At 46.4% G+C, this 55,315-nt stretch carries 72 protein-coding genes and 1 other annotated feature (1 of these 73 cut by a window edge); of the genes, 69 read left to right on the top strand and 3 right to left on the bottom strand.

Features of this window, described 5'->3' with window-relative positions; all coding sequences use genetic code 11:
• From radA to pssA, 3 genes are all read left to right on the top strand, one after another.
• Positions 1-870, top strand: partial view of a DNA repair protein RadA gene (gene radA / locus AC3WQ3_RS26800; protein ID WP_336784378.1) — the 3' portion only. Its footprint begins 498 nt before the window's first position; only the last 870 of its 1,368 coding nucleotides appear in the window; the start codon falls outside the window, past its left edge; the stop codon is at positions 868-870.
• Between the two features lie 13 nt (positions 871-883).
• Positions 884-1,960, top strand: coding sequence for a DNA integrity scanning diadenylate cyclase DisA (gene disA, locus AC3WQ3_RS26795; protein WP_127540919.1), 1,077 nt, complete (start codon positions 884-886; stop codon positions 1,958-1,960).
• 66 nt (positions 1,961-2,026) lie between these two features.
• Positions 2,027-2,758 (top strand): CDP-diacylglycerol--serine O-phosphatidyltransferase, encoded by a 732-nt coding sequence (gene pssA, locus AC3WQ3_RS26790; protein WP_095293436.1) that lies wholly within the window; start codon positions 2,027-2,029, stop codon positions 2,756-2,758.
• A 134-nt stretch (positions 2,759-2,892) separates the two neighbouring features.
• On the opposite strand, the gene AC3WQ3_RS26785 is transcribed toward pssA, so the two are convergent.
• Positions 2,893-3,288 (bottom strand): nucleoside triphosphate pyrophosphohydrolase family protein, encoded by a 396-nt coding sequence (locus AC3WQ3_RS26785; protein WP_336784377.1) that lies wholly within the window; start codon positions 3,286-3,288, stop codon positions 2,893-2,895.
• Positions 3,289-3,462: 174 nt separating this feature from the next.
• On the opposite strand from AC3WQ3_RS26785, the gene AC3WQ3_RS26780 reads away from it, so the two are divergent.
• From AC3WQ3_RS26780 to AC3WQ3_RS26470, 63 genes are all read left to right on the top strand, one after another.
• On the top strand, positions 3,463-4,548 hold the full coding sequence (locus AC3WQ3_RS26780; RefSeq protein ID WP_336784376.1) for a PIN/TRAM domain-containing protein: 1,086 nt from the start codon (positions 3,463-3,465) through the stop codon (positions 4,546-4,548).
• Between the two features lie 101 nt (positions 4,549-4,649).
• Positions 4,650-5,342 (top strand): 2-C-methyl-D-erythritol 4-phosphate cytidylyltransferase, encoded by a 693-nt coding sequence (gene ispD, locus AC3WQ3_RS26775; RefSeq protein ID WP_336784375.1) that lies wholly within the window; start codon positions 4,650-4,652, stop codon positions 5,340-5,342.
• Entirely contained in the window at positions 5,339-5,815 is a 477-nt protein-coding gene (gene ispF, locus AC3WQ3_RS26770) for a 2-C-methyl-D-erythritol 2,4-cyclodiphosphate synthase (RefSeq protein WP_336784374.1), read from the top strand. Before ispD ends, ispF begins: the two co-directional genes overlap by 4 nt.
• A gap of 36 nt (positions 5,816-5,851) precedes the next feature.
• A complete protein-coding gene (gene gltX / locus AC3WQ3_RS26765; RefSeq protein WP_336784373.1) occupies positions 5,852-7,315 on the top strand; it encodes a glutamate--tRNA ligase in 1,464 nt (487 codons plus the stop codon).
• Between the two features lie 598 nt (positions 7,316-7,913).
• The gene (cysE, locus tag AC3WQ3_RS26760) at positions 7,914-8,582 is read left to right on the top strand and encodes a serine O-acetyltransferase (protein WP_154896980.1); all 669 of its coding nucleotides are present in this window, start codon (positions 7,914-7,916) and stop codon (positions 8,580-8,582) included.
• A gap of 27 nt (positions 8,583-8,609) precedes the next feature.
• A complete protein-coding gene (gene cysS, locus AC3WQ3_RS26755; RefSeq protein WP_336784372.1) occupies positions 8,610-10,010 on the top strand; it encodes a cysteine--tRNA ligase in 1,401 nt (466 codons plus the stop codon).
• Entirely contained in the window at positions 10,007-10,531 is a 525-nt protein-coding gene (locus AC3WQ3_RS26750) for a Mini-ribonuclease 3 (protein WP_336784371.1), read from the top strand. The genes cysS and AC3WQ3_RS26750 overlap by 4 nt, the downstream gene beginning before the upstream one ends.
• A gap of 79 nt (positions 10,532-10,610) precedes the next feature.
• Positions 10,611-11,357 carry a 23S rRNA (guanosine(2251)-2'-O)-methyltransferase RlmB gene (gene rlmB / locus AC3WQ3_RS26745; RefSeq protein ID WP_336784370.1) on the top strand — a complete coding sequence of 249 codons (747 nt, stop codon included), beginning with the start codon at positions 10,611-10,613 and terminating at the stop codon, positions 11,355-11,357.
• Positions 11,358-11,362: 5 nt separating this feature from the next.
• A complete protein-coding gene (locus AC3WQ3_RS26740; RefSeq protein ID WP_492474169.1) occupies positions 11,363-11,884 on the top strand; it encodes an NYN domain-containing protein in 522 nt (173 codons plus the stop codon).
• A gap of 171 nt (positions 11,885-12,055) precedes the next feature.
• Positions 12,056-12,700, top strand: coding sequence for an RNA polymerase sporulation sigma factor SigH (sigH, locus tag AC3WQ3_RS26735; RefSeq protein WP_024633601.1), 645 nt, complete (start codon positions 12,056-12,058; stop codon positions 12,698-12,700).
• Positions 12,701-13,004: 304 nt separating this feature from the next.
• Positions 13,005-13,154, top strand: coding sequence for a 50S ribosomal protein L33 (gene rpmG / locus AC3WQ3_RS26730; protein WP_072735843.1), 150 nt, complete (start codon positions 13,005-13,007; stop codon positions 13,152-13,154).
• Positions 13,155-13,175: 21 nt separating this feature from the next.
• Positions 13,176-13,367: a preprotein translocase subunit SecE gene (gene secE / locus AC3WQ3_RS26725; protein ID WP_024633600.1), complete on the top strand. Its 192-nt coding sequence runs from the start codon at positions 13,176-13,178 to the stop codon at positions 13,365-13,367.
• A 22-nt stretch (positions 13,368-13,389) separates the two neighbouring features.
• Complete coding sequence (nusG, locus tag AC3WQ3_RS26720; protein ID WP_056697652.1) at positions 13,390-13,923, top strand: transcription termination/antitermination protein NusG; 534 nt, start codon at positions 13,390-13,392, stop codon at positions 13,921-13,923.
• 68 nt (positions 13,924-13,991) lie between these two features.
• On the top strand, positions 13,992-14,417 hold the full coding sequence (gene rplK / locus AC3WQ3_RS26715; protein ID WP_053779217.1) for a 50S ribosomal protein L11: 426 nt from the start codon (positions 13,992-13,994) through the stop codon (positions 14,415-14,417).
• A gap of 95 nt (positions 14,418-14,512) precedes the next feature.
• Positions 14,513-15,205, top strand: coding sequence for a 50S ribosomal protein L1 (gene rplA / locus AC3WQ3_RS26710; RefSeq protein WP_095293428.1), 693 nt, complete (start codon positions 14,513-14,515; stop codon positions 15,203-15,205).
• A gap of 67 nt (positions 15,206-15,272) precedes the next feature.
• Positions 15,273-15,419, top strand: a sequence feature (ribosomal protein L10 leader region).
• A 24-nt stretch (positions 15,420-15,443) separates the two neighbouring features.
• Positions 15,444-15,947, top strand: a complete 504-nt coding sequence (rplJ, locus tag AC3WQ3_RS26705) for a 50S ribosomal protein L10 (protein ID WP_095293427.1) — start codon at positions 15,444-15,446, stop codon at positions 15,945-15,947.
• Positions 15,948-16,019: 72 nt separating this feature from the next.
• The gene (gene rplL / locus AC3WQ3_RS26700; protein ID WP_095293426.1) at positions 16,020-16,382 is read left to right on the top strand and encodes a 50S ribosomal protein L7/L12; all 363 of its coding nucleotides are present in this window, start codon (positions 16,020-16,022) and stop codon (positions 16,380-16,382) included.
• Between the two features lie 96 nt (positions 16,383-16,478).
• Positions 16,479-17,096, top strand: coding sequence for a class I SAM-dependent methyltransferase (locus AC3WQ3_RS26695; RefSeq protein WP_336784369.1), 618 nt, complete (start codon positions 16,479-16,481; stop codon positions 17,094-17,096).
• Between the two features lie 393 nt (positions 17,097-17,489).
• Positions 17,490-21,035, top strand: a complete 3,546-nt coding sequence (gene rpoB / locus AC3WQ3_RS26690) for a DNA-directed RNA polymerase subunit beta (RefSeq protein WP_095293424.1) — start codon at positions 17,490-17,492, stop codon at positions 21,033-21,035.
• 112 nt (positions 21,036-21,147) lie between these two features.
• Positions 21,148-24,762 carry a DNA-directed RNA polymerase subunit beta' gene (rpoC, locus tag AC3WQ3_RS26685; protein WP_095293423.1) on the top strand — a complete coding sequence of 1,205 codons (3,615 nt, stop codon included), beginning with the start codon at positions 21,148-21,150 and terminating at the stop codon, positions 24,760-24,762.
• 203 nt (positions 24,763-24,965) lie between these two features.
• On the top strand, positions 24,966-25,214 hold the full coding sequence (locus AC3WQ3_RS26680) for a ribosomal L7Ae/L30e/S12e/Gadd45 family protein (RefSeq protein ID WP_076292165.1): 249 nt from the start codon (positions 24,966-24,968) through the stop codon (positions 25,212-25,214).
• 154 nt (positions 25,215-25,368) lie between these two features.
• Complete coding sequence (gene rpsL / locus AC3WQ3_RS26675; protein ID WP_017692070.1) at positions 25,369-25,791, top strand: 30S ribosomal protein S12; 423 nt, start codon at positions 25,369-25,371, stop codon at positions 25,789-25,791.
• A gap of 86 nt (positions 25,792-25,877) precedes the next feature.
• Complete coding sequence (gene rpsG, locus AC3WQ3_RS26670) at positions 25,878-26,348, top strand: 30S ribosomal protein S7 (protein ID WP_056697679.1); 471 nt, start codon at positions 25,878-25,880, stop codon at positions 26,346-26,348.
• Between the two features lie 47 nt (positions 26,349-26,395).
• A complete protein-coding gene (gene fusA / locus AC3WQ3_RS26665) occupies positions 26,396-28,474 on the top strand; it encodes an elongation factor G (protein WP_153980060.1) in 2,079 nt (692 codons plus the stop codon).
• A gap of 99 nt (positions 28,475-28,573) precedes the next feature.
• On the top strand, positions 28,574-29,764 hold the full coding sequence (gene tuf / locus AC3WQ3_RS26660; protein WP_095362281.1) for an elongation factor Tu: 1,191 nt from the start codon (positions 28,574-28,576) through the stop codon (positions 29,762-29,764).
• A gap of 436 nt (positions 29,765-30,200) precedes the next feature.
• The gene (gene rpsJ / locus AC3WQ3_RS26655; protein ID WP_017692074.1) at positions 30,201-30,509 is read left to right on the top strand and encodes a 30S ribosomal protein S10; all 309 of its coding nucleotides are present in this window, start codon (positions 30,201-30,203) and stop codon (positions 30,507-30,509) included.
• A 43-nt stretch (positions 30,510-30,552) separates the two neighbouring features.
• Complete coding sequence (gene rplC, locus AC3WQ3_RS26650; RefSeq protein ID WP_095362280.1) at positions 30,553-31,176, top strand: 50S ribosomal protein L3; 624 nt, start codon at positions 30,553-30,555, stop codon at positions 31,174-31,176.
• A gap of 25 nt (positions 31,177-31,201) precedes the next feature.
• The gene (gene rplD / locus AC3WQ3_RS26645; protein WP_095293419.1) at positions 31,202-31,825 is read left to right on the top strand and encodes a 50S ribosomal protein L4; all 624 of its coding nucleotides are present in this window, start codon (positions 31,202-31,204) and stop codon (positions 31,823-31,825) included.
• Entirely contained in the window at positions 31,825-32,115 is a 291-nt protein-coding gene (gene rplW, locus AC3WQ3_RS26640) for a 50S ribosomal protein L23 (protein ID WP_024633586.1), read from the top strand. The genes rplD and rplW overlap by 1 nt, the downstream gene beginning before the upstream one ends.
• Before the next feature lie 31 nt (positions 32,116-32,146).
• Positions 32,147-32,977 carry a 50S ribosomal protein L2 gene (gene rplB / locus AC3WQ3_RS26635; protein ID WP_095293418.1) on the top strand — a complete coding sequence of 277 codons (831 nt, stop codon included), beginning with the start codon at positions 32,147-32,149 and terminating at the stop codon, positions 32,975-32,977.
• 71 nt (positions 32,978-33,048) lie between these two features.
• Positions 33,049-33,327 carry a 30S ribosomal protein S19 gene (rpsS, locus tag AC3WQ3_RS26630; protein ID WP_095293417.1) on the top strand — a complete coding sequence of 93 codons (279 nt, stop codon included), beginning with the start codon at positions 33,049-33,051 and terminating at the stop codon, positions 33,325-33,327.
• 35 nt (positions 33,328-33,362) lie between these two features.
• On the top strand, positions 33,363-33,695 hold the full coding sequence (gene rplV, locus AC3WQ3_RS26625; protein ID WP_095293416.1) for a 50S ribosomal protein L22: 333 nt from the start codon (positions 33,363-33,365) through the stop codon (positions 33,693-33,695).
• 15 nt (positions 33,696-33,710) lie between these two features.
• Positions 33,711-34,376, top strand: a complete 666-nt coding sequence (rpsC, locus tag AC3WQ3_RS26620; RefSeq protein WP_090924673.1) for a 30S ribosomal protein S3 — start codon at positions 33,711-33,713, stop codon at positions 34,374-34,376.
• A 2-nt stretch (positions 34,377-34,378) separates the two neighbouring features.
• Entirely contained in the window at positions 34,379-34,813 is a 435-nt protein-coding gene (rplP, locus tag AC3WQ3_RS26615; protein WP_017692082.1) for a 50S ribosomal protein L16, read from the top strand.
• Entirely contained in the window at positions 34,803-35,000 is a 198-nt protein-coding gene (gene rpmC, locus AC3WQ3_RS26610; RefSeq protein WP_017692083.1) for a 50S ribosomal protein L29, read from the top strand. The genes rplP and rpmC overlap by 11 nt, the downstream gene beginning before the upstream one ends.
• Before the next feature lie 48 nt (positions 35,001-35,048).
• A complete protein-coding gene (gene rpsQ, locus AC3WQ3_RS26605; RefSeq protein WP_095293415.1) occupies positions 35,049-35,315 on the top strand; it encodes a 30S ribosomal protein S17 in 267 nt (88 codons plus the stop codon).
• A gap of 35 nt (positions 35,316-35,350) precedes the next feature.
• Entirely contained in the window at positions 35,351-35,719 is a 369-nt protein-coding gene (rplN, locus tag AC3WQ3_RS26600) for a 50S ribosomal protein L14 (RefSeq protein WP_090905289.1), read from the top strand.
• A gap of 41 nt (positions 35,720-35,760) precedes the next feature.
• Entirely contained in the window at positions 35,761-36,114 is a 354-nt protein-coding gene (gene rplX, locus AC3WQ3_RS26595) for a 50S ribosomal protein L24 (protein ID WP_024633578.1), read from the top strand.
• A gap of 32 nt (positions 36,115-36,146) precedes the next feature.
• A complete protein-coding gene (gene rplE / locus AC3WQ3_RS26590; RefSeq protein WP_095293414.1) occupies positions 36,147-36,689 on the top strand; it encodes a 50S ribosomal protein L5 in 543 nt (180 codons plus the stop codon).
• A gap of 74 nt (positions 36,690-36,763) precedes the next feature.
• The gene (locus AC3WQ3_RS26585; protein ID WP_095362279.1) at positions 36,764-36,949 is read left to right on the top strand and encodes a type Z 30S ribosomal protein S14; all 186 of its coding nucleotides are present in this window, start codon (positions 36,764-36,766) and stop codon (positions 36,947-36,949) included.
• 32 nt (positions 36,950-36,981) lie between these two features.
• Positions 36,982-37,380 carry a 30S ribosomal protein S8 gene (gene rpsH / locus AC3WQ3_RS26580; RefSeq protein ID WP_095293413.1) on the top strand — a complete coding sequence of 133 codons (399 nt, stop codon included), beginning with the start codon at positions 36,982-36,984 and terminating at the stop codon, positions 37,378-37,380.
• 30 nt (positions 37,381-37,410) lie between these two features.
• Positions 37,411-37,953: a 50S ribosomal protein L6 gene (rplF, locus tag AC3WQ3_RS26575; protein ID WP_090924669.1), complete on the top strand. Its 543-nt coding sequence runs from the start codon at positions 37,411-37,413 to the stop codon at positions 37,951-37,953.
• A gap of 117 nt (positions 37,954-38,070) precedes the next feature.
• A complete protein-coding gene (rplR, locus tag AC3WQ3_RS26570; protein WP_095293412.1) occupies positions 38,071-38,439 on the top strand; it encodes a 50S ribosomal protein L18 in 369 nt (122 codons plus the stop codon).
• 27 nt (positions 38,440-38,466) lie between these two features.
• Positions 38,467-38,964: a 30S ribosomal protein S5 gene (gene rpsE / locus AC3WQ3_RS26565; RefSeq protein WP_017692091.1), complete on the top strand. Its 498-nt coding sequence runs from the start codon at positions 38,467-38,469 to the stop codon at positions 38,962-38,964.
• 12 nt (positions 38,965-38,976) lie between these two features.
• Positions 38,977-39,162 carry a 50S ribosomal protein L30 gene (gene rpmD / locus AC3WQ3_RS26560; protein WP_017692092.1) on the top strand — a complete coding sequence of 62 codons (186 nt, stop codon included), beginning with the start codon at positions 38,977-38,979 and terminating at the stop codon, positions 39,160-39,162.
• A 42-nt stretch (positions 39,163-39,204) separates the two neighbouring features.
• Entirely contained in the window at positions 39,205-39,645 is a 441-nt protein-coding gene (gene rplO / locus AC3WQ3_RS26555) for a 50S ribosomal protein L15 (protein ID WP_095293411.1), read from the top strand.
• On the top strand, positions 39,645-40,943 hold the full coding sequence (gene secY / locus AC3WQ3_RS26550) for a preprotein translocase subunit SecY (RefSeq protein WP_095293410.1): 1,299 nt from the start codon (positions 39,645-39,647) through the stop codon (positions 40,941-40,943). Before rplO ends, secY begins: the two co-directional genes overlap by 1 nt.
• A gap of 90 nt (positions 40,944-41,033) precedes the next feature.
• Entirely contained in the window at positions 41,034-41,678 is a 645-nt protein-coding gene (locus AC3WQ3_RS26545; protein ID WP_095293409.1) for an adenylate kinase, read from the top strand.
• Between the two features lie 4 nt (positions 41,679-41,682).
• A complete protein-coding gene (map, locus tag AC3WQ3_RS26540; protein WP_127540943.1) occupies positions 41,683-42,435 on the top strand; it encodes a type I methionyl aminopeptidase in 753 nt (250 codons plus the stop codon).
• Positions 42,436-42,445: 10 nt separating this feature from the next.
• Positions 42,446-42,754, top strand: a complete 309-nt coding sequence (locus tag AC3WQ3_RS26535) for a KOW domain-containing RNA-binding protein (RefSeq protein ID WP_095293407.1) — start codon at positions 42,446-42,448, stop codon at positions 42,752-42,754.
• 3 nt (positions 42,755-42,757) lie between these two features.
• A complete protein-coding gene (gene infA / locus AC3WQ3_RS26530; RefSeq protein ID WP_017692098.1) occupies positions 42,758-42,973 on the top strand; it encodes a translation initiation factor IF-1 in 216 nt (71 codons plus the stop codon).
• A gap of 150 nt (positions 42,974-43,123) precedes the next feature.
• Positions 43,124-43,237, top strand: coding sequence for a 50S ribosomal protein L36 (gene rpmJ, locus AC3WQ3_RS26525; RefSeq protein ID WP_003333770.1), 114 nt, complete (start codon positions 43,124-43,126; stop codon positions 43,235-43,237).
• Positions 43,238-43,257: 20 nt separating this feature from the next.
• Complete coding sequence (gene rpsM, locus AC3WQ3_RS26520; RefSeq protein WP_095293406.1) at positions 43,258-43,626, top strand: 30S ribosomal protein S13; 369 nt, start codon at positions 43,258-43,260, stop codon at positions 43,624-43,626.
• Between the two features lie 19 nt (positions 43,627-43,645).
• Complete coding sequence (rpsK, locus tag AC3WQ3_RS26515; protein WP_017692100.1) at positions 43,646-44,041, top strand: 30S ribosomal protein S11; 396 nt, start codon at positions 43,646-43,648, stop codon at positions 44,039-44,041.
• 136 nt (positions 44,042-44,177) lie between these two features.
• Positions 44,178-45,122: a DNA-directed RNA polymerase subunit alpha gene (locus tag AC3WQ3_RS26510; RefSeq protein ID WP_024633566.1), complete on the top strand. Its 945-nt coding sequence runs from the start codon at positions 44,178-44,180 to the stop codon at positions 45,120-45,122.
• 34 nt (positions 45,123-45,156) lie between these two features.
• Entirely contained in the window at positions 45,157-45,522 is a 366-nt protein-coding gene (gene rplQ / locus AC3WQ3_RS26505; RefSeq protein ID WP_017692102.1) for a 50S ribosomal protein L17, read from the top strand.
• Positions 45,523-45,680: 158 nt separating this feature from the next.
• Positions 45,681-46,454: a tRNA pseudouridine(38-40) synthase TruA gene (truA, locus tag AC3WQ3_RS26500; RefSeq protein WP_127540945.1), complete on the top strand. Its 774-nt coding sequence runs from the start codon at positions 45,681-45,683 to the stop codon at positions 46,452-46,454.
• Positions 46,455-46,658: 204 nt separating this feature from the next.
• Complete coding sequence (rplM, locus tag AC3WQ3_RS26495) at positions 46,659-47,096, top strand: 50S ribosomal protein L13 (RefSeq protein ID WP_127540947.1); 438 nt, start codon at positions 46,659-46,661, stop codon at positions 47,094-47,096.
• Between the two features lie 19 nt (positions 47,097-47,115).
• Complete coding sequence (rpsI, locus tag AC3WQ3_RS26490) at positions 47,116-47,508, top strand: 30S ribosomal protein S9 (protein ID WP_056697740.1); 393 nt, start codon at positions 47,116-47,118, stop codon at positions 47,506-47,508.
• A 617-nt stretch (positions 47,509-48,125) separates the two neighbouring features.
• A complete protein-coding gene (locus AC3WQ3_RS26485) occupies positions 48,126-48,818 on the top strand; it encodes a phosphoadenylyl-sulfate reductase (protein ID WP_492474168.1) in 693 nt (230 codons plus the stop codon).
• A 120-nt stretch (positions 48,819-48,938) separates the two neighbouring features.
• Positions 48,939-49,064, top strand: coding sequence for a hypothetical protein (locus AC3WQ3_RS26480; RefSeq protein WP_492474167.1), 126 nt, complete (start codon positions 48,939-48,941; stop codon positions 49,062-49,064).
• A gap of 68 nt (positions 49,065-49,132) precedes the next feature.
• Positions 49,133-49,888, top strand: a complete 756-nt coding sequence (gene cwlD, locus AC3WQ3_RS26475; protein WP_095293402.1) for an N-acetylmuramoyl-L-alanine amidase CwlD — start codon at positions 49,133-49,135, stop codon at positions 49,886-49,888.
• Between the two features lie 79 nt (positions 49,889-49,967).
• On the top strand, positions 49,968-51,068 hold the full coding sequence (locus AC3WQ3_RS26470) for an Mrp/NBP35 family ATP-binding protein (protein ID WP_336784367.1): 1,101 nt from the start codon (positions 49,968-49,970) through the stop codon (positions 51,066-51,068).
• A 113-nt stretch (positions 51,069-51,181) separates the two neighbouring features.
• Here the strand turns inward: AC3WQ3_RS26470 and gerD are convergent, their stop codons facing one another.
• Entirely contained in the window at positions 51,182-51,958 is a 777-nt protein-coding gene (gene gerD, locus AC3WQ3_RS26465; protein ID WP_154896974.1) for a spore germination lipoprotein GerD, read from the bottom strand.
• Positions 51,959-52,083: 125 nt separating this feature from the next.
• Between gerD and AC3WQ3_RS26460 the strand changes: the two genes are divergently transcribed.
• On the top strand, positions 52,084-52,701 hold the full coding sequence (locus AC3WQ3_RS26460) for a KinB-signaling pathway activation protein (RefSeq protein ID WP_492474166.1): 618 nt from the start codon (positions 52,084-52,086) through the stop codon (positions 52,699-52,701).
• A gap of 148 nt (positions 52,702-52,849) precedes the next feature.
• Here the strand turns inward: AC3WQ3_RS26460 and pdaB are convergent, their stop codons facing one another.
• Positions 52,850-53,626 (bottom strand): polysaccharide deacetylase family sporulation protein PdaB, encoded by a 777-nt coding sequence (gene pdaB, locus AC3WQ3_RS26455; protein ID WP_492474165.1) that lies wholly within the window; start codon positions 53,624-53,626, stop codon positions 52,850-52,852.
• Positions 53,627-53,747: 121 nt separating this feature from the next.
• On the opposite strand from pdaB, the gene AC3WQ3_RS26450 reads away from it, so the two are divergent.
• Both AC3WQ3_RS26450 and AC3WQ3_RS26445 read left to right on the top strand, forming a co-directional pair.
• The gene (locus AC3WQ3_RS26450; RefSeq protein WP_492474164.1) at positions 53,748-54,365 is read left to right on the top strand and encodes a stage II sporulation protein M; all 618 of its coding nucleotides are present in this window, start codon (positions 53,748-53,750) and stop codon (positions 54,363-54,365) included.
• A 207-nt stretch (positions 54,366-54,572) separates the two neighbouring features.
• Complete coding sequence (locus tag AC3WQ3_RS26445; RefSeq protein WP_095293396.1) at positions 54,573-54,803, top strand: hypothetical protein; 231 nt, start codon at positions 54,573-54,575, stop codon at positions 54,801-54,803.
• Positions 54,804-55,315 lie beyond the last annotated feature (512 nt).

Genomic DNA, 55,315 nt, shown 5'->3' with positions numbered 1-55,315 from the left:
CATTTTCTTGTCATCGACTCTATTCAGACGGTTTATCTTCCAGAAGTCACCAGTGCACCCGGTAGCGTAGCACAGGTAAGGGAATGTACTTCCCGGTTTATGCGGATCGCCAAAGGCCGAGGCATTGCAACCGTGCTTGTGGGGCATGTTACGAAAGAAGGGGCTATTGCTGGTCCCCGTATGCTGGAACATATGGTGGACTGTGTTCTTTACTTTGAAGGGGAACGTCATCATACGTATAGACTGTTACGTGCGGTTAAAAACCGTTTCGGTTCAACCAATGAAATTGGTATTTTCGAAATGGGCGAAGATGGCTTGCGTGAAGTGGGCAATCCTTCCGAACTCTTTTTGTCGGAACGACCGCTCGGTGTAGCGGGTTCTACAGTAGTTGCAAGTATGGAAGGCACTAGACCGATGCTGGTTGAGCTGCAGGCACTCATCTCTGCAACACATTTCCCGTCTCCCCGCCGTATGGCAACAGGGATAGATCATCACAGGCTGAACCTGATTATTGCCGTGCTTGAGAAGCGGATGGGCATGTTTTTGCAAACGCAGGATGCGTACCTGAATGTGGCCGGGGGAGTTCGGCTCGATGAACCGGCGGTGGATTTGGCGGTTGCCGTCAGCATTGCATCCAGTCTGAGGGATGTGCCGACCAAGCCAGATGACGTAATATTTGGCGAAATTGGTTTGACAGGTGAGGTTCGGGCCGTATCACGGGCTGAACAACGTGTGAAGGAAGCCGAGAAACTGGGCTTCAAACGAGTCATTTTACCGGAGAAAAGCTTAAAGGGCTGGAAACATCCTCGCGGGATACAACTGATCGGTGTGAATACCGTGGCAGATGCACTAGCGGTTGCTTTAGATTAGGGGGCATAACAAGATGAAAGATTCGAGCCAACTGGATAATATGAATGAATTGTTGAGGCTGATTGCACCAGGTACACCTTTCCGCGAAGGTCTGGAGAACGTGCTGCGCGCCAAGACGGGGGCACTGCTTGTTGTAGGATACAGCCCTGAAGTAATGGAAGTGGTCGACGGGGGGTTCTCGATCAATTGCGATTTCTCCCCCAACTATCTATATGAACTTGCCAAGATGGATGGTGCCATCATTCTTAGCGAGGATTTAAAGCGTATTCTGTATGCCAACACCCAGCTTATTCCGGATTCCTCCATCTCTTCCTCTGAGACAGGGATTCGTCACCGGACAGCAGAACGTGTAGCCAAGCAAACAGGCAAATTGGTCGTATCCATCTCGCAGCGCCGGAATATTATTACCTTATATCAGGGAACGCTTAGATATTCGCTCAAGGAAATTGGAGTTATTCTGACGAAGGCTAACCAGGCGATTCAAACGCTGGAGAAGTACAAAGCTGTACTTACCCAATCCCTTACGAATCTAAGTGCCTCGGAGTTCGAAGAACTTGTCACGATCCCTGAAGTGGTAAATGTCATTCAGCGTACGGAAATGGTGATGCGCATCAAAACGGAAATCAAGCGCTACATCCATGAACTTGGGAATGAAGGACGACTGATCTCCATGCAAATGGAGGAACTGGTTGGAACAACGGAAGAAGAAGCGTGGTTGCTGTACAAGGACTATGCACGAGACGATAGTGACGAGAAGATTCGCGAAATTATCGTGGGCCTCAAGCGACTGTCGGATGATGAATTGCTGGATGCACATCACATCGTCCGTCTGCTCGGCTATCCTTCATCGGCTGCTACATCGGAAGATTCGGTTGCACCGCGCGGATATCGGGTATTGAATAAGATACCACGCCTTCCGAATGTCATTATTCATAACCTTGTGGACCAATTTGAACAATTGCCGCATGTGATCATGGCAACGATTGAAGAGCTGGATGAAGTCGACGGTATTGGTGAGGTACGCGCCCGGACCATTAAAGAAGGGCTGAAGCGTCTGCAGGAGCAAATGTTTATCGACAGACAAATGTAATCCAGAGCTATCAGTATAGGTTTGCCTAGCCTATAACGGCCCTGAAGATGATGAGGTGAAACAACCATGTTAACCAGATTCATTCCGAACCTCTTTACCTTGGGTAATCTGTTTCTTGGAATGATGGCGATACTGCTTGCAATTGATGGGAATTATAGCCTGGCTGCGATTATGGTGATTGTGGCGATGCTGCTGGATGGGTTGGATGGCCGGGTAGCGCGTGCACTCAATGCCCAAAGTGAATTTGGCAAGGAGCTTGACTCTTTGTCTGACATGGTTTCGTTTGGTGCAGCCCCGGCACTCATTATGTTTATGGTTTCCTTCCAGGATGCATCACCGGTTCTCGCCTGGATCGCTACGGCAAGCTTCCCCATTTGCGGAGCCATTCGGCTGGCACGCTTTAATGTAAGACCCGGAATTCCCGGATACTTTACAGGCCTGCCCATTCCGGCAGCTGGAGGTGTGCTTGCAACGCTGACGTTGTTTAACAAGGATATTGGTCCCGTGAGCATGATGATAGCTACATTGTTATTATCCTATCTGATGGTCAGCTCGCTTAAATATCCGAATTTCAAAAAGGTCGGTTTGCCGCGAAAAGCGATCTGGATCGCCCCTTGGGTTGTTGTATTCGCTGTAGCGGTTGCTGTCATTTTTCCGGAACAGCTGTCGAAGCTAATCTTTATTCCACTGGTACTGTACGCTCTATATGGAATGAAGCATAATATGCGAACGGCAGCCTCCCGCAATCGGGCGAAGAAGCGCAAGGAAGAGAAGTCTTCTCGTCCTTCCGATCGGTAATGGTTTATTGATTGGCATACTTGCCTTGGATGAATAAGAAAAAGCACGCATTCTCCTTTTAGGAGCGTACGTGCTTTTTTTGTTGATTCGAATCTATACGGTACCTGCTCTTGTACGGCAACTTCGCCAATCATTTACGACAAATTGAACATCCCTAACGTCGAACATTTCTGTGACTCGTGATTCACGACTTCTTCCATGTTGATATCCAGCAGATTGCAGAGAGCTGACATATAAAACAGGTTCCGCCCCAATTCGGAGCTGATGACCTCTTTGCAATTCTCGCACAATTCACCTTCCACATGCGTTTCCAGCAGGCCCTTGGTTTGAGCCATACCGCTCTCGGGGGCATATTTCTGCTTGGTGGCGTGCAGCTCAATGCAGCCGCATTCGGTAATGGCCTTGGACACGGCACGATTGACAGAAGCTCCGGCTTGTCCTGTTTTGGACAGTACGTCAATCAGACTTCGATGACGCAGCAACAGCTCGGAAACCTGATCCTGAAAAGCCTGTAAACTTAGCGTACTCATTTTGCTACTCACCTCGGGATATGAATTGAATTCATTATATGCCAATAATTTACCTTCTTTCAACTGACGATTGCAAACATTTCCAAAAAGTTCTTGCAACCGGGATTAGCAATCCAACAATTGGATCATACTGGATATGAAGATGAAGGACAATTAAAGGAGGTGCAGGGACATATGTGGAAAAAAGGCATTTTAACTTTTACAGGATTGTGCGGTGCATGGTTTGGCTACACGGCATATCATCTGGCAGGAAAATCCGTCCCGTGGATGGCTGAATGGATTCAGTCAGCAGGGCTGCTGGGGGCAGGAGTAGCAACGGCACTGGGCGCTGTATTGTTTATGGCTGTATGTAATATTGGTGGAACCTTGCTGGCAAGCAGACTGCAAAATGGGATTGATGCTTTGGCTAAAATACCGATGAACGAACTGGCTGCTGGTGCAGCAGGTACCGTTGCAGGGTTACTGGTAGCCTTGCTGCTCTATCCATGTCTGACTTGGCTGGGAGCAGCAGGAGAGGTGCTTCAGGTGGCTCTGACGGCCGTGAGCGGTTATTCAGGGTACATGCTAGCCATGGCGAAGAAAGACGACCTCGCTGCATTCTGGATGTCTGGGCGATGGGGGCACCCCGAGCTGGATGAAGACAGACGGATGGAAGAACACAAGATTTTGGATACCAGTGTCATTATTGATGGCCGTATTGCAGATATATGCAAGACCGGGTTTATCGAAGGTACAATCGTAATTCCGGAATTCGTCCTGGAAGAACTTCAGCATATTGCAGATTCCTCGGATCTGCTGAAGCGGAATAGAGGACGGCGCGGACTCGACATTTTGAATAAAATCCAAAAAGAACTCGACGTGAAGGTACTCATTTACGAAGGGGATTTCGAAGAAATATCGGAAGTGGACAGCAAGCTGGTCAAACTCGCCAAAGTGCTTCAGGGCAAGGTCGTTACCAATGACTTTAACCTGAACAAGGTTTGCGAGCTGCAGGGTGTATCTGTACTGAACATCAACGATCTGGCGAATGCAGTGAAGCCAGTAGTGCTGCCTGGTGAAGAGATTATGGTGCAGATCATCAAGGATGGCAAGGAGCATGGCCAAGGTGTAGCTTATCTGGATGACGGTACGATGATTGTCGTTGAAGGCGGACGCGAGTATATCGGCATGATGATGGAAGTACTGGTGACCAGTGTACTGCAGACTTCCGCGGGAAGAATGATTTTTGCCAAGCCTAAACTGTTGGAAAAAGCCCAATAAAGGGGTATGATGGGTAGTGTATCGTTCACCGATACTTATATCGCTTGAAGATATTCAGTATCGTAGAACGATAAACTGACAGACAAGGCAGGGATTACGGCATGGATAAAGGGTGGGGTGTCGTCATTGTGGCAGCAGGTCGGGGAACCCGAATGGGAACAACCGAGAGCAAGCAGTTTCTGCTGCTGCAGGACAAGCCCGTTTTCATACATACGCTTGAAGTGTTTGCCGCTCTGGACGAGATCAGCGAGATCGTGCTGGTAACCGGAGCCGCAGATGTTGAACGCTGCCTGGATTGGGTAAAAGAATACCGACTGGAGTCGCGTGTCCGTGTCATCCCCGGAGGGAAAGAGAGACAGCATTCTGTGCATGAAGGCCTGAAGGCTTTACAGACGGATTGGGTTCTCGTTCACGACGGGGTACGTCCTTTTGTTGACCGTAAGCAGATTACAGGTTGCATGGAGGCCGCGATGTCGGGGGGAGCCGCTGTACTTGCCGTTCCCGTTAAAGATACGATTAAACAAGTGAATGCGGAAGGAATCGTTACGGCGACGCCTGACCGCAGCAGTCTGTGGAGTATTCAAACCCCGCAGGCTTTTCGTCTTTCTTCACTGCTGCTTGCTTACGAGTCGGCCGCAAGGGACGGATTTCTGGGGACGGATGACGCCATGCTGGCTGAGCGCCAGGGTATGTCCGTCCAGGTTGTGGAAGGAAGTTATACCAACATCAAATTAACGACGCCGGAAGATTTGGAATATGCCGCGTTTTTGCTTGGGGGAGAGAAGAAGCGATGATACGTGTAGGACAGGGATTTGATGTACACCAATTGGTGGAGGGACGTCCGTGCATCATTGGCGGGGTAATGATTCCTTATGAAAAAGGACTGCTTGGTCACTCGGATGCAGATGTGCTGCTGCATGCCATCAGTGATGCCATTCTGGGTGCACTTGCACTTGGGGACATTGGGAAACACTTTCCGGACACCGATCCGGAGTTCAAGGACGCGGATAGCCTCAAACTGCTGGAGCATGTATGGCAGCTCGTGAAAGATCGCGGATATCGTTTGGGCAACATCGATTCCACCATTATTGCGCAGAAACCGAAGATGGCACCTTACATTCCACAGATGGCCGAGGTTATTGCCAAGGCGCTGGAAGCGGATGTTGATCAGGTCAATGTCAAAGCAACGACTACGGAGCAGCTCGGATTCCCTGGACGGGGAGAGGGGATTGCGGCCCAATCGGTTGTTTGCCTTGTTCGTGTGTGATATTATCAACCAACTAGTATACGGAGGGGATCTTTTATGAGCACAGAAGTTCGTGTGCGTTACGCACCGAGTCCAACGGGACACCTGCATATCGGGAATGCCCGTACGGCGCTCTTTAACTACTTGTATGCCAAGCATAATAACGGGAAATTCATCATTCGTATTGAGGATACTGACGTAAAACGGAACATTGCGGGTGGCGAGGAAAGCCAGCTTAAATATTTGAAATGGCTCGGAATCGAGTGGGATGAGAGCATTGATGTAGGCGGGGAATACGGACCTTACCGTCAGACGGAACGTTTGGATATTTACCGCAAATACACCCAGGAGCTGCTGGACAAAGGTCTGGCTTACCGCTGCTTCTGCACGGAAGAAGAGCTGGAGCAAGAGCGCGAGGAGCAAACGGCACGTGGAGAAACGCCGCGTTATTCGGGCAAACACCGTGACCTGACGCCAGAGCAGATCAGTGCTTTTGAAGCGGAAGGCCGCGTTGCGAGCATTCGTTTCCGTGTACCGGAAGAGCGCACATATACGTTCGATGACATGGTTAAAGGCACCATTTCATTTAACAGCAAGGAATCCGGGGACTTCGTCATTGTGAAAAAAGACGGCATTCCCACATACAACTATGCCGTTGCAGTGGATGATCACCTCATGAAAATCTCTCACGTTCTTCGCGGGGAAGATCATATCTCCAACACGCCGCGTCAGCTGATGATCTATGAAGCGCTCGGCTGGGAGCCGCCGCAATTCGGTCATATGACCCTGATTGTGAATGAAAATCACAAGAAGCTGAGTAAACGTGATGAGTCCGTCATTCAGTTTATCGAACAATATGATCAGCTCGGCTACTTGCCAGAGGCGATGTTCAACTTTATTTCCCTGCTTGGCTGGTCACCGGAAGGGGAAGAAGAGATCTTCTCGCAGGAACAGTTGATCTCCATCTTTGATACCAAACGTTTGTCCAAGAGCCCGGCTGTATTTGATACGCATAAGCTGGCGCATTTGAACAATCACTATATTAAACATGCAGACCCGGAACGTATTGCTGAAATGGCGATTCCACATCTGCAAAAGGCAGGACGCATTGCAGCTGAGCTGTCCCCTGAGCAGAAGGAATGGGCGTATACACTCGTTCATCTGTACCAGGAGCAAATGACTGCAGCCTCCGACATTGTGGAACTGTCTGAAGTGTTCTTCCGCTCCCATCTGGAGCTGGATGCAGAAGCGACTGCCGTGCTTGGAGAAGAGCAGGTGCCAACTGTTCTAAAGGCCTTTGCCGACAAAGTGCAGGCGAGTGAAGAGTTTACCCCAAGTAAAATGGCCGCATTGATCAAGGAAGTACAGAAGGAAACCGGATTTAAAGGCAAACAGCTCTTTATGCCTATCCGTGTAGCATTGACTGGACAGACCCATGGACGTGACCTGAATCAAACCATTGTACTGCTCGGCCGGGATACGGTTGTTGAGCGTCTGCATGCACAGGTGAAAGGCGCGTAATCCAGGAACGCTGTACATCCTGGTACTGCCGCCGGTGAGGGTCGTTATCGCCTGGGGATGAAGTTATTGCAAGGTTGTTGTCAGTCCAGTACCTTTTCGCTATAATAGCAACACAAAGGTTAAATGACATGTTTCAGCATTCATCATAGAACAGCAAAGACCGGGAGGAGTAAACCGAATTGGACAGTTCCAGAGAGGATGGTCCCGCAACGAAGAATAAATTTCTTATGCTGCGGTGGCTGTGAGCCATCCACTGTCCGTCGGTCGAAATGCGCCCGTGAGCTGCATAGCCGAATCCGGCCCCGCCTCTTGTACGTGTAGGAGAGGAAAACGTCAGGATAGGTTGTGACGGTTGGTTTCCGTTACCGAACCGCTTGAGGGTTCATTCTTATTTGTCAGAACAGGTGGCAGCCATTCGCTGACTGTCTAATTCTGATACGTAAGGCTGGGCCGAGCAGAGTGGGACCGCGATTAACGCCTCTGCAGCATTATGCTGCAGAGGCGTTTTTTGTTTGGGGCGAGTCAGCAGTACACTACCAAGAGGGCTGCGCCGTCCGGTATGCCGGAGGACGAAGACCTGAACAAGAGGGGAACGAGCATGTTCAAGAAGATCAGATCAGATATCCAGGCGGTGTTTGAAAACGATCCGGCTGCCCGGGGATGGTTCGAGGTTGTATTTACCTATTCGGGGCTGCATGCGATATGGGCTCATCGGATCGCGCACTTTTTCTATAAACGCAAATGGTTCTCGGTTGCCCGGTTCATCTCGCAGATCAGCCGTTTTATGACAGGAATCGAGATTCACCCTGGAGCGACCATAGGGAATCGGCTGTTTATTGACCACGGAATGGGTGTAGTTATTGGTGAAACCTGTGAGATTGGCGATGATGTTGTTATTTACCAGGGGGTTACACTTGGCGGAACAGGGAAAGAAAAAGGAAAGAGGCACCCGACGATTGGCAATAATGTGGTTATCTCATCGGGAGCCAAAGTGCTCGGTTCATTCAGCGTTGGTGATCAAAGTAACATTGGAGCCAACTCGGTCGTATTGAAAGAAGTGCCATCCAACAGTACAGTTGTAGGCATACCGGGAAGAATCGTCAAGCAGGACGGACGCCGGGTGGATCGTCTGAATCAGCAGCTGCCCGATCCGGTCATTGACTCTCTGCGCAGTATGCAGCAAGAGATCGAACGATTGCGTGAAGAAGTGCGTACACTACAGGATAGCCGTAAGAATGAGACTTCGCGTGATACAATAAATAAATAGGGAAGTATGAATGAAAGGAAAGTGACCATGACGCTTCAAATTTACAATACGATGAGTCGTACCAAAGAGAATTTCGTTCCCCAAGAACCGGGGAAGGTAAAAATGTATGTGTGCGGACCGACAGTGTATGATTACATTCATATCGGGAATGCACGTCCGGTTATTTTTTTCGACACCGTTCGCGGCTACTTGGAACAGACAGGACATGAAGTGAACTACGTTGTAAACTTCACGGATGTTGATGATAAATTGATTCGCAAAGCCGAACAGTTGGGTACTGACGTTCCTCATGTTGCCGAGAAGTTTATTGCTGCGTACTACGAGGATCTTGAGGGATTGGGGATTCCCAAAGCCAGCAGCAACCCGAGAGTTACAGAGAATATGCCGCTCATTATCGATTTTATCCGTGAGTTGGTTGAAAAGGGCTTTGCTTATGAAAATGGTGGGGACGTATATTACCGCACAGGCAAATTCGAAGAGTATGGCAAGCTGTCGAAGCAGAATCTGCAGGAATTGCAGTTCGGTATCCGGATTGGTGTAGATGAGCGCAAAGAACATCCCGAAGATTTCGTGCTCTGGAAAGCAGCTAAACCAGGTGAGATCTACTGGTCCAGTCCTTGGGGCAATGGTCGTCCGGGCTGGCATATCGAATGTTCTGCTATGGCTCGTGAATACTTGGGAGATACGCTCGATATCCATGGAGGTGGACAGGATCTGCAGTTCCCTCACCATGAGTGCGAATGCGCACAATCCGAGGTGCTAACGGGCAAACCGCTTGCCAACTACTGGATGCATAACGGATTTATCCGTATCGATAACGAAAAAATGTCGAAATCACTCGGTAACGGAGTGCTTGTAAAAGACCTTCGAACCCAGTACAAACGTGAAGCCATTCGTTATTTCATGCTGTCGACACATTACCGCAATCCGCTTAACTTTACCGAAGATACAATGGAGCAAGCACAAAACAGTGTGGATCGGATCGCGAATGCCGTTGGCAATCTGAAGCATCGTTTGCAGGCAGTAACAGTAGATCAGGATATTACAGCGGAGTTCGCTGCTAAACTGGAGCAGATTCGCCAGCAGTATCACGAGAAAATGCAGGATGATTTCAATACTCCGGATGCCATTACCGCATTGTTCGAATGGGCTGCGGAAGCAAACCAGCTGCTGCAAAAGGAAGTCGTAAACGCTGCGGAAATTCGTGCATTACTTGAGCTGTTTGGTGAGTTGAATGCGGTGCTTCGCATTTATACGGACGCAGAGCCGGAGCTCCTGGATGAAGAGATTGAACGCCTGATTGAAGAGCGTACGGAAGCGCGCAAGTCCAAGAACTGGGCACGGGCTGATGAAATTAGAGACGAATTGTCAGCGCAGGGCATCCTGCTTGAAGATACGGCTCAAGGGATGAGATGGCGGCGCAAATGAACGAGGACCAGTTGAAGAATTTGTCTGATTCTGTCGATCATTCGGAGCAGGGGGAACCGCCTGCTGAAGAACAGACACAGGCTGTGGCACAGGGAGGGTGGTTTCCGTACCCGCCTTCCCGGCCTGCAAGATTGATTCCTCCGATTGCACTTGCCTATATCGGTGATGCAGTGTATGAGGTAGCGGTAAGGCAGTATCTGTTGTCCAAAGCCAATATGCGTCCGAATCACTTGCATCGCAGTGCGACGGGTCTCGTATCAGCCAAGGCACAGAGTCGAATCCTTACAGGGATCGAGGAACAATTGACCGAAGAAGAGCGCGACGTTGTAAGACAGGGGCGGAATGCCAAGTCGGGCAGTATCCCCAAGAATGCTGATGTGCTGGAATACAGACATGCCACTGCTCTAGAGTGCCTTGTCGGTTACCTGTACAGTAGTGGTCGGCATGAGCGCATGATCCAACTGATTACGCAGGGAATTGAGCATGCAGAACAGCAATCACCGCCACCAAGCAAAAAATAAAAATAACAACTTAGTCGTTCCTGTGGTACAAGCCAACTAGGAGGTATATGCAGGACGTAATAGAGAGGACCGAAGCAATATGGAAGAAGAATGGATTGCTGGTAAGCACTCCGTGACGGAGGCGCTGCGTTCAGGCCGGACCATCAACAAAATATGGATCGCTGATACAGCACAGAAACACTTGACCCAACCAATTATCGCGGAAGCCAAAAAACTCGGTATCGTAATTCAGCATGTGGACAAGCGCAAATTGGATCAAACTGTGCCGGGCATTCAGCATCAGGGTGTTGTCGCGCAAGCGGCCCCTTATGCTTATGCTGAGGTAGAGGATATTTTGGGAGCGGCAAAATCGAAGAATGAGCATCCTTTTTTGATTTTACTGGACGAAATTGAAGATCCGCATAACCTGGGTTCCATCCTGCGGACAGCTGACTGCACGGGGGCTCACGGTGTTATTGTCCCTAAGCGGCGTTCAGCATCAGTGACTGCAACGGTGTCAAAAACTTCTGCAGGTGCAGCTGAATATGTACCGGTTGCTAGGGTTAGCAACCTGGCTCAGACGATTGATCGTCTCAAGGAAGAGGGCGTGTGGGTTGTGGGTACGGATGTGACTGCACGTGAGCCGGTATTTGGCAATGGTGTATTCACAGGACCGGTAGCCCTGGTTATCGGGAACGAAAACAAAGGTATGGGCCGACTGATTCGTGAGAAGTGTGATGTACTGGTCAAATTGCCGATGCAGGGACAGATTAACTCCCTGAATGCTTCCGTGGCGGCGGGTGTTGTCATGTACGAAGTGCTTCGTTCGCGCCAAGCACAGGGATAGATGGTATGGCTGATTCCCGGGATATGCTTCTGGTAGACGGGTATAACATGATTGGTGACTGGCCAGAACTGTCCAGACTGGCAGAGAGTGGGCTCGAGGAGGCGCGGAATCATCTTCTCTTCCGTCTTGCCGACTATCAGGCGTTCTCCGGTCGCAAGGTCATCGTTGTTTTTGATGCCTATCTCGTACCCGGACTTGGTAAAACATACACACAGAGCAAGGTACAGATCTATTTTACTAAGGAAAAAGAGACGGCTGACGAATGCATTGAGAGACTCGTACGGGAACTAAGCTCGCGGAGACGCCAAATCTATGTAGCCACAAGCGATATGGTAGAACAGCATGTCATTTTTGGACAGGGAGCATTACGTGTATCTGCCAGGGAACTGCTGATCGAAGTGGAGCAGAATGAGAAAGAATTGCAGAAACGTCTGGAGGAGGATCAGGCCAAGTCCACACGCAATACACTGGGAGCCAAGCTTAGCCCGGATGTGTTGAAGCAATTCGAGCGCTGGCGGCGTGAATAGGGAAACTGTTTTACAAATATTTCAATCTTGAAAGTCTTGACAATTATGTTATTGATGTTCTTTTTTAGGGATAGCGTGGTTGACGGTGTGAGGTGCCATCATATATACTGTTCGTATATTTCATAGAGTAGAGTAACGGTGTACCTTGCGTTGCAGCCGGAGGGATTGTCTGTGAGTGTCGACCTCAAAGATATCATGTTATCAAAGTATGATTACCAAAGTGACGAAGACATTGTCGAAGCGGTCCGTGAAGGTGAGAGCGAAGCGCTGGAGTTTTTGATTAACAAATATCGCAACTTTGTACGCGCCAAGGCAAGATCTTATTTTCTGATTGGGGCAGACCGGGAAGATATCATTCAGGAAGGAATGATTGGTCTCTACAAATCCATTCGGGATTTCAAGGGAGACAAGCTGGCTTCGTTCAAAGCTTTTGCCGAGCTGTGTATCACCAGACAGATTATTACGGCAATCAAGACGGCAACACGTCAGAAACATATTCCGCTTAATTCCTATGTATCGTTGGACAAGCCAATCTATGATGAAGAATCCGATCGTACGTTACTCGATGTGATTTGTGGAACCCAGGTCAGTGATCCGGAAGAGCTTATCATTAACCAGGAAGAGTTTGTGGGTCTGGAAGATAAGATGTCGGAGATTCTAAGTGACTTGGAACGAAAAGTATTGATGTTGTATCTGGACGGGAGATCTTATCAAGAGATTGCAGTGGATTTGGACCGGCATGTGAAGTCCATTGATAATGCACTGCAGCGCGTGAAGCGCAAACTTGAAAAGTACCTGGAAGTTCGAGATAATTGAACAATGTTGCTGTTGACGGAAAAGGCTCGGAGTTTGAGTCTTTTTTTGCTGCTCTAAGTTTATAAGTCAAAAGTTTGATAATACTAGTAATCGCTTGGTCCAAGCAGGAGAAGAGAAAAATCAGAGACGCCTGAACTACACGTTTTTCGAACGGAACTTTTACCAGTGATGAAAGGCTATTCTTTCATTGACATGGTTATACCCTTATGATAAAGTGTTTTAGGTAGGCCTAAATTCGCGGCTTTTTTTTAGGATCAATTTAGAGACTCTGCTTTAAAGTGGAAGTCTTCGGGAGGTGTACATCATGCGGGTAATTATTACTTTGGCTTGTACAAACTGCAAACAAAGAAATTACACTACGACAAAAAACAAGCGTAATCACCCCGACCGCATGGAGATGAAGAAATTTTGCAAGTTTTGTAACGAGCAGACTTCTCATCGCGAAACCAGATAGTTTTTGGGAGGTGTAGTCGGCGTGAAACGTAGTTTCAAATCTCTGATTTCCTTTTTCTCAGAAAGCTGGGCTGAACTTAAAAAAGTTCGCTGGCCTAATCGTAAAGAGCTGACCAACTACACATTGATCGTTCTTGGTACTGTTGTGGTTATGACGCTGTTTTTTTGGGTCGTTGATATCGGCATCTCCGCTGTGATCGAAGCGATTATTTAAGAAGGGTCCCAGGTGGCTTGATATGGAAAAAAGATGGTACGTCGTTCATACCTACTCAGGGTATGAGAATAAGGTCAAAGCCAATTTGGAAAAACGCGTAGAGTCCATGGGCATGGAAGACAAGATATTCCGCGTTCTTGTTCCTATGGAAGAAGAAGTGGTAAACAAGGACGGTAAGAAAAAGACCGTTATGCGTAAAGTTTACCCCGGCTATGTCTTGGTGGAAATGATCCAAACGGATGACTCTTGGTATGTTGTTCGCAATACACCGGGTGTTACGGGATTTGTCGGTTCGACAGGTTCCGGGTCCAAACCAACTGCTCTGTTGCCCGAAGAAGTGGAACAAATTCTGAAGCATATGGGCATGGTTGAGCCGAAGCCGAAAATTGAATTCGACATTAAGGAATCCGTACGAATTAAAGTTGGTCCTTTTGCGAATTTTGTGGGCTCCGTGGAAGAAATTTTGGTAGACAAAAGCAAGTTGAAAGTGCATGTGAACATGTTTGGACGGGAAACGCCGCTTGAGTTGGAATATACACAAGTGGAGAAGATATAGTCTCTTCAAGTTTCTTGTGGGAGGACCGAAAGGTTCGTTAACCACTATTTTGCAAGGAGGTGTCAATCATGGCAAAAAAGGTAATCAAAATGGTAAAACTGCAAATTCCAGCAGGTAAAGCGAATCCAGCGCCTCCGGTAGGTCCAGCTTTGGGTCAAGCAGGTGTCAACATCATGGCATTCTGTAAAGAGTTCAACGCTCGTACAGCCGATCAAGCGGGATTGATTATTCCTGTTGAAATCACAGTATTCGAGGACCGTTCCTTTACTTTCATCACTAAAACTCCACCAGCAGCAGTTCTGTTGAAAGTGGCAGCTAAAGTGGAAAAAGGATCCGGCGAACCGAACAAGAAAAAAGTTGCTACTGTTAAACGTGATGCGGTACGTCAAATCGCAGAACAAAAAATGCCTGACCTGAATGCAGCGAACGTTGAGTCCGCAATGCGTATGGTCGAAGGTACTGCCCGTAGCATGGGTATCACCATCGAAGACTAATTTTTCATCTGAAACATGGCTTCGTAAAGCCGGCCGATTCGCGGCCGGTTGATGTGGGAGGTATATCCGCTAAAACCACAAAGGAGGAATATAACATGGCTAAACACGGTAAAAAATACCTGGAAGCTGCTAAGCTGATTGACAGCGAAGCAACTTACGAGCCTTCAGAAGCTGTAGAGCTTGTGAAAAAGGCAGCCACTGCAAAATTCGATGAAACGATCGAAGCAGCAGTACGCTTGGGCGTTGACCCTCGTAAGCAAGACCAGGCTGTACGTGGTGTAGTTGTCTTGCCACACGGCACAGGTAAAACACAACGCGTATTGGTATTTGCAAAAGGTGACAAAGCGAAAGAAGCGGAAGCGGCTGGCGCGGACTATGTTGGTGATGCAGACATGATCAACAAAATCCAACAAGGCTGGTTCGAATTCGACGTCTGCGTAGCGACACCAGATATGATGAGTGAAGTAGGTAAATTGGGCCGACTGCTCGGCGGTAAAGGTCTGATGCCTAACCCTAAAGCCGGAACGGTAACTTTCGATGTATCCAAGGCTGTTCAAGAAATTAAAGCGGGTAAAATCGAATATCGTCTGGATCGTGCAGGTCAAATTCATGCACCGATCGGTAAAGCATCTTTCTCTGCAGAGCAACTGAACGAGAACTTGAAAGCTCTCATGGACGCTCTGAACCGTGCTAAACCGGCGGCAGCAAAAGGTGTTTATCTGAAGAATGTTTCTCTTTCTTCCACGATGGGCCCTGGCGCACGCGTGAACGCAGCATCTTTTAGATAATATCTGTTGACAGACTTGTTCTGTTTTGGTATGATATAAAAGTTGTGAGTCCGAGTGACTGACCGTTGACATTTGAATATGCTTGCCGTAGACAGTAGGTGCCATCAGGCTTAATTTCCTACCGAGGTATGATTATAGAACTTAGAACGATGTAAATCGATTATGAGTATATATCAAGCCTTCGTGATTCTACGGAGGCTTTTCTTAATGGGATAAATTTGATCAGGAGGTGTACAGTTTGGCAAACGCAAAAGTGATTCAAGCAAAACAAGAGTCCGTTGATGCAGTAACAGCGAAATTGCGCGAGAGCGCTACGACAGTTGTTGTTGACTATCGCGGTCTGAACGTTGCCCAAGTAACTGAGCTGCGTAAGCAGCTTCGTGAAGCCGGAATCGAATTCCAAGTGCTGAAAAACACATTGCTTCGCCGTGCGACTGCTGCAGCAGAACTGACAGAACTCGATAGCGTTCTTACAGGTCCTACTGCAATTGCATTCAGCGCCGAAGATGCTGTGGCTCCAGCCAAAATTCTGAACGACTTCGCTAAAAAGAACGACGCACTGGAATTGAAAGGTGCAGTTGTTGAAGGTCGTGTAATCGGAGTAGAAGAAGTTAAGGCATTGGCAGAACTGCCATCCCGCGAAGGTCTCCTCTCCATGCTCCTCAGCGTGCTTCAAGCGCCAGTGCGCAACTTCGCGCTTGCGGTTAAAGCTGTTGCGGAAAAAGAAGAACAAGGCGCGTAAGCTACTTGATCTGATAGCTGCTTAGGCAGCATTGAATGACAAAAAAATAAAATTATATATGGAGGTTCAATCATGAGTAAAGAGCAAATCTTGGAAGCAATCAAAGGCATGACTGTACTGGAACTGAACGATCTTGTTAAAGCAATCGAAGAAGAATTCGGCGTAACTGCTGCAGCTCCAGTAGCTGTTGCAGGTGGCGGCGCTGCAGCTGCAGAAGCTGAGCAATCCGAGTTCGACGTAATCTTGGCAAGCGCTGGCGCTTCCAAAATCAACGTTATCAAAGCAGTTCGCGAAATCACAGGTCTTGGCCTGAAAGAAGCTAAAGAAGTAGTTGACAATGCTCCAAAAGCATTGAAAGAAAAAGTTAGCAAAGAAGAAGCTGAATCCATCAAAGCTAAATTGGAAGAAGCAGGCGCTACAATCGAAGTTAAATAATTTGGCTTTTACAAGCTGAATGAACAAAACAACAAACCCCTTGACTTATATCAAGGGGTTTGTTGCTGTAATTGTATATGGAAAGTGAGTGAGGACATGTCCAATCATTATTATTCGGACAAACCGCAGGTCGCACATGACAGACGGGCAACGGAAGCGGAGCTTCGTGGATGGAAATTGCGATTCGTTACCGATGCAGGTGTATTTTCCAAGAGCGGAATCGATTACGGCAGCAGAGTACTGATTGATGCAATAGAGTTAACTGCTGGGGCTCATGTTCTGGATGTGGGTTGCGGGTATGGACCAATTGGTCTTACGGCAGCCAAGCTTGTACCCGAGGGACATGTCACCATGATTGATATCAACGAGAGAGCGGTTGAGCTTTCCAGAGAGAATGCAAAAGCAAATGGAATCACGAATGTAACGGTAATGCAAAGTAATCTACTTTCTGAAGTGAACCAGAAGGATTTTGACGCAGTTCTAACCAACCCGCCGATTCGAGCAGGGAAGGAAACCGTTCATACCATTTTTGAGCAGGCGCATCAGCATCTGAAGGTAGGTGGTTCGTTGTGGATTGTCATTCAGAAAAAGCAAGGGGCTCCTTCGGCAAAAGCGAAGCTGGAATCCTTGTTTGGCAGAGTGGAAGAAGTAACGAAAGATAAAGGCTACCGGATTTTCAAAGCGGTGAAAACGGAGGACTCGTCCGAAGGCTAGTTTCCGATTTGTAAAGTAAGCAGGGGAGCATTTTTTTTGCAATAGGACTATTGACTTGAAATTCAGGTCGTGGTATTATTGTAAAATGTCAGTATTAAGATGCCCTACTTGGCTTTAGCTAACTAAAAATGTCAATCTTTTTTTACGCCGAACGGGCTTATTATGCCTACGTTTGGCGTATAATATGTACATTTTGGGCAAACTGGGGATAAGTATGATTTTGGAAGACATCCGCCGATCAAAGTTGCTCTTTTTTCGAACGACATTCGAGTAAGGGCTTTTCTTTATTTGTGGATGCATTGCTTTGCTCTGTATGTGTACCATTATAAGGTTACAAACAGAGGTTCGCAACGAAATTTTTAAAGTGAGTAGACATTGAGGGGTGAGTTTAAGTTGGCAGGACATCTTGTTCAATATGGTCGACGCACTCGGCGCAGTTATGCACGAATTAACGAGATACTCGAAGTTCCGAACCTGATTGAGATCCAACAAAAATCTTACGATTGGTTTTTGGAGGAAGGGTTGCGCGAAATGTTCCAGGATATCTCGCCGATCCAGGATTTTACAGGCAACTTGATTTTGGAATTTATCGATTACAGTCTCGGTGAACCGAAGTATACAGTAGACGACGCGAAAGAGCGTGACGTTACTTATGCAGCACCGCTTCGGGTCAAAGTCCGGCTCATTAATAAGGAAACCGGCGAAGTCAAAGAGCAGGAAGTATTCATGGGAGATTTCCCGCTGATGACCGAAACCGGCACGTTTATTATTAATGGTGCGGAACGGGTTATTGTCAGCCAGTTGGTTCGCTCTCCTAGCGTTTACTTCAGTACCAAAGTAGATAAGAACGCCAAAAAAACGTATACCGCTACAGTTATTCCTAACCGCGGCGCTTGGCTCGAACTGGAGATGGACGCGAAGGATGTTGTATACGTCCGGATCGACCGTACACGTAAAATTCCAGTTACGGTTCTCCTGCGTGCTCTTGGTTTTGGCACAGACGCTGAGATTCTGGATCTGCTCGGTAATGACGAATATATTCGCAACACGCTGGACAAAGACAATACGGATTCCACGGAGAAAGCGCTGATTGAAATTTATGAGCGTCTTCGTCCGGGCGAGCCACCAACGCTGGATAACGCGAAAAGCTTGCTCGTAGCTCGTTTCTTTGATCCAAAACGCTATGACCTGGCTAACGTAGGTCGTTACAAAATCAACAAAAAGCTCCACATCAAAAACCGTTTGTTCAATCAACGTTTGGCTGAGTCTCTCGTTGATACTGAAACTGGCGAAATTATCGCCGAAGCAGGTCAAATGGTTGACCGTCGTTTGCTCGATGAAATCATGCCATATCTGGAGAAGAGTGTCGGCTTCCGTACGTATCACGTAGCTAACGGAGTTCTGGATGCGAATGATATTCCAATGCAAACAATTGATGTGTTCTCGCCGATTGAAGATGGTAAAGTCGTTAAACTGATTGCCAATGCTAACATTGATAAATCAGTGAAGAACGTAACACCGGCAGATATCATTTCTTCAATCAGTTATTTCATTAACCTTTTGCACGGCATCGGAAGCACAGATGATATCGATCACCTGGGTAACCGTCGTCTGCGTTCGGTTGGTGAACTCTTGCAAAACCAGTTCCGTATCGGTTTGTCCCGTATGGAACGTGTTGTTCGTGAGAGAATGTCCATTCAGGATGCTAACGTGATCACGCCACAGGCATTGATTAACATACGTCCTGTAATTGCATCTATTAAAGAGTTCTTCGGTAGCTCCCAATTGTCACAGTTTATGGATCAAACGAACCCTCTGGGTGAGTTGACGCATAAACGTCGTCTGTCCGCACTCGGACCGGGCGGTTTGACACGTGAGCGTGCAGGCATGGAAGTCCGTGACGTCCATCCATCCCACTATGGCCGGATGTGTCCAATCGAGACTCCAGAGGGACCAAACATTGGTTTGATCAACTCCTTGTCTACATTTGCCCGTGTGAACGAATATGGTTTCATCGAAGCTCCATATCGCTGGGTCGATCCGAAGACTGGTGTCGTAACCGAGCAAATCGATTATCTGACAGCAGACGAAGAGGACAACTACGTTGTCGCTCAAGCGAACGCGAAACTGAATGAAGATGGAACATTTGCAGAAGAAGCGATCATTGTACGTTACAACAAACAATCGGATAACATCCTTACGATGCCGAGCGAGCGCGTTGACTACATGGACGTATCTCCTAAACAAGTTGTATCCGTCGCTACGGCGCTCATTCCGTTCCTTGAGAACGATGACTCCAACCGCGCACTGATGGGATCCAACATGCAGCGGCAGGCGGTTCCTCTCTTGATTCCTAAAGCTCCGCTTGTAGGAACAGGTATGGAACACAAAGCTGCAAAAGATTCCGGTGTATGTATTGTCTCCAAATATGACGGGATTATTGAACGTTCTTCTGCGAATGAAATCTGGCTCCGTCGTGTGGAAGAGGTAGATGGCCAAGAAGTTAAAGGCGATATCGTTAAATATAAATTACACAAATTTATGCGTTCGAACCAAGGAACATGCATTAACCAACGTCCGATTGTCAAACGTGGTGCTGTTGTCAAAGCTGGCGACATCCTCGCTGACGGTCCTTCGACGGAAATGGGCGAATTGGCCTTGGGACGCAACGTCGTTGTTGCCTTCATGACTTGGGAAGGTTACAACTACGAGGATGCGATTCTGCTTAGTGAAAAACTCGTGAAGGAAGATGTCTACACGTCCATCCACATCGAGGAGTATGAGTCAGAAGCGCGTGATACCAAGCTCGGACCTGAAGAGATCACACGTGACATCCCTAACGTAGGGGAAGAAGCGCTGCGTAACCTCGATGAGCGTGGTATTATCCGGATTGGTGCCGAAATCGCTGCTGGCGATATCCTGGTTGGTAAAGTAACGCCTAAAGGTGTAACTGAACTGACTGCGGAAGAACGTCTCCTGCATGCAATCTTCGGTGAGAAAGCACGCGAAGTTCGTGATACATCCTTGCGTGTGCCTCACGGTACTGACGGGATCGTCGTAGACGTGAAAGTATTTACCCGTGAAAACGGTGATGAACTGCCTCCAGGTGTTAACCAACTCGTTCGTGTCTATATCGCTCAAAAACGGAAAATCTCCGAGGGTGATAAAATGGCCGGACGTCACGGTAACAAAGGGGTCGTAGCTCGTATCCTGCCGGAAGAAGATATGCCATTCCTGCCGGACGGAACACCGGTTCAAATCGTTCTTAACCCGCTGGGCGTACCTTCCCGGATGAACATCGGTCAAGTGCTCGAAGTTCACTTGGGTATGGCTGCTATGCAGCTCGGTATCCACGTAGCTACTCCTGTATTCGACGGAGCGAAAGAGTATGACGTCTTCGATACGATGGAAGAAGCAGGCATGCAGCGTAATGGTAAAACCGTTCTGTACGATGGACGTACGGGTGAAGAGTTTGAACGTGAAGTAACTGTCGGCGTCATGCACATGATCAAGCTGGCGCACATGGTTGATGATAAAATCCATGCCCGTTCCACAGGTCCTTACTCACTCGTTACGCAACAGCCGCTGGGTGGTAAAGCCCAATTCGGTGGACAGCGTTTCGGGGAGATGGAGGTTTGGGCGCTTGAAGCATACGGCGCTGCCTATACTCTGCAAGAAATCTTGACTGTTAAGTCCGATGATGTTGTTGGTCGGGTGAAAACATATGAGTCCATTGTCAAAGGTGAGAATGTTCCGGAGCCGGGTGTTCCTGAATCGTTCAAAGTATTGATCAAAGAGCTGCAAAGCTTGGGTATGGACGTTAAGATTTTGAGTGAAGATGAACAAGAGATTGAAATGAAAGAAATGGACGATGAAGATGACGCTGCGAGCGATAAGCTCAGCCTCAACCTTGAGGGTTCAGAGGTCGGAGTGGAGTAACCACTTCGGGCGCATGATGACCGGCGTTTTTCATCAGGCTCGCGTCTTGCTCCGGCTTCGGCCGGAGAAGGCGTAACCTAGAATACAGGAATTGGTTAAGGAGGGTTGCTCCTTGTTGGACGTCAACAATTTCGAATACATGAAGATCGGGCTTGCTTCCCCAGAAAAAATTCGTTCTTGGTCCCGCGGAGAAGTGAAAAAACCGGAAACGATCAACTATCGTACGTTGAAACCGGAAAAAGAAGGGCTGTTCTGCGAAAAGATTTTTGGCCCTACGAAAGACTGGGAATGTCACTGTGGTAAATACAAACGCGTTCGTTATAAAGGCGTTGTCTGTGACCGCTGTGGTGTTGAAGTAACACGTGCCAAAGTACGCCGTGAACGGATGGGCCATATTGAGCTCGCTGCTCCGGTATCGCACATCTGGTACTTCAAAGGTATTCCGAGCCGCATGGGTCTCGCTTTGGATATGTCTCCAAGATCACTTGAGGAGATTATCTATTTTGCATCTTATGTAGTAACTGATCCAGGAGAAACTCCACTGGAGAAAAAACAGCTGTTGTCCGAGAAAGAATACCGCAGCTACCGTGAAAAATACGGATATGGTTTCCAAGCTGGCATGGGTGCAGAAGCGGTTAAAAAACTGCTTCAAGACCTTGATGTAGACAAAGAGCTTGAATTCCTGAAGGAAGAGCTCCGCACTGCACAAGGACAACGTCGTAACCGTGCAATCAAACGTTTGGAAGTTATTGAAGCTTTCCGCAACTCAGGTAACAAACCTGAGTGGATGATCATGGATGTACTTCCTGTTATCCCGCCGGAGCTTCGTCCAATGGTACAATTGGATGGTGGACGTTTTGCAACGTCTGACTTGAATGATCTGTACCGCCGTGTAATTAACCGGAACAACCGTCTGAAACGCTTGCTTGATCTGGGCGCACCAGACATCATCGTGCAGAACGAAAAACGGATGCTGCAGGAAGCTGTTGACGCATTGATCGACAACGGCCGTCGCGGACGCCCGGTAACGGGTCCTGGTAACCGTCCATTGAAATCTCTCAGCCACATGCTGAAAGGTAAACAAGGACGTTTCCGTCAAAACTTGCTCGGTAAACGTGTTGACTATTCTGGTCGTTCTGTTATCGTTGTCGGACCTTACCTGAAGATGTATCAGTGTGGTCTGCCAAAAGATATGGCACTTGAACTGTTCAAGCCTTTCGTAATGAAAGAACTTGTGAATAAAGGGCTTGCCCACAATATCAAGAGCGCAAAACGTAAAGTTGAGCGTGTAAGTCCTGAAGTATGGGATGTTCTTGAAGAAGTAATTAAGGAGCATCCGGTTCTACTCAACCGTGCCCCTACGCTTCACCGTCTCGGTATTCAAGCGTTCGAACCAATTCTGGTTGAAGGTAAAGCCATTCGTCTTCACCCACTCGTATGTACGGCATACAATGCCGACTTTGACGGTGACCAAATGGCCGTGCACGTTCCGTTGTCTGCTGAGGCACAAGCGGAAGCACGTATCCTGATGCTTGCATCTGGTAACATTTTGAACCCGAAAGACGGTAAACCAGTTGTTACCCCTTCCCAGGATATGGTCCTAGGTTCATACTACCTGACTATGGACAACAAGGAAGAAAAGGGTACTGGCATGATCCTGCGTACAGTGAACGAGGCTGTATCTGCGTATCAACGTGGTACTGCCGGCTTGCATGCACGCGTAGCGATTCCGGTTAAAGCTCTGGGTAAAACTAGCTTTACTGAAAAACAACAAGATGCAATGTTGCTGACAACTGTCGGTAAAATCATCTTTAATGAAATCTTCCCAGCAAGTTTCCCTTACATTAACGATGCAACTCGTGCAAACCTTTATCAAGGTACTGCAGAGCATTTCTTTGTGTATGAGAAGGGGACTGACCTGAGAGAAGCAATCATGAACGCACCTCAAGCAGGTGGTGTTGGTAAGGAATATCTGGGTACAATCATCGCTCGTTGTTTTGAAATTTACCATACAACGGAAACAGCCGTTATTCTGGATAAAATCAAACAGCTTGGTTTCACGTACTCGACTCGTGCCGGTATTACGGTTGCGGTTTCGGACGTTGTGGTACCAGATGAGAAAACAGAGATCCTCAGACAATCCGAAGAAAAAGCACAAATCGTTACGAACCAGTACCGTCGTGGTCTGATTACGAATGAAGAGCGCTATGACCGCATCATTGATATCTGGTCTAAATCGAAAGATGATATCACCGAGATTCTGATGAAGTCGATGGATCGTTACAACTCCATCATGATGATGGTTGACTCCAAAGCACGGGGTAACAAATCGCAAATCACCCAATTGGGCGGTATGCGTGGTCTGATGGCCAACCCGTCTGGTCGTATCATCGAACTCCCAATCAAATCGAACTTCCGTGAAGGTCTGACGGTACTCGAATACTTCATCTCGACACACGGTGCCCGTAAAGGTTTGGCCGATACGGCCTTGCGTACAGCTGACTCAGGTTACCTGACTCGTCGTCTCGTAGACGTGGCACAAGATGTGATCGTGCGTGAAGATGATTGTGGTACAGATAAAGGATTTACGGTTAGCCGTATCCAGGATGGTAAAGAGGTTATTGAAGATCTCTACGACCGTATCGAAGGAAGATACTGCTTCGAAACAGTTCGTCATCCGGAAACAAAAGAAATTATTGCACATCGCAATGAGCTGATTGACTCCGACAAAGCAGAGGCAATCATCAAAGCAGGTGTAACCAAATTGCAAATCCGCTCCGTACTCAGCTGCCGTGCTCGTCATGGTGTCTGCAAAAAATGTTACGGTCGCAACCTGGCGACTGGTAAACACGTGGAGATCGGTGAAGCAGTTGGTATCATCGCTGCACAATCCATTGGTGAGCCAGGAACACAGCTGACAATGCGTACGTTCCACACCGGTGGTGTAGCCGGAGACGATATCACGCAAGGTTTGCCGCGTATCCAGGAGTTGTTTGAGGCTCGTAATCCTAAGGGTCAAGCAACGATCAGTGAGATTGACGGTATTGTCAAAGAGATTCGCGAAGCAAAAGACCGTCGCGAAATCGAAATTCAAGGTGAAGCGGAATCCAAAGTTTACTCCGTTACCTACGGTTCCCGTGTTCGCGTAAGCGAAGGCATGGAGATCGAAGCAGGCGACGAGCTGACTGATGGTTCCATCGATCCAAAAGAAATGCTGCGCATCAAAGGCGTACGTGGTGTACAGAACTACATTCTGCAGGAAGTACAACGCGTATACCGTAACCAGGGCGTAGAAATTAATGATAAACACGTTGAAGTTATGATCCGTCAAATGCTGCGTAAAATCCGCATCGTTGATGCAGGAGATACAACGCTGCTGCCAGGATCGTTCGTGGATACGCATGAGTACGAAAGAGCTAACAAAACAGCGATTCTTAGTGATAAAGAGCCAGCGGTTGCGAAACCAATCTTGCTCGGTATCACAAAAGCATCTCTCGAAACAGACTCCTTCCTCTCTGCGGCATCGTTCCAAGAGACTACGCGTGTACTGACAGATGCAGCGATCAAAGGTAAAGTCGATCAGTTGCTCGGTCTGAAGGAAAATGTAATCATCGGTAAACTGATCCCTGCAGGTACAGGTATGAACCGTTACCGCAGTATCAAATTTGCTGAGCCGGAAGATGGTCAGTCTTCAGTTGAAGAACTTGAGCCCGTTTCCGTTGATTAAATAGATTCCCCCTGTTTAGGGTGAATATAAAGTTTTGTATGTCAGGGGATGGACGTCTGTTTAATGCAGACGGACATTTCCTGATGTGCGAAAACTTTGAATAAATGTTTTACGATTAGCATTGACATTGCTTGCGCTAGATGCTAATATATCAAAGGTGCGTGAGCAGCTGATTGTATATGTCCTATTCGGAGGAATGAACAATGTCTAATGAAAAAGGCCTGCAAGATGCTCATGTCAAAATAGGTACAAAACAGACCATGCGGATGGTCCAGTCAGGAATGGCTGCTGAGGTCTATGTGGCCGAAGATAGTGATCCGCAGCTCACTTCCAAAATCATTGCCTTGTGTGAACAACACAATGTGAAGTACACGAAAGTGGACACAATGAAAAATCTCGGCAAAGCTTGCGGGATTGGAGTGGGAGCAGCAATGGCTGCTGTCGCAAAATGATAGGGTAAGGAACGTTTTTGTCCGAGAACTTTTTAGGGATTCTCCAAGGCAAAAACTTTTCATTTGTCTTTTTATGAACCGCCTGGGTCTGTGGACTTAGCGATAAGAGGTTTATAAAGAAACATGAACAATTGAGGAAGGGGGTGGCAATCACATGCCAACTATTAACCAACTGGTACGCAAAGGACGTCAAGCTAAAGTTGAAAAGTCCAAATCACCAGCATTGCAAAAAGGGTTCAACGCTTTGAAACGTGAATCTACTAACATCAGTGCCCCACAAAAACGTGGTGTCTGCACTCGTGTAGGTACAATGACTCCACGTAAACCGAACTCTGCACTTCGTAAATATGCCCGTGTTCGTTTGACGAACCGTCTCGAGGTAACTGCTTATATCCCGGGTATCGGACATAACTTGCAAGAGCACAGTGTTGTATTGATTCGCGGAGGTAAAGTTAAGGACCTTGCAGGGGTTCGTTACCACATCGTTCGTGGAGCACTCGATACTGCAGGCGTGAACAACCGTATGCAAGCTCGTTCTAAATACGGTGCTAAACGTCCTAAAGCTAAAAAAGCCTAACACATTATAAGAAGCGATCCTGAATATTCTCTGGCTTAATGTCCAGGGTACAGGATCAGCTTAGCAAGAAAGAAAGGGGGATATCCATGCCACGCAAAGGTCCAGTTACGAAAAGAGACGTGTTGCCAGATCCGGTATACAACTCCAAGTTGGTTACTCGTTTGATCAACCGCATCATGCTCGACGGAAAACGCGGTGTTGCTCAAAGCATTCTGTATAATGCGTTCAAGTTGATCCAAGAACGCACGGGTAATGACCCGATGGAAGTATTTGAGACAGCAATCAAGAATATCATGCCAGTCCTGGAAGTTAAAGCTCGCCGTGTCGGCGGTGCCAACTACCAAGTACCAATCGAGGTAAAACCAGAGAGACGTACTGCTTTGGGTTTACGTTGGCTCGTGAACTACTCCCGCAACCGCGGTGAGAAAACAATGGAAGAGCGTTTGGCGGCTGAGATCATCGACGCTTCCAACAACACAGGCGCTTCCGTTAAGAAACGTGAAGATACGCACAAAATGGCTGAAGCGAACAAAGCGTTTGCTCACTACCGTTGGTAGGATTCAGTTCACAATAAAAACTTCAATTTTGAAGGGAGACCCATTTCATGGCAAGAGAGTTCTCCTTGAAAAATACACGTAATATCGGGATCATGGCTCATATTGATGCGGGTAAAACCACGACAACTGAGCGGATCTTGTTCTACACAGGCCGTACGCACAAAATCGGTGAAGTTCACGAAGGCGCTGCGACAATGGACTGGATGGAACAGGAACAGGAGCGCGGAATTACGATTACTTCCGCTGCGACTACCGCTGCTTGGAAAGGCCACCGCGTTAATATCATTGATACCCCGGGACACGTTGACTTCACTGTTGAAGTTGAACGTTCCCTTCGTGTATTGGACGGAGCAGTTGGTGTATTCAGTGCGAAAGAAGGCGTTGAGCCTCAGTCTGAAACTGTATGGAGACAGGCTGACCGTTACGGCGTACCTCGTATCGCTTACGTAAATAAAATGGATATCATCGGTGCTGACTTTTTGAACGTTGTCGCTGACATGCGTGATCGCCTTCAAGCGAACGCAGTTGCGATTCAACTGCCAATCGGCGCTGAAAATGATTTTGTAGGTATCATCGATATCGTTGAACAAAAGGCTCATATGTACAAAGATGACCTTGGACAAAATATCGAAGAAACCGAAATTCCTGCGGAATTTGCTGATCAAGTTGAAGAACTCCGCAACGAATTGATTGAGCGGGTTGCAGAACTCGACGAAGAATTGACTATGAAATACCTGGAAGGCGAAGAGATCACTGTTGAAGAGATCAAATCCGCTCTCCGTAAAGGTGTAGTAGAAGTTAAGATCTTCCCAGTAATCTGTGGATCCTCTTATCGTAACAAAGGTGTTCAACTGATGTTGGACGCTGTTATCGACTACTTGCCAGCTCCAGTTGACGTTCCAGCAATCAAGGGTCTCCTTGAAGACGGAACAGAAGCAGTTCGCAAGTCTTCCGATGAAGAGCCATTCTCTGCATTGGCCTTCAAAATCATGACTGACCCTTACGTTGGTAAATTGACATTCTTCCGCGTATACTCCGGTATTCTTCAATCCGGTTCTTACGTATTGAATGCCACTAAAAACAAACGTGAGCGTATCGGTCGTATCCTTCAAATGCACGCTAATAGCCGTCAAGAGATCACTGAAGTTTATTCCGGTGACATTGCAGCTGCCGTAGGTTTGAAAGATACAGGTACAGGTGATACACTATGTGATGAGAAAAACCCGGTTATCTTGGAATCGATGAACTTCCCTGATCCGGTTATCGAAATCGCCGTTGAACCTAAAACCAAAGCTGACCAAGATAAAATGGGTGTTGCTCTCGGTAAGTTGACAGAAGAGGATCCAACTCTTCGCGCTCACACTGACGAAGAAACAGGTCAAACAATCTTGGCAGGTATGGGTGAGCTTCACCTTGATATCATCATCGACCGTATGCGTCGTGAGTTCAAGGTTGAAACTACTGTGGGTAAACCACAAGTAGCTTACCGCGAAACATTCCGTGCTCCAGCGCGTGTTGAAGGTAAATTCGTTCGTCAATCCGGTGGTCGTGGTCAATACGGTCACGTATGGGTTGAGTTCGAACCACTCGAGCCAGGTACAGGCAGTCAGTTCGAAAGTAAGATTGTCGGTGGTTCGGTTCCGAGAGAATACATTCAACCAGCACTGTCAGGGATTGAAGAGCAAATGAAAAACGGCGTTATTGCAGGCTTCCCGCTTGTAGACGTTAAGGCTACAATTGTAGACGGATCTTACCATGATGTCGATTCCAACGAGATGGCATTTAAAATTGCCGGATCGATGGCGCTGAAAGCAGCAAAAGACAAATGTAGTCCAGTTCTGCTTGAGCCAATCATGAAAGTAGAAGTAACCGTTCCGGAAGAGTACATGGGTGATGTTATGGGTATGTTGAACTCCCGTCGTGGCCGCATTGAAGGTATGGATTCCCGTAGTGGAGCTCAAATCATTCGTGCTAAAGTACCTTTGTCCGAAATGTTCGGATACTCTACAACTCTTCGTTCCGGTACTCAAGGACGCGGCGTATTCTCCATGGAGCTTTCTCACTATGAAGAAGTTCCTAAGAGCATCGCTGAAGAGATCGTTGCCAAAACAAAAGGCACCGAGTAGTTTTCTCACACTGGACGCTAGTGCATAGGGATATAATCTTCTAGATGCTAACGTCCAGTGAAAACATAAAATTTAACATTTTAAGGAGGCCACGTTCAAATGGCAAAGGCTAAATACGAACGTAATAAACCACACGTTAACATTGGTACTATCGGTCACGTCGACCATGGTAAAACAACTCTGACTGCTGCAATCACTACTGTATTGTCCAAAACTTACGGTGGCGCAGCGATCGCTTTCGATCAAATCGACAAAGCTCCAGAAGAGCGCGAACGCGGTATCACAATCTCCACAGCTCACGTTGAGTACGAAACTGACGCTCGTCACTACGCTCACGTTGACTGCCCAGGTCACGCCGACTATGTTAAAAACATGATCACTGGCGCGGCACAAATGGACGGAGCTATCTTGGTAGTATCCGCAGCTGACGGCCCAATGCCACAAACTCGTGAGCACATCTTGCTCTCCCGTCAAGTAGGCGTACCTTACATCGTTGTATTCTTGAACAAATGCGACATGGTTGAAGACGAAGAGTTGTTGGAACTGGTTGAAATGGAAGTTCGCGACTTGCTCAACGAATATGAGTTCCCAGGTGACGATACTCCAATCACTCGTGGATCTGCTCGTGAAGCTCTGCAAAACCCTGATGGTGAGTGGGCTCAAAAAATCGTTGAGATGTTCAAAGAAATCGATACTTACATCCCAACTCCAGAGCGCGACACTGACAAACCTTTCTTGATGCCAGTTGAGGACGTATTCTCCATCACTGGTCGTGGTACAGTTGCTACAGGTCGTGTAGAGCGTGGTACTGTTAAAGTCGGTGAAGAGATCGAAATCGTGGGTATCCACGAAGAAACTAAAAAATCCGTAGTTACGGGCGTTGAAATGTTCCGTAAATTGCTGGATTCCGCTCAAGCGGGTGACAACATCGGTGCATTGCTGCGTGGTGTTGACCGTGAAAGCATCGAGCGTGGACAAGTACTTGCTAAACCAGGTTCTGTTAAACCACACACAGAATTTACAGCTCAAGTATACGTTCTGACTAAAGAAGAGGGTGGACGTCACAAACCTTTCTTCACAGGATACCGTCCACAATTCTATTTCCGTACAACTGACGTAACAGGTATCATCAACCTGCCAGAAGGTACTGAAATGGTAATGCCAGGCGACAACATCACAGTAACTGTACAACTGATCAATCCAATTGCGATTGAAGAAGGTACACGCTTCGCGATCCGCGAAGGTGGACGTACAGTTGGTGCCGGTGCAGTAGCATCCATCCAAAAATAATTCAGCTTTCTGCTGAGTAAGCATATGCAACAGTGTACTGGAACGAGTAACATTGTACTGTAACGAAGCTTCGGAAGAGTTCTTTATCCGACATCGGATAAAGAACTCTTTTATTATGTGTAAGAGATTCGGAACCTGCGTCATACTGTGAATAGCAATCAGATGTATATAAAAGATCGGTTAAGGCAGCTTGCATAACAAGGGAACAACACATTAAACAACGTCATTTCGATATGAAAAGATTAGTTTAAATGTTTTTCTTAAATATGCTTGCAATACGCCCATTTTTTCTATATAATAATGAATGTTGTTCTGAGACGTTGCGATGATGTGAGAGGTTACTGACACACCCGGCCCCTTTGCCATGGGAGGGATGTCGGAAAATTTTCACGGAGTATGTCCGATAATAAATTGGGCGATAGAAGGAGGGACTAAAATGGCAAAGCAAAAAATTCGTATTCGTTTGAAAGCTTACGACCACAGAATTCTTGATCAATCCGCGGAGAAAATTGTTGAAACAGCAAAACGTTCGGGTGCTGGTGTATCCGGTCCGATTCCGCTTCCAACTGAAAAACAAATCATTACTATTCTTCGTGCGGTACACAAGTACAAGGATTCTCGGGAGCAATTCGAGCAACGCACACATAAGCGTTTGATCGACATCGTTAACCCGACTCCACAAACTGTGGATGCCTTGATGCGCTTGGATCTGCCGTCCGGTGTAGATATCGAAATCAAACTGTAATATAAATCAACAAGACCATGTATAAAGGAAAAGAGGTGTCAACATGAAAGGTATCTTAGGAAAAAAACTTGGAATGACTCAAGTGTTTACCGCTGAAGGTAACGTAGTACCAGTAACAGTTATCGAAGCAGGACCTTGTGTTGTTTTGCAAAAGAAAGATCTTGAGAACGATGGCTACGAAGCAGTTCAAATCGGTTACTCCGATAAGAAAGAGAAAAATGCCAATAAGCCAGAAGCAGGACACGCTAAAAAAGCGAATACTGCCCCTAAGCGCTACGTTCGTGAACTTCGCGGCATCAACATCGCGGAATATGAAGTTGGCCAAGAGTTGAAAGCTGACATTTTCGCAGAAGGCGAATTCGTTGACGTAACGGGTATTTCTAAAGGTAAAGGTTTTGCCGGCGTAATCAAACGTTGGGGACAAAGCACTGGACCTATGTCTCACGGTTCTCGTTATCACCGTGGCCCGGGTTCGATGGGTTCGATCCAAGCTAACCGCGTTCCTAAAGGCAAACACTTGCCAGGACACATGGGTCATGAGACTGTTACAATCCAACGTCTTGAAGTTGTTAAAGTAGACGCTGAGCGTAACGTGTTGCTCGTGAAGGGTTCCATTCCTGGACCGAAAAACAGTCTTGTAAAAGTTAAAGAAACGGTGAAAAAATAACCACTGAAGAAAGGAGGAACACAAAATGCCAAAAGTATCAGTTTACAATGTAGATGGTAGCCAAGTGGGCGAAGTTGAACTGAACGATGCAGTATTCGGAGTAGAGCCGAACACTTCCGTTCTGTACGATGCAGTGCTTATGCAACGCGCTTCCCTTCGTCAAGGTACCCACAAAGTAAAAGGACGTTCTGAAGTACGTGGCGGTGGACGTAAGCCTTGGAAACAAAAAGGTACAGGTCGCGCTCGTCAAGGTTCGATTCGTTCTCCACAATGGAAAGGCGGCGGTATCGTATTTGGTCCGACACCACGGAGCTATGCGTACAAACTGCCTAAGAAAGTTCGCCGTCTGGCGATCAAATCAGCTCTTTCATCCAAAGTGCTCGACAATGACATTATCGTTTTGGACGCTCTTTCGTTGAGCACACCTAAAACAAAAGAATTTGCAGCCATCTTGAACAACTTGAAAGTTGGACGCAAAGCTTTGATCGTAGCTCCTAGCTATGATGATAATGTGGCTCTTTCCGCACGGAATATTCCTGGCGTGAAATTCGTAGCAGCTGACGGCATTAATGTTCTTGACGTGCTTGCGCACGACAAACTGATCATTACGAAAGAAGCAGTTCAGAAGGTAGAGGAGGTGCTCGCGTAATGAAGGATCCTCGTGATATTGTTAAACGTCCGATTATTACGGAACGTACTGCTGACATGATGAATGACTTGAAATATGTATTTGAAGTCGATATCCGTGCAAACAAAACCGAGATCAAAAAAGCCGTGGAAGCTATTTTCAACGTAAAAGTGAAAAACGTGAACACTCTTCGTGTTCCAGCTAAGCCTAAACGGTACGGACGTTATTCCGGATATACTAGCGAATGGAAAAAAGCGTTTGTAACACTGACACAAGACAGCAAAACGCTTGAGTTCTTTGAAACTGTATAATTGAAATTGTTGAAGTAAGGAGGGAAACCCAGTGCCAATCAAAAAGTATAAACCGACATCCCCGGCAAGACGGAACATGTCCGTATCTACATTTGAGGAAATCACCACAGATCAGCCGGAGAAATCGTTGTTGGCCCCACTGAGCAAAAAGGCTGGCCGCAACAACCAAGGTAAAATTACAGTTCGTCACCACGGTGGTGGACATAAACGTAAATACCGTATCATTGACTTCAAACGTACTAAAGATGGAATACCGGGCCGCGTTGCTACGATCGAGTATGACCCGAACCGTACATCGAACATCGCCCTGATCCACTATGCTGATGGTGAGAAACGTTACATCATTGCTCCTAAAGGATTGAAAGTTGGAGATCAAATCTTCTCCGGTCCTGAATCCGACATCAAAATCGGTAACGCACTGCCACTTGAAAACATTCCAGTAGGTACCGTTATCCACAACATCGAGTTGAAACCAGGTAAAGGCGGACAATTGGTTCGTGCTGCTGGTACAGAAGCTCAATTGCTTGGTAAAGAAGAAAAATACGTTTCCGTTCGTCTCTCTTCCGGAGAAGTTCGTCGTATTCTGAAAGTTTGCCGTGCAACAATCGGTTCTGTTGGTAACCAAGACCACGAGCTCATCAAAATCGGTAAAGCCGGTCGTAGCCGTTGGTTGGGACAACGTCCTGAAGTTCGTGGTGTAGTAATGAACCCTAACGATCACCCACACGGTGGTGGTGAAGGTCGTGCTCCAATCGGACGTAAATCGCCAATGTCACCATGGGGTAAACCTACTCTTGGTTACAAAACGCGTAAGAAAAATAAAGCTTCTGATAAATACATCATTCGCCGCCGCACGAAGTAATACACACTGTGCATAACTTCGTGAGGCATCTGCGGATGCATAAACGCTACGTTTGAAGGGAGGATCTCCACATGGGTCGCAGTTTGAAAAAAGGGCCATTCATTGATGGCTACATGCTGAAAAAGGTAGAAGAGATGGACGCTTCCGGTAAAAAGAACGTTATCAAAACCTGGTCCCGTCGCTCTACAATTTTCCCACAATTCATCGGACACACATTCGGCGTATATGACGGACGTAAACACGTGCCAGTATACGTGACTGAGGACATGGTCGGACACAAATTGGGTGAGTTCGCTCCAACCCGTACGTACAAAGGCCATACTGATGATGACAAGAAAACAAGAAGATAAATGAACATCTTTAATGTTTGAGAGGAGGTTACACAATGGAAGCAAAAGCACATGCTAAGTTTATCCGGATTGCTCCTCGTAAAGTTCAACTCGTTGTTGACTTGATTCGCGGCAAGCAAGTTGGTGAGGCGGTTGCCATTCTCCGTCACACTCCGAAATCCGCTTCTCCAATCGTCGAGAAGTTGCTTAACTCCGCTATTGCGAATGCGGAACATAACTATTCTATGGATGTTAATAACTTGGTCATTTCGCAAGCTTACGTGAACCAAGGACCGACAATGAAACGTTTCCGCCCTCGTGCAATGGGACGTGCAAGTCGTATTAACAAACGTACTAGCCACATCACTTTGGTGGTATCTGAAAAGTAGAAGGAGGGAAAACGTGTGGGCCAAAAGGTAAATCCGGTCGGACTCCGTGTCGGAGTTATCCGTGACTGGGAATCTAAATGGTATGCAGGCAAAGACTTCGGTGATCTTTTGATGGAAGACGTGAAAATTCGTGAATTCCTGAAAAATAAATTGAAAGACTCCGCTATGTCTCGTGTTGAAATCGAGAGAGCGGCTAACCGCGTGAACGTAACGATTCACACAGCGAAACCAGGTATGGTAATCGGTAAAGGTGGATCTGAAGTTGAGAATCTTCGTAACCAAATTACGAAAATTGCTGGCGGTAAAAAAGTACACATCAACATCTCTGAAATTAAGAACCAAGACCTGGACGCAATCCTGGTAGCAGAAAGCATTGCACAACAACTGGAACGTCGCGTTTCTTTCCGTCGTGCTCTGAAACAAGCTATTCAAAGAACTATGCGCTCTGGTGCAAAAGGTATTAAAACTCAAGTGGGCGGACGTCTTGGCGGAGCTGAGATCGCACGTTCGGAAGGCTACAGCGAAGGAACTGTTCCACTGCACACGCTTCGTGCCGACATCGACTACGGTACAGCAGAGGCTCATACAACTTACGGCCGTATCGGCGTAAAAGTATGGATCTATCGTGGAGAGGTTCTTCCTACGGCTAAGAAACAAGCTGCTAAGGAAGGAGGCAACTAATCATGTTGGTACCAAAACGTGTAAAACACCGTAAGCAACAACGTGGACATATGAAAGGCCAAGCAAAAGGCGGAACTACGCTGAACTTTGGCGAATACGGTCTGCAAGCTACGGAACCGGCTTGGATTACGAACCGGCAAATCGAAGCGGCTCGTATTGCGATGACTCGTTACATCAAACGTGGTGGTAAAGTCTGGATTAAAATTTTCCCTGACAAACCAATCACTCAAAAGCCTCTCGAGGTTCGGATGGGTAGCGGTAAAGGTAACGTAGAAAAATGGGTTGCAGTTGTGAAACCAGGTAAGATCATGTTTGAACTTGCTGGTGTACCGGAGGAGATCGCACGCGAAGCGATGCGTCTTGCCGCTCACAAACTGCCAATCAAAACGAAGTTTGTGAAACGTGAAGAATTGGGTGGTGAAGCAAATGAAAGCTAGTGAATTTCGCAACCTAACCTCTGCTGAAATCGAGCAAAAGATTGCCGGATTTAAAGAAGAACTCTTTAACCTCCGCTTTCAACTCGCTACCGGTCAGCTGGATAACCCGACTCGAATCCGTGATGTGCGGAAAGAAATAGCTCGTGCTAAAACCATCATCCGTGAAAGAGAACTGGGTATCGGTTAATTAGAGGTCGGATATACATTCCGTCCGTAATCAGGAAGGAGGCCAACAATGAGCGAAGAACGTAACGCACGTAAAGTGCAAACTGGTAAAGTTGTTAGCGATAAAATGGATAAAACGATTGTTGTTGCTGTAGAAACTTACAAAAACCATAAATTGTACCATAAACGCATCAAGGTTACTAAAAAGTTCAAAGCGCATGACGAAGAAAACACTGCGAAAATCGGTGACACGGTGAAAATCATGGAGACTCGTCCGCTTTCGAAAGATAAACGCTGGAGACTTACTGAAATCGTAGAAAAAGCGGTTATCATCTAATGCATTATCAGCATAGCTGGAAGGAGGAATACTAAATGATTCAACCATTTACACGTTTGGCTGTAGCCGACAACTCCGGTGCGAAGGAACTGATGTGTATCCGCGTACTCGGCGGTACGGGACGTCGTACAGCACAAATCGGTGATCTGATCGTTTGTTCTGTAAAACAAGCAACACCAGGCGGCGTTGTCAAAAAAGGTGATGTAGTTAGAGCGGTTGTCGTTCGTACGAAACGTTCTGTACGTCGTAAAGACGGTTCCTACATCGGTTTTGATGAAAATGCAGCTGTTGTTGTAAAAGACGACAGAAGCCCACGTGGAACACGTATTTTCGGACCTGTTGCTCGTGAACTTCGCGAGAAAGACTTCATGAAAATCGTTTCCTTGGCCCCAGAGGTTATCTAATAGATTAAGCTCGTGATGTTTAGAAACAGGAGGTGTACGAAATGCCAAGAGTGAAAAAAGTTCTGGAATCCCATAACAACAAACTTCACGTTAAAAAAGAAGATACGGTTATGGTGATCAGCGGTAAAGACAAAGGTAAAAAAGGCCGTGTCATCGCTGCTTATCCTCGTGAGAACCGCGTCCTTGTGGAAGGTGTTAACATGATTAAAAAACACCAGAAGCCTAACCAGCAAAATCCGCAAGGCGGCATTATCGAGAAGGAAGCTCCGATTCACGTTTCCAACGTGATGCACATCGATCCAAAGAGCGGAAAAGTAACCCGTGTTGGTTACAAAGTGTTGGATAACGGAAAGAAAGTGCGCGTTGCTAAACGTTCCGGAGAAATTATCGACTAATTGAACCGAATGAGAAAGGAGGGCTATGATTCATGGCATCAAGAATGAAAGAACGTTACCTGCAAGAAATCGCTCCTGGTTTGATGCAGAAGTTTAACTATACAACGGTAATGCAAGTGCCTAAAATCGAGAAAATCGTTATCAACATGGGTGTGGGCGACGCTGTCCAAAACTCCAAAGTGTTGGATTCCGCAGTAAACGATTTGCAACTGATCGCAGGTCAAAAACCTGTAATCACTCGTGCTAAAAAATCTATCGCAGGTTTCAAACTGCGTGAGAACATGCCTATCGGTGTGAAAGTTACATTGCGCGGCGAGCGTATGTACTACTTCCTCGATAAATTGTTCAACGTTACATTGCCTCGTGTCCGCGACTTCCGCGGTGTATCGAGCAAAGCGTTCGACGGACGTGGTAACTACACACTGGGTCTGAAAGAACAATTGATCTTCCCAGAGATCGAGTATGATAAAGTAGACAAAGTCCGCGGTATGGACATTGTTATTGTAACAACGGCGAAAACAGACGAAGAGTCCCGTGAGTTGCTCACGCAACTGGGAATGCCTTTCGTAAAATAAAGTTGGCATAACGTTTCCGGGTGTCTGGAAGGACTCCCTTTTCTCCGAAATTATTTAGGAGGTGTCAGGCTAAAGTGGCAAAAACTTCGATGAAAGTTAAACAACAACGTACACCAAAGTTTAAAGTGCGTTCTTATACACGCTGTGAGCGTTGCGGACGTCCACATTCGGTGCTGCAAAAGTTCAAAATTTGCAGAATTTGCTTCCGTGAATTAGCTTATAAAGGCCAGATTCCTGGCGTGAAAAAAGCAAGCTGGTAAAAAGTCCTGAACGGGAAGGAGGTTAACTCACAATGACTATGTCTGATCCAATTGCAGATATGCTTACTCGTATTCGTAACGCGAACACTGTTCGTCACGAAACAGTAGAAATGCCTGCTTCGACAATGAAAAAACAAATCGCCGATATCCTGAAGCGTGAAGGTTTCATCCGTGACGCTGAAGTTATCGATGATAACAAACAAGGGATTATCCGTGTTTTCCTGAAATACGGTCAAAATAACGAGCGCGTTATCACTGGTCTGAAAAGAATCAGTAAACCTGGTCTTCGTGTTTACACGAAAAGCAACGAAGTACCTCGTGTACTTGGTGGCCTGGGTATCGCGATCATCTCGACATCCAAAGGTGTTATGACGGACAAAGAAGCTCGTCAATCGAAATCCGGCGGAGAAGTCGTTTGCTACGTTTGGTAATATAACGTCACAAGATAGGAGGTGCAACATATGTCTCGTATTGGTCGCAAACCAATTACAGTACCAAGTGGTGTGGACATCACACTGGACAACACCGTTATTACGGTAAAAGGACCAAAAGGAACTCTGACTCGTGAACTTCATAAAGACATGAAGGTTACAGTTGAGAACAACGAAATTACAGTTGTGCGTCCTTCCGATAACAAAACTCACCGTTCTTTGCACGGCACAACGCGCAGCGTTGTAAGCAACATGGTGAGCGGCGTTACTGAAGGATTCGCAAAATCTCTGGAGTTGGTTGGGGTCGGATATCGTGCAAGCAAATCCGGAGATAAAATCGTTCTGAACGTTGGATACTCTCACCCGGTTGAAATTACACCGGAAGCGGGAATTGAATTCGAAGTTCCTTCGAATACAAAAATCATCGTTCGCGGGATCGACAAAGAGCGCGTAGGTGCTTACGCTGCTAAAATCCGTTCCGTTCGTGAACCTGAGCCGTACAAAGGTAAAGGTATTAAATATGAAGGCGAGCGTATCATCCGTAAGGAAGGTAAAGCCGGTAAGAAGAAATAAGATTTCTCTTACCGCCTTTGCGCGGCTTTCGGCTTGCTTGCTTCGTGTGTTTCTAATATACCCCGTGGCTTCCGGTTTGAAGCCAGCGAGGTAACCTGAAAGGAGTGAATCCCTGAGATGATTACGAAACAAGATAAAAACAAGGCTCGTCTGAAAAGACACCTGCGTGTTCGTAAGAAAATCCAAGGAACGGCAGCACGTCCTCGTTTGAACGTATTCCGTTCTGGTAAACATATGTACGCTCAAATTATCGATGACGTAGCTGGTGTAACGATCGCTTCCGCGTCTACTGTAGACAAAGAACTGAGCAGCGACATCAAAAACGGCGCTTCTGTTGAGTCAGCTCGTAAAGTTGGCGAACTCGTTGCAAAACGTGCGAAAGACAAAGGCGTTTCTAACATCGTATTTGACCGTAGCGGATATCTGTACCATGGTCGTATCGCAGCATTGGCTGAAGCGGCTCGTGAAGCAGGACTTGAGTTTTAAGATATTTTTCAAAAGGAGGTTAACGACTTGCGTGTAGATCCGAATACTTTGGAACTGACTGAAAGAGTTGTAAATATTAATCGCGTAGCTAAAGTAGTAAAAGGCGGACGCCGTTTCAGCTTTAGCGCACTGGTTGTAGTCGGCGACGGCAACGGCTGGGTTGGAGCTGGTATCGGTAAAGCGGGCGAAGTACCTGATGCAATTCGCAAAGGTATTGAAGACGCTAAGAAAAACCTTGTACACGTTCCACTCGTAGGAACATCGATTCCTCACTTGGTAACAGGTAAGTTCGGCGCAGGACGCGTTCTGTTGAAACCAGCATCTGAAGGTACTGGTGTTATCGCTGGTGGTCCTGTACGTGCGGTTCTCGAACTTGCTGGTGTAGGTGACATTTTGACAAAATCTCTGGGTTCTTCGAATTCCATGAACATGGTCAATGCGACTTTGGAAGGTTTGTCCCGTTTGAAGCGTGCTGAAGACGTGGCTAAACTGCGCGGAAAATCCGTCGAAGAGCTTCTGGGTTAAGGAGGGAATCTCATGGCTAAATTGGAAATTACCCTCGTCCGCAGCTTGATCGGACGTCCGGAGACGCAAAGAACAACTGTGAAAACATTGGGCTTGCGCAAAATCAACAGCAAAGTGGTTCAAAATGATAATCCAGCCATTCGTGGTATGATTAACAAAGTAAGTCACTTGGTAGCTGTTAAAGAAGTAGAAGCTTAATACGGGATATTCCCATAAATCTTTAAGGAGGTGCAACGAACGATGAAGTTACATGAGCTTTCCCCAGCTCCTGGATCCCGCAAAGAGCGTAAACGTCTTGGTCGCGGTCCAAGTAGTGGTACGGGTAAAACATCAGGTCGCGGTCACAAAGGACAAAACGCTCGTTCCGGCGGTGGTGTACGTCCGGGCTTCGAAGGTGGACAAAATCCATTGTATCGTCGCTTGCCAAAACGTGGTTTCGTAAACCCAACTCGCAAGGAATATGCGGTTGTGAATATTGAAGACCTGAACAGTTTTGCTGCGGGTACTGAAGTAACTCCAGAATTCTTGATGACGAACGGCGTAGTTAAAAACGCTAAATCCGGAATCAAGATCCTGGGTAACGGTGAAGTCACTGTGAAGCTGACTGTTAAAGCTAACAAGTTTTCTCAATCTGCGGTGGAGAAAATTGAAGCTGCCGGCGGTACAACCGAGGTGATTTAATGTTCAAGACCCTAAAGAATATCTGGCGGGTTGAAGATCTGCGCAAAAGGGTATTATTTACCCTTTTTGTACTGATCATTTACCGCATCGGATCCTTCGTTCCAGTACCTGGAGTAAACAAAGAGGTTTTCGAAGCGACAAATTCTGCGGGTAAAGAAGTTTTTGGACTTCTCAATACGTTCTCGGGTGGAGCACTGTTCCAGTTCTCGATCTTTGCACTCGGGATCGTACCTTACATCACTGCGTCTATCATAGTACAGTTGCTTTCCATGGACGTTATCCCTAAGTTAGCGGAATGGGCTAAGCAAGGTGAACAAGGTAAGAAAAAATCAGCTCAGCTGACTCGTTATTTAACGATCGGTCTGGCATTGATTCAAGCGTTTGGTACGTCGATCGGATTCAACCGCTTGTACAATACAGAGATGGTGCCTAACGCCACTTTTGCTGATTATATCTTGATCGCGATTGTACTTACGGCCGGTACTTCATTCCTGATGTGGCTTGGTGAGCAGATCACCGAGAAGGGCATAGGAAACGGGATTTCGATTTTGATCTTTGCGGGTATCCTCTCAACGGTGCCTAACATTATCAAACAGACAATCGAGTCCGACTTCATTCAACCTGATCAGTTGTTCATGAACATCCTTAAAGGTGTAATCGTCGCGATTGTTATTGTGTTGATTATCATCGGTGTCATTTACATTCAGCAGGCGATTCGGAAAATTCCTGTGCAGTACGCGAAACGCGTCGTAGGTAACAAAATGTACGGTGGACAGAATACACATATCCCGCTGAAGATTAACGCAGCAGGTGTTATCCCTGTCATCTTTGCTTCATCTCTGTTGATGTTCCCAACGATTATCGCCAACTTCTGGGCTGATCGTTTATGGGCACAGTGGATCGGACAAAATCTGACTACTCACAAACCTCTGGGTATGTTATTGTATGTCGTGATGATCTTCGGTTTCACTTTCTTCTATACTTTTGTACAGATGAATCCACAGCAGATGGCTGATAATATGAAAAAGAACGGCGGTTACATCCCAGGCATTCGCCCGGGTAAAGCAACCGAGAAATATCTGACCCGTGTCATGACTCGTTTGACAATGGCCGGAGCCATCTTCTTGGCAGTCATTTCCGTTCTGCCTGTATTCTTAGGGGCACTTTCTGGTTTGCCTCAATCGGCGCAAATTGGAGGAACGTCTCTCCTGATCGTTATCGGTGTTGCGCTCGATACCATGAAGCAAATCGAAAGCCAATTGATCAAACGCCACTACAAAGGTTTTATCAATAAATAGGCAATAGGTACCGGTCAAGCTAAGATTTACTTGCCGGCACCTATTGTGCTGTTTGTTGATGTAGGGTAGTCTTGGAGGGAGTGACATAACGTGAACATCCTATTCATGGGCCCTCCGGGGGCAGGAAAAGGAACGCAAGCAGACGTCATCGTGAAAGAGTTCGGTATTCCCCACATTTCAACAGGCGATGCATTTCGTCTGGCGATTAAGCAGGGAACTCCCATTGGCCTGAAAGCCAAGGAATATATGGATCAAGGATTGCTTGTACCAGATGATGTAACCATCGGCATCGTTGAAGAACGGTTGCAGCAGCCCGACTGCAGAGAAGGATTCCTCTTGGATGGTTTTCCAAGAACCCTGTCTCAAGCAGAAGCGCTTGATGGCATCCTGGACCGACTGAACTCAGGTCTCGATCATGTAATCAACCTGAAAGTGGACCGCGACAAATTGCTGGCTCGTTTGACGGGTCGTCGCATTTGCAAAAACTGTGGCGCCACTTATCATGTCGTATTCAATCCGCCTAAGCAGGAAGGTATTTGTGATAAATGCGGCGGCGAGTTGTACCAACGCTCGGATGATAACGAAGAGAGCGTAGGAACCCGTCTTGACGAATATATCAACAAAACAGCACCACTCCTCACGTTTTATGAGAACAAAGGTCTTCTTCGTCAAATGAACGGAGAACAGGATATTGATCAAGTCTCTCAAGAGATCGTGTCCTTACTGCGAGGTTAATTGAATGATCATTGGTAAGTCCGAAACGGAACTGGGCTTGATGAGGGAAGCAGGGAGAATCGTTGCGGAAACGCATCGTCTCTTGGCAGAGCATATCGCTCCCGGTATTACGACTGGAGAACTTGACCATATGGCCGATCAATACATCCGCAGTCAAGGAGCTGTGCCGTCTTTCAAAGGTTATAACGGTTTTCCTGCCAGTGTGTGCGCTTCAGTAAATGAAGAGTTGGTGCATGGATTTCCCGGCAAACGCAAGTTGAACGAGGGCGATATCGTTACGTTTGACATTGGCGCGCAGTACCAGGGGTATCATGGAGATTCTGCCTGGACTTATCCGGTCGGCCGTATTTCCGAAGAAGCCCGTCGTCTTCTGGACGTTACCGAGGCTTCGTTATACGCAGGTCTGGCGCTGGTTAAACCGGACATTCGCTTGTTTACTATATCTCATGCGATTCAGAAATATATTGAGGATGCCGGTTTTTCGGTAGTTCGGGAATATGTCGGTCACGGCATAGGAGCGGATCTGCACGAAGAACCCCAAATTCCGAACTATGGTCTTCCTGATCGGGGACCACGGCTTAAAGCGGGCATGGTGCTGGCCATAGAGCCGATGGTTAACGCAGGTAGCCGGTATGTGAAAACGTTGGAAGATAATTGGACTGTCGTTACTGTTGACGGATCGTTATGTGCCCACTTTGAACACACCGTAGCAGTTACACCAGATGGCATGGAAATTTTCACAAAACTGAATGCGTAGGTGATGAGGCATGAATAATCAGTCTAATCCGCAGCTCGGTCAACTTGTGAAGATCCGTAAAGGCCGCAATGCGGACCAAGCCGCGGTAATTGTTGCTATAGCGGACAGTAGGTTCGTGTATATAGCGGATGGAGACAAACGTAAGTTTGATCAACCTAAGAAGAAGAATATTCTTCATCTGGAGCTCCAGCCGATGATCAGCAGCGAGGTTGTAAACAGTTTAAACGAGAGTGGTCGGGTGACAAACGGAAAGCTCCGCTATGCGGTTCATTCGTTTCTGGAATCCACCAACATTCAAGCTGAAGAGAAAGGAGACTGACTAATGGCCAAGGAAGATGTCATTGAAGTGGAAGGCACGGTTCTTGAACCGCTGCCGAATGCAACATTCAAGGTTGAGCTTGAGAACGGTCATCAAATTCTCGCTCACGTTTCCGGCAAGCTGCGGATGCACTTTATCCGTATCCTGACTGGTGACAAAGTAGTTGTTCAGTTATCGCCTTATGATCTGACAAAAGGACGTATAACTTACCGTAAATAGTAGTAGACAGTTGCAATGAACTGTGAAGCTTGAAGCGGGTTTTGCCCGGCAAAACTTGCGAAAGCTTCGAAGCCGGTTTTACAATGGTAAAACGAGGTCAATGCTTACGAAGAGAGTTTTGCTAAGCAGAACTTTGAGGAGGTAATTCACATGAAGGTAAGACCTTCGGTCAAACCGATTTGCGAAAAATGCAAAGTCATTCGCCGCAAAGGGAATGTTATGGTTATCTGTGAAAATCCGAAACACAAACAAAAACAAGGTTAATGAAGGGGGTGTAGCGTAAAATGGCACGTATAGCTGGTGTGGATTTGCCACGTGATAAGCGCGTTGAGATCGCCTTGACTTATATTTTCGGAATCGGTAAAACGACTTCCCAGAAAATTCTGAGCTCTACAGGCATCAATCCGGACACTCGTGTTCGTGATTTGACGGAAGATGAAGTCAGCAAATTGCGTGAAAGTATCGACAAAGAGGTCAAAGTAGAAGGTGACCTGCGTCGTGAAATCTCTTTGAATATTAAACGTTTGACGGAGATCGGTTGTTACCGTGGAGTTCGTCATCGTCGTGGTCTGCCTGTTCGTGGACAACGTACGAAAACGAATGCTCGTACTCGTAAAGGTCCTCGTCGTACAGTAGCGAACAAGAAGAAATAATAAGGGGGGATAAGAGAAAATGGCTAAACCGAAAAAAGTCGTACGTACTAAACGTCGTGACCGTAAAAATATTGAATCTGGCGTGGCACATATCCGTTCCACTTTCAATAACACTATCGTTACCATTACGGATCCTCACGGAAACGCAATTTCGTGGGCAAGCTCCGGCGGCCTCGGATTCAGAGGTTCCCGTAAATCGACTCCGTTTGCTGCACAAATGGCTGCTGAGACTGCTGCCAAAGCTGCAATGGAACATGGGATGAAAGCCGTTGAGGTTATGGTTAAAGGACCAGGCGCAGGCCGTGAAGCAGCGATCCGCTCTTTGCAAGCTGCAGGTCTGGAAGTTAACCTGATCAAAGACGTAACTCCAGTCCCACACAACGGATGCCGTCCTCCAAAACGTCGTCGTGTCTAATGAGATTTGCCCCTGCGTGTGGTATAAATCCAGCACAATCTGCTAATAATGGTTGTTTAGGCATACTACTACATGTTTTCGCAAGAGAAGGTAAATGTTTCATAGAGGACCGACGTTTTGAAGGAGGGGTATTGCAGTGATTGAAATCGAAAAGCCGAAAATTGAGACGGTTGACGTCAACGATGATGGCACCTATGGGAAATTCGTAGTAGAACCGCTGGAGCGCGGATACGGAACGACGCTTGGAAACTCGCTTCGCCGAATCTTGCTCTCGTCACTGCCGGGTGCGGCAGTGTCTTCGGTTCAAATCGATGGCGTTCTGCATGAATTTGCTACAGTTCCTGGCGTAATGGAAGATGTAACGGAGATTATTCTTAACCTGAAAGCTTTGTCGCTTAAAATTCATTCGGATGAGGAGAAAGTGCTCGAGATTGATGCTGAAGGCGAAGGAGCAATCACGGCTGGAGATATCCGTGCTGATTCCGATGTGGAAATCCTTAACCCGGATCTGCACATTGCTACGCTCGGACCAGGTTCGAGACTTCACATGCGTATTTTTGCCAATCGCGGTCGCGGCTACGTCCAGGCAGATCGGAATAAACGCGATGACCAGCCGATCGGCGTCATCCCAGTCGATTCCATCTTCACCCCGATCAGCCGCGTTAACTACGCTGTGGAAAATACGCGTGTTGGCCAAGTAACCAACTATGACAAGCTCACGTTGGAAGTTTGGACAGACGGAAGTATTCGTCCTGAAGAGGCTGTAAGCCTCGGCGCTAAAATTTTGACCGAGCATTTGATGCTCTTCGTCGGTCTTACAGACGAAGCGAAAGATGCTGAGATCATGGTCGAAAAAGAAGAAGACAAAAAAGAAAAAGTACTCGAAATGACGATCGAAGAGCTGGATCTCTCTGTTCGTTCCTACAACTGCCTGAAACGTGCCGGTATTAATACCGTGCAAGAGCTGACTACGAAAACGGAAGAAGACATGATGAAAGTCCGTAACCTCGGACGCAAGTCTTTGGAAGAAGTTCAAGAGAAGCTCGAAGAATTGGGTCTGGGACTCCGTACAGAAGAATAGACAGCTGAGTGCTTGAAGTGAAGGAGGGAAAACAATGGCATACCAAAAGTTGGGCCGTAATTCCAGCGCGCGTAAAGCTTTGTTCCGTGACCTGGTAACCGACCTGTTCTTGTACGAGCGCATTCAGACAACTGAAGCGAAAGCAAAAGAGGTTCGCTCTATTGCTGAAAAACTGATCACTAAAGCGAAAAAGGGAGATCTTCATGCCCGTCGCCAAGTGGCAGCTTATGTTCGCCGCGAAACTATCGATGGTGAGCAAGATGCAATCCAAAAACTGTTTAGCGAATTGTCCGGTCGTTACGCTGAGCGTCCAGGTGGATACACTCGTATCCTTAAACTGGGACCTCGTCGTGGTGACGCAGCGCCTATGGTTTACTTGGAACTGGTTGACCGCGCGTAAAACAGATGAGATGAGGAAAGGGGACAGAGTCGTTGATTCTGGATTAACCCTTTTTTTCACTTCATTTCGGAATTCGTGCTGTAATAGAAGCTCCGGAAGGGGCTTCTTTTGCTGTTCGGGGTAGGGTATGTATAGTATGGAACAAAGGTGTGGTAATGATGCGCAACTTGTGCATGACGCTTGCTTATGATGGCACTGCTTATTATGGCTTCCAGGTACAGCCGGGGGGGAATACGATTCAGGATCATCTTGAAGATGCCATTCGTGCATTGACAGGTGAGACGGTCAAGATAACGGGGTCAGGTAGAACTGACGCGGGTGTTCATGCTCGGAGGCAGATCTTCAACTTTGCTACCGAATCTCAAATCCCGATTGAACGATGGTGTATTGCACTTAATTCTAGATTACCCTCTGATATTGTTGTTATTGATGCGATAGAGGTACCGCTTGAGTTTCATTCTCGCTATGCAGCGAAAACGAAGACGTACCGCTATACGATCAATGCAAATCAATTTCCGGATGTATTCAACAGAAGGCTGCAATATCATCATCATGCCAGGTTAGACGTAACTGCAATGCAGGAGGGGCTTCGTCATTTTATTGGTACGTATGATTTCACCTCCTTTGCTTCCCGCAAGTCTCAGAAAGACAATCATATACGTTCGGTATACGACGCATGGATAGAGGTTGACCGTTCAATGTGCAGAGATCATCCGCGCGATCAGGGAGTCATTCATATTTATGTGAGCGGCAACGGCTTTTTGCAGCATATGGTTCGCATTATTGTAGGTACACTGCTGGAGATCGGAGAGGGCAAACGGAAAGCCTCTGATGTACCGAATATGATTGCCGCATGTAATCGCTCTGCTGCAGGACCAACTGCGGTAAGTTGCGGTTTAATGCTCTGGGATCTTGAATACAAAAAAGATTAAATTTGGTGAGTGAAAAGCTTAATTAACACTTGCGATTTAACCTCCTATCATGTAATATAAAAGTTGTGTTTTCTTAATGGCTTTCCCACAGCCCCAATTAAGAGCGTCACATCGCAACAACTATCCATCAACACCTAAAGTTATCACTTAATGAACGAAGATAAATGAAAATGAGATTTTGAACATTTTAAGGAGGAACTTTTCATGCGTACAACGTACATGGCGAAGCCTAACGAAGTTGAGCGCCAATGGCACATCATTGATGCCGAAGGCAAAACGCTCGGACGTTTGGCGAGCGAAGCAGCTGCTTTGATCCGCGGCAAACACAAGCCACAATTCACTCCACATGTGGACACTGGCGATTTCGTAGTTATCATCAATGCTGAGAAAATCGTATTGACTGGTAAAAAAATGCAAGACAAGAAATACTACCGTCACTCGATGCACCCAGGTGGTTTGAAAGTAACTTCTGCAGAAGATATGGTTAAAAACAAACCGGAACGTATGTTGGAATTGGCTGTTCGCGGTATGCTTCCTAAAACTCGCATGGGCGAAAAAATGAAGCTGAGACTTAAAGCGTACAGAGGCACTGAGCATCCACATGCAGCACAAAAACCAGAAGTTTACGAACTTCGCGGTTAATTAAAAGGAGGACAGTTTCATGGCACAAGTACAATACTATGGGACAGGTCGTCGTAAACATTCGGTAGCTCGTGTTCGCCTTGTACCGGGTGAAGGACGCATTGTCATCAACAAACGTGATATTAATGAATACTTCGGTTTGGAAACACTCAAACTGATCGTAAAACAACCACTGACTTTGACAGAAACGCTTAGCAACTATGACGTTTTGGTTATCGCTCATGGTGGCGGAATCTCCGGTCAAGCTGGAGCAATCCGTCATGGTATCTCCCGCGCTCTGCTCAAAGCAGATCCGGAATACCGTGCTTCCCTGAAAAAAGCAGGATTCCTGACTCGTGACCCACGGATGAAAGAACGTAAAAAATACGGTCTCAAAGCCGCTCGTCGCGCTCCTCAGTTCTCCAAACGTTAATATGTATTACAAGCCTCTGGCCTCGGCCAGAGGTTTTTTGTTGTCTATAAAACGTGGATTAGTTGTTCCAAGGATTGCGCAAACAGTTTGTCATATGTATATGATCTAACATGCCTTATTTCTCATCTTAGATTTGGATGAAGATAGATCATTTCGGACAGGGTTACGCGAGACCCCAATCATCAGTTTTTCTTATGAATTCAATAAAAGTCACTTACATGTATGCACAGAGAATTCAAATTTTTTCATGCACGCTTGGTTCCTTTGCATTTCATATTTGGTCTTAGCACAAGCATTATCATTCTGGATTTTAGTGCAGTTTAATCCTGATAACCTTGTAGGGACAAAGGATTTCACGATTAGCACAGCAAATTGGACTCTAATACCTTCTTTCCTGCTTAAGTTAATTGCAATGGACTTATTTGAAGAGAACCTAAAGAGAATCTAAGTATTCACAAAATGCTTGGTAATCCACTCACAAAAATGGGCTGCAAATGAATCATTTTACCATGTGGCAGGCATTGACATCCCCCCTGAAAGATTTATACTATACATAATTCTTATTAGATTGGTCGGCATTAAAGTTTTCGGGAAAAGCAGAATGGGGGAAATTCAGAATGAACTTGTTGGAAAAAGAAAACCTTGCTCGGACGAAAGCAGAAGAATTGGAAAACGCAAGCCCTGAGGATATTATCCGTTACGCTGTTGAGACATTCCCAAATATCACTTTTGCATGCAGCTTTGGTGCGGAAGATGTTGTACTTGTAGATATGCTGCAGAAGGTAAGTCCATCTACGGATGTTTTTTATCTCGACACTGATTTTCACTTCAAGGAAACGTATGAGACTCGTGATCTTATGAAAGAGAAATACAATATGGATTTTGTGCGTGTCTCTCCCAAAATTACGCCTGAAGAACAGGCGGCCCAACATGGAGAGGAATTGTGGAAATCGGATCCTAATGCTTGTTGCAATATTCGCAAGGTTGAGCCGCTGACACGTATTCTTTCCAAGTATGATGCTTGGATCACGGGAATTCGCAGAGATCAAGCACCGACTCGTGCTAATGCGAAGAAGGTGGAATACGATACGAAGTTTGGACTTATGAAATTTAACCCGATCGCTCATTGGACTTCTGAGGATGTGTGGGACTATATTCGGGCCAATAACGTTGTATATAACCCTCTCCATGATCAGAACTATCCGAGCATTGGTTGTGAATATTGCACCCGTCAAGTTATGCCAGGTGAAGATCCGCGTGCAGGACGATGGTCCGGTAATGATAAAACAGAATGCGGACTTCATAAATAAAGTATTCGAAATAGCGGGAACATCCTTAGCCCTTACATCTTAGCTTTGAACATTTCTCTATCGAACCTCCACTATGAAGAGAATTTAGGGAGCTGACAAAATGACATCGCTTCTGCCTCTATGACGTTATTCGGTATAAAAGTGCGTGGTCAGCTCCGTGATGGAGGAGTACCCGCCACCAGAATTACTCGTCCTGAGGTAGCTGAAGTGCTGATTGAGGGAATGGCGGAGCAAGTCCGCTCCTAACGGTATATTTGTCCATCTTGTCCCATATAGATGATTAGAGTCATTTATAGGGACGAGGTGGTTTTTTTATGCGTAAAAATATGGGGAAGCATTTTGTGGTATGGATCCGGTTGCGTACAGTAAAGCGTGTGCTGCTAAGCCTATGTCTTCTTGCGATGTTGGTAGCTGTGGTGACGTATGAACTTCCTTCATCGAAGACGTCCGGATATTGGGGGCTGCCGTTAGCAGGTAAAGTCATCGCGATTGATGCAGGGCATGGTGGACCAGACGGGGGGGCTGTGAGCAAGCAGGGGGTCATCGAGAAGGATATCAACTTGTCGATTGCTTTGTATGTACGGGACTATCTGCAGCAAGCTGGAGCACTGGTGGTCATGACACGAGAGATTGACACAGATCTTGCAGAGGCAGATACCAGAGGATATTCCAAACGGAAGACAGAAGATCTTAAGCAAAGAGTAAGAAGAATTGAAGACAAGCAGGCAGATCTGTTTATCAGCATTCACATGAACAGTGTCCCTTCGAACCGCTGGAGTGGCGCACAGGTCTTTTATACACCCAACCACCCCGACAATGAAGGCTTGGCCAATCTGTTGCAGCAAGAGATGATTCGTAATCTTGAAAATACAGATCGAATTGCAAAAACGGTAAATACCGTATATCTGCTTCAAGCATTGAAAATTCCGTCTGCTCTCGTAGAAGTTGGTTTCTTATCTCATCCGGATGAGGCACGTCTTCTTGCCGATGAAGCATATCAGCGTAAAGTAGCCGCTTCCATCTATAATGGAATATTGAGGTATTCCTCAGGGGAACGTCCCAAAAGTTAGTTACAAAGAGAAGGAGAATGTTATAATTAACACAGCATACCTAATTACATGCCAATAGATAAAGCTGAGGTGCTGTCTGATGATATCAAAAGAACAGATACTTGAACTATTGCAACCTTTACAGGAACCACAATTGGGAGTGAGTCTGACCGAGCTTCAATGGATTCGTGATGTCATGGTAAAAGAAAATCATGTGGCATTGACCATTGTTACATTGGACAATCAGACTGAGGATACAACTGCTCTTAGTGATGCCGCACGTAACCTATTGTCTCAACATGGGATTCAGGATGTACATATACGCCTGCGTGCAGCATCAGAACATGAACGAGAGATTGTGAATGCAGGACAACCTGGGAATGAGCAGAATGACGAAGAAGTGCTTGTAAAAGGCCACGCAGCAGGTCTGGATGGTCATGAGTTATTAAGCCCTGAATCGGGTGTTCGCTATATTGCAGTAGCAAGTGGCAAAGGTGGGGTAGGTAAATCTACAGTCACAGTGAATCTGGCTGCTGCCCTCGCTCGGCAAGGTAAAAAAGTTGGATTAATTGATGCGGACATCTATGGTTTCAGTGTACCTGATATGATGGGGATTGAAGAATACCCAGTTGTAGAGGATGGAATCATTCAGCCGGTCGAGCGTTTCGGTGTGAAAGTGATGTCGATGGGATTTTTCATTCGTGAAAATAACCCTGTAATCTGGCGTGGTCCTATGCTGGGTCGTATGCTGCGTCAGTTCTTTACAGATGTAAATTGGGGAGAACTGGACTACATGCTGCTTGATTTGCCTCCAGGCACAGGTGACATAGCCCTGGATGTGCATCAAATGCTGCCACAGAGCAAGGAGATCATCGTGACAACGCCGCATGCAACAGCAGCATTTGTAGCCGCGAGAGCGGGTGCAATGGCGATTCAGACCGAGCATGAGCTGCTGGGTGTTGTAGAGAACATGGCTTATTACGAATGTGGCAAATGTGGAGAGAAAGACTATGTCTTTGGTCGTGGGGGCGGTGGACGTCTTGCGGAAAGCCTGCACACAGAGCTGCTCGCACAGATTCCTCTCGGTTCACCGGACAATCATCCATCGGAGCCTGATTTCTCGCCATCTGTATATAAGGCTGATACACGCATCGGTGCCATATACGATGAAGTAGCGCAGACAATTGAGACTAAGTTTTAGCATATTGAAACAATTAGCACAACATCAAAAAGCCTGCATCCATCGGATGCGGGCTTTTATAACGTATAACATGGTTCCGTTCCTGAAATCAGGATTAACTGTCTCGACAGGGATTATGATCCTCCGCCACTTCCGGAGTCACCACCACTTCCGCCATCTCCACTGTCGCCGCCGCCACCACCTTCGCCTTCTTGGCCGCCGCCGCCCTCCTGCTGTCCGCCTTGTTCTTGACCGCCGGATTCAACTTTTGGTTGCAGTTCTTCCTGTACTACTTTTTTGAGCAGCGTGAGCACTTCCATCCGAAATAGCGGATTCTGCATGACTTCTTGCATTACGGTCATGGTCTGTTTACGATACTCTGGAGTTTTGGTCATGTCCATAAACATTTTGGACACTTCCGGTGATTTCATGATATCCCCAACCGATTTTTGATAAGTGGGATCTTTGATCAACTGCATATGCAGCTGCTTGCTTTGCGAGTTAATGGCTTTGGCAAATTCACTTGCAAATTGTGGATCTGTCATGATTTTCTCGAATTCCTTTTGGTACTCGGGAGCCGTGATGGTATCTTTAACAGCAATACGTATTTGTTCTGAAGATTGCATGGGCATTAACATTTTCATACCGATGGTTCCAGACCCGCCACCCGATCCGCCGCCACTTTGTTCGGAATCTCCACCTTCGCCGCCACCCCCGGAGGAACTTTGGCCAGTTAGAGCTTCTTCTACAGCCTTCTTGCCTTCATCACTTTTCAGAATATCCACGACCATCGTTTTCATCTCTTTATAACTGCCTTGAGGAGGCGAAGAATTCTGATCTGAACCGCAGCCGGCAAGCATGACGGATAGCCCCAATACGGCGCAGCTTAGCTGCCACAAAGGCCGTTTCATGTGCATAACCCCTCCTTGATTAGATACTGCATTTAGTATGTGATGGGCAAGCACTAAATATGTTGAATGGTGATGGTTTTTTGCTGAGAAGGTTGGTAAAATAAACTCTCGGGGGTGGAAAACATTTGAATTTACGTAAATGGTTTTTCCTATTTTGGACAGCCTTACTTATCGGAGCAGCCGGATCGCTAGTAACAGGTCTCATTATGATGCTGGTAAACGGGGAGAGAACGAACGGAATTTTCGATTTTCTGCTGTATCTCCTGATTTTATTTGGATCAGGGGTGATGATTAGTGTGTATTCTCAGATGGGTTTTTTCGCTTACTTGATACTGAATTATATGGGCAAAGGTGTATTTCCGAAACGCGGATGGCAGATCGTTCAGCTTGTTTTAACCGTGCTCGCTTTACTTGACGTCATGTTTTTGCGTTTGTTTGTCGGAGGCGGACGAGAACGTTTATCCGACATCGTACTTGGAATCATTATTTTGGCAGCTGCAATTGTTACCGCTTACGTGAAAGTGAAAAAGACACATATCTCGGCAATGATCCCAACGCTCTTTTTCATGATTGCAGTAACCGTGGTGGAGACGATCGGTGTGCTCCGAATCGATGTAAATGCCGCTACCACCTTTATTGTGGTCCCGTTGCTGGCATGTAATGCATACCAAATGCTAATATTACATAAGCTGGTGGATGGTTCTGCAGAGCAGGCCGTGAGCGGGAGAACGGAGCAAGCATAAGAAGGAAGCTATTCTGGATCTTTTAATAAAACGCGAAAAAGAGCTAACCTGGTTAGCTCTTTTCATTTATGCTGCCAATGTGATGCGAAACCTTCAGAATTGAATATTGAATACAAAGCCTATAGTTTAACTGTAAATCTTGCTAGTGTTATTGAGCACTGGCTTGATCACGGACTTCTGTACCTTTGGCACTGGAATGATTCAGCAGTTCGGAGACGGTTACGAATTCATATCCCTGATTTCTTAATTTATCGATAATGACTGGCAGTGCTTCATGAGTTTGTTTGGAAGAATCACTCGCATGTAGAAGTACGATATCTCCAGGGTGCGCTTTGCTGACTACCCGATCTACGATGGTTTGTACACCTGGATTCTTCCAATCCTGTGAGTCGGTATCCCATTGAACGACCTGGTAGTTAAGACTGCTGGCTACTTGAAGTACGCGTTTGTCAAAATCCCCATTGGGCAGACGAAGCAGATTCGGTTCTTTTCCCGTTAAATCGGTTAAAATGCTATGAGCAGTCGAAATTTCCTTGCGAATTTCTTCTTCAGTCATGGTGCTGTAATTATCGTGCTTATGTCCGTGGCTGCCAATTTCGTATCCCGCATCCTTGATGGAGGTTACAATCTCGGGGTGTGTCTTGCTCCAAGGGGAGGATAAGAAGAAGGTAGCCTTCTCTACTTTGTTATCCTGCAGCACTTTAAGGATGGGTTCCGTGCGCTTATCGCCCCAGCTAATATCAAATGTAAGTGCAATTACTTTTTTCTCTGTGGGTACGTTGTAGACAGCCGACGGTGAATCCTCCGAGAATACTGAAACATTGCCGCTTTCCAGATAAATAATCCCGATAGCAAAGACGGCAGCAGCCAGCACAATCAGGAAACGTTTAATCTTTTTGCCGCTAAATACATAGAACGAGTTCATTTCAATAAGCGCCCCTCTCCCATAAGAAATGCTTGTTTACTCTCCAATGTATGCTCGTACAGCGCAGTTATTCGCATGAGAAATTTGTTTGTCCATCAACTTCAGTCATTAGGAGGTTATCATGTTAAAATTCAGTACATTTCTAAGGGATCTGGGATCCATTCGTAACGCATTAATCTGGTCGGTTATATTGTTTGTTGCAGGGATAGGAGCTGGATGGGTAAGTACAGGGCCACTGCAGGACATATTATTGAACCAGATAGGCGGACTTCAAGAGGTAAGCAGACAGCTCGAACAGAGCGGAAATGTGCAATGGAATTTCTTTATCTTTATCTTTCTTAATAATGCCATCAAAAGTGTGCTCGTGATCTATGCAGGAATTTTCTTTGGAATATTGCCTGTTATATTTTTAGTAATTAACGGAATGGTTATTGGTTTTCTAGTGCATATCACCACAGATAATGGAGCCAGTCTTTTTGATATCGTGGTAAAGGGACTTTTACCGCACGGAATTATAGAAATTCCCGTCATTATCATTGCCTGTGCTTTTGGTCTCAAGTTTGGGGGACTGGCATCCAGAAGCCTCATTGAACTTGGAAGTGCCAAACGTCAGGGGTTAGGAAAACAGTGGGAGACTTTTTTGAAGAAGACATTAACTGCGTCGTGCTGGGTTATTATCCTATTGTTTATTGCAGCCATTATCGAAAGTACGATTACCTTCAGTATTGTGCGTGGATAAATTTGTATGGAATGACATTCATAAATTTTCAGAAAGTTGACCATAACAATAAAACGGGTTTCAGCAATCCCATAGGTAAGAGTATTTTATAACCCATAGGGGCTGAAATCGGCGCGTCTAATATAACCCTGACTTTAGAGAGTGTGGGATTCAATATACAAATATAAAGGCGCGCCTTATCCATATGCAGAAAAAGGAGAACTCTTAATGCTGGGTATGCTGTTTAACGAGAAGGAATGTAAGGAACTCGATTATGTGTTACGTAAAGAGCTGGATGAGATGTTGTTTGACCTCAGTGATAATCGCCTCGACCAGGAGATCAAATACGCTATAGCGAGTAGATACAAAACAGTATTCCGCATGTATGCTCGATTCGCTCCGCCCAAGGAGCTGTCCAAATACGCAAGAAGTGGCAAACTCAAAAAGTCTAAACCGTAAGAAGCATGGTACAGATCTTCAAACATGCAGTATTAATTGATGAGCGAGGTGCGGACCGCTACAGCCAGCGCTGTACCTCCATAACTACTTAGGACGAATCTATGAATGGAATAACGTGAATGATAACAAATTGTCGAAAAAGGGTTGACCTATTGGTTTAGATATGATAAATTAATTTTCGTTCCTTTTTAGGACAAACCACCAAAACAAGTACCTGCAGCAAAAGGAATGAATAACATTTCTGAAAAAAAGTACTTGCAAAGTGGAACTGAACATGATATATTATAAAAGTCGCCGCTGAAAACGACGACAACATGAAAAACAGCAATAAATTGAATGTTTGATCTTTGAAAACTGAACAACGAGTGAGTAACGATCTTACTTGTAAGATCGATGCTGAGAAATCGGTACAAGTCATTTGACTGTATGATTTCAAAGCAAAAATGAGATTTTTAATCTCGTCAGATTCAAAATGAGCTAATCGCTCTTTTCAATACTTTATTGGAGAGTTT

The sequence above is a fragment of the Paenibacillus sp. FW104-T2 genome (assembly GCF_058789975.1).
The sequence above is the reverse complement of the archived record's forward strand: the minus strand, read 5'-3'. Positions and strand labels throughout refer to the sequence as shown.

Excerpts from the sequence above, each read along its gene's own strand:
- AC3WQ3_RS26695 (WP_336784369.1), top strand. The coding sequence starts at position 16,479 with ATGTCCAATCATTATTATTCGGACAAACCGCAGGTCGCACATGACAGA.
- rplC (WP_095362280.1), top strand. The coding sequence starts at position 30,553 with ATGAAAGGTATCTTAGGAAAAAAACTTGGAATGACTCAAGTGTTTACC.
- rpsK (WP_017692100.1), top strand. The coding sequence starts at position 43,646 with ATGGCTAAACCGAAAAAAGTCGTACGTACTAAACGTCGTGACCGTAAA.
- fusA (WP_153980060.1), top strand. The coding sequence starts at position 26,396 with ATGGCAAGAGAGTTCTCCTTGAAAAATACACGTAATATCGGGATCATG.
- AC3WQ3_RS26470 (WP_336784367.1), top strand. The coding sequence starts at position 49,968 with ATGATATCAAAAGAACAGATACTTGAACTATTGCAACCTTTACAGGAA.
- AC3WQ3_RS26480 (WP_492474167.1), top strand. The coding sequence starts at position 48,939 with ATGACGTTATTCGGTATAAAAGTGCGTGGTCAGCTCCGTGATGGAGGA.
- rpsI (WP_056697740.1), top strand. The coding sequence starts at position 47,116 with ATGGCACAAGTACAATACTATGGGACAGGTCGTCGTAAACATTCGGTA.
- rpsS (WP_095293417.1), top strand. The coding sequence starts at position 33,049 with ATGGGTCGCAGTTTGAAAAAAGGGCCATTCATTGATGGCTACATGCTG.
- rplW (WP_024633586.1), top strand. The coding sequence starts at position 31,825 with ATGAAGGATCCTCGTGATATTGTTAAACGTCCGATTATTACGGAACGT.
- rplP (WP_017692082.1), top strand. The coding sequence starts at position 34,379 with ATGTTGGTACCAAAACGTGTAAAACACCGTAAGCAACAACGTGGACAT.
- truA (WP_127540945.1), top strand. The coding sequence starts at position 45,681 with ATGCGCAACTTGTGCATGACGCTTGCTTATGATGGCACTGCTTATTAT.
- ispD (WP_336784375.1), top strand. The coding sequence starts at position 4,650 with ATGGATAAAGGGTGGGGTGTCGTCATTGTGGCAGCAGGTCGGGGAACC.
- AC3WQ3_RS26535 (WP_095293407.1), top strand. The coding sequence starts at position 42,446 with ATGAATAATCAGTCTAATCCGCAGCTCGGTCAACTTGTGAAGATCCGT.
- rplL (WP_095293426.1), top strand. The coding sequence starts at position 16,020 with ATGAGTAAAGAGCAAATCTTGGAAGCAATCAAAGGCATGACTGTACTG.
- AC3WQ3_RS26450 (WP_492474164.1), top strand. The coding sequence starts at position 53,748 with ATGTTAAAATTCAGTACATTTCTAAGGGATCTGGGATCCATTCGTAAC.
- rpsJ (WP_017692074.1), top strand. The coding sequence starts at position 30,201 with ATGGCAAAGCAAAAAATTCGTATTCGTTTGAAAGCTTACGACCACAGA.
- cysS (WP_336784372.1), top strand. The coding sequence starts at position 8,610 with ATGACGCTTCAAATTTACAATACGATGAGTCGTACCAAAGAGAATTTC.
- rplD (WP_095293419.1), top strand. The coding sequence starts at position 31,202 with ATGCCAAAAGTATCAGTTTACAATGTAGATGGTAGCCAAGTGGGCGAA.
- disA (WP_127540919.1), top strand. The coding sequence starts at position 884 with ATGAAAGATTCGAGCCAACTGGATAATATGAATGAATTGTTGAGGCTG.
- rplE (WP_095293414.1), top strand. The coding sequence starts at position 36,147 with ATGGCATCAAGAATGAAAGAACGTTACCTGCAAGAAATCGCTCCTGGT.
- rpsH (WP_095293413.1), top strand. The coding sequence starts at position 36,982 with ATGACTATGTCTGATCCAATTGCAGATATGCTTACTCGTATTCGTAAC.
- rplR (WP_095293412.1), top strand. The coding sequence starts at position 38,071 with ATGATTACGAAACAAGATAAAAACAAGGCTCGTCTGAAAAGACACCTG.
- gerD (WP_154896974.1), bottom strand. The coding sequence starts at position 51,958 with ATGAAACGGCCTTTGTGGCAGCTAAGCTGCGCCGTATTGGGGCTATCC.
- rplM (WP_127540947.1), top strand. The coding sequence starts at position 46,659 with ATGCGTACAACGTACATGGCGAAGCCTAACGAAGTTGAGCGCCAATGG.
- rplF (WP_090924669.1), top strand. The coding sequence starts at position 37,411 with ATGTCTCGTATTGGTCGCAAACCAATTACAGTACCAAGTGGTGTGGAC.
- pdaB (WP_492474165.1), bottom strand. The coding sequence starts at position 53,626 with ATGAACTCGTTCTATGTATTTAGCGGCAAAAAGATTAAACGTTTCCTG.
- rpsL (WP_017692070.1), top strand. The coding sequence starts at position 25,369 with ATGCCAACTATTAACCAACTGGTACGCAAAGGACGTCAAGCTAAAGTT.
- AC3WQ3_RS26780 (WP_336784376.1), top strand. The coding sequence starts at position 3,463 with ATGTGGAAAAAAGGCATTTTAACTTTTACAGGATTGTGCGGTGCATGG.
- AC3WQ3_RS26445 (WP_095293396.1), top strand. The coding sequence starts at position 54,573 with ATGCTGGGTATGCTGTTTAACGAGAAGGAATGTAAGGAACTCGATTAT.
- cysE (WP_154896980.1), top strand. The coding sequence starts at position 7,914 with ATGTTCAAGAAGATCAGATCAGATATCCAGGCGGTGTTTGAAAACGAT.
- cwlD (WP_095293402.1), top strand. The coding sequence starts at position 49,133 with ATGCGTAAAAATATGGGGAAGCATTTTGTGGTATGGATCCGGTTGCGT.
- rplX (WP_024633578.1), top strand. The coding sequence starts at position 35,761 with ATGCCAAGAGTGAAAAAAGTTCTGGAATCCCATAACAACAAACTTCAC.
- AC3WQ3_RS26485 (WP_492474168.1), top strand. The coding sequence starts at position 48,126 with ATGAACTTGTTGGAAAAAGAAAACCTTGCTCGGACGAAAGCAGAAGAA.
- rplV (WP_095293416.1), top strand. The coding sequence starts at position 33,363 with ATGGAAGCAAAAGCACATGCTAAGTTTATCCGGATTGCTCCTCGTAAA.
- rlmB (WP_336784370.1), top strand. The coding sequence starts at position 10,611 with ATGGAAGAAGAATGGATTGCTGGTAAGCACTCCGTGACGGAGGCGCTG.
- AC3WQ3_RS26680 (WP_076292165.1), top strand. The coding sequence starts at position 24,966 with ATGTCTAATGAAAAAGGCCTGCAAGATGCTCATGTCAAAATAGGTACA.
- tuf (WP_095362281.1), top strand. The coding sequence starts at position 28,574 with ATGGCAAAGGCTAAATACGAACGTAATAAACCACACGTTAACATTGGT.
- rplO (WP_095293411.1), top strand. The coding sequence starts at position 39,205 with ATGAAGTTACATGAGCTTTCCCCAGCTCCTGGATCCCGCAAAGAGCGT.
- rplK (WP_053779217.1), top strand. The coding sequence starts at position 13,992 with ATGGCAAAAAAGGTAATCAAAATGGTAAAACTGCAAATTCCAGCAGGT.
- secY (WP_095293410.1), top strand. The coding sequence starts at position 39,645 with ATGTTCAAGACCCTAAAGAATATCTGGCGGGTTGAAGATCTGCGCAAA.
- nusG (WP_056697652.1), top strand. The coding sequence starts at position 13,390 with ATGGAAAAAAGATGGTACGTCGTTCATACCTACTCAGGGTATGAGAAT.
- rpsM (WP_095293406.1), top strand. The coding sequence starts at position 43,258 with ATGGCACGTATAGCTGGTGTGGATTTGCCACGTGATAAGCGCGTTGAG.
- map (WP_127540943.1), top strand. The coding sequence starts at position 41,683 with ATGATCATTGGTAAGTCCGAAACGGAACTGGGCTTGATGAGGGAAGCA.
- gltX (WP_336784373.1), top strand. The coding sequence starts at position 5,852 with ATGAGCACAGAAGTTCGTGTGCGTTACGCACCGAGTCCAACGGGACAC.
- rplA (WP_095293428.1), top strand. The coding sequence starts at position 14,513 with ATGGCTAAACACGGTAAAAAATACCTGGAAGCTGCTAAGCTGATTGAC.
- rpmC (WP_017692083.1), top strand. The coding sequence starts at position 34,803 with ATGAAAGCTAGTGAATTTCGCAACCTAACCTCTGCTGAAATCGAGCAA.
- AC3WQ3_RS26740 (WP_492474169.1), top strand. The coding sequence starts at position 11,363 with ATGGCTGATTCCCGGGATATGCTTCTGGTAGACGGGTATAACATGATT.
- AC3WQ3_RS26750 (WP_336784371.1), top strand. The coding sequence starts at position 10,007 with ATGAACGAGGACCAGTTGAAGAATTTGTCTGATTCTGTCGATCATTCG.
- rpsQ (WP_095293415.1), top strand. The coding sequence starts at position 35,049 with ATGAGCGAAGAACGTAACGCACGTAAAGTGCAAACTGGTAAAGTTGTT.
- infA (WP_017692098.1), top strand. The coding sequence starts at position 42,758 with ATGGCCAAGGAAGATGTCATTGAAGTGGAAGGCACGGTTCTTGAACCG.
- ispF (WP_336784374.1), top strand. The coding sequence starts at position 5,339 with ATGATACGTGTAGGACAGGGATTTGATGTACACCAATTGGTGGAGGGA.
- rplQ (WP_017692102.1), top strand. The coding sequence starts at position 45,157 with ATGGCATACCAAAAGTTGGGCCGTAATTCCAGCGCGCGTAAAGCTTTG.
- rpsG (WP_056697679.1), top strand. The coding sequence starts at position 25,878 with ATGCCACGCAAAGGTCCAGTTACGAAAAGAGACGTGTTGCCAGATCCG.
- rplN (WP_090905289.1), top strand. The coding sequence starts at position 35,351 with ATGATTCAACCATTTACACGTTTGGCTGTAGCCGACAACTCCGGTGCG.
- pssA (WP_095293436.1), top strand. The coding sequence starts at position 2,027 with ATGTTAACCAGATTCATTCCGAACCTCTTTACCTTGGGTAATCTGTTT.
- rpmD (WP_017692092.1), top strand. The coding sequence starts at position 38,977 with ATGGCTAAATTGGAAATTACCCTCGTCCGCAGCTTGATCGGACGTCCG.
- rpmJ (WP_003333770.1), top strand. The coding sequence starts at position 43,124 with ATGAAGGTAAGACCTTCGGTCAAACCGATTTGCGAAAAATGCAAAGTC.
- AC3WQ3_RS26785 (WP_336784377.1), bottom strand. The coding sequence starts at position 3,288 with ATGAGTACGCTAAGTTTACAGGCTTTTCAGGATCAGGTTTCCGAGCTG.
- rpmG (WP_072735843.1), top strand. The coding sequence starts at position 13,005 with ATGCGGGTAATTATTACTTTGGCTTGTACAAACTGCAAACAAAGAAAT.